Source organism: Salipaludibacillus aurantiacus (assembly GCF_900111295.1).
Classification (GTDB): Bacteria; Bacillota; Bacilli; order Bacillales; family Salisediminibacteriaceae; genus Salipaludibacillus; species Salipaludibacillus aurantiacus.
Map to the genome: position 1 here is coordinate 57,672 of NZ_FOGT01000013.1, position 57,671 is coordinate 115,342.

55 protein-coding genes (2 of these 55 cut by a window edge) are annotated in these 57,671 nt (G+C 43.4%); 17 read left to right on the plus strand and 38 right to left on the minus strand.

Translation table 11 applies throughout. The features are described 5' to 3' along the window. Positions 1-893, minus strand: the 5' portion of a protein-coding gene (locus BMW59_RS15050; protein WP_093053990.1) for a D-2-hydroxyacid dehydrogenase. Its footprint begins 49 nt before the window's first position; 893 of the gene's 942 nt are visible here — the first part of the coding sequence; the start codon lies at positions 891-893; the stop codon falls past the left edge of the window. A 238-nt stretch (positions 894-1,131) separates the two neighbouring features. Between BMW59_RS15050 and BMW59_RS15055 the strand changes: the two genes are divergently transcribed. Beyond that, positions 1,132-2,556 (plus strand): tyrosine phenol-lyase, encoded by a 1,425-nt coding sequence (locus tag BMW59_RS15055; protein ID WP_093053992.1) that lies wholly within the window; start codon positions 1,132-1,134, stop codon positions 2,554-2,556. A gap of 102 nt (positions 2,557-2,658) precedes the next feature. Here the strand turns inward: BMW59_RS15055 and BMW59_RS15060 are convergent, their stop codons facing one another. From BMW59_RS15060 to BMW59_RS15070, 3 genes are all read right to left on the minus strand, one after another. After that, on the minus strand, positions 2,659-2,961 hold the full coding sequence (locus BMW59_RS15060; RefSeq protein ID WP_093053994.1) for an HNH endonuclease: 303 nt from the start codon (positions 2,959-2,961) through the stop codon (positions 2,659-2,661). Between the two features lie 163 nt (positions 2,962-3,124). After that, complete coding sequence (locus tag BMW59_RS15065; RefSeq protein WP_093053996.1) at positions 3,125-3,844, minus strand: hypothetical protein; 720 nt, start codon at positions 3,842-3,844, stop codon at positions 3,125-3,127. Between the two features lie 102 nt (positions 3,845-3,946). Further along, positions 3,947-4,612 carry a hypothetical protein gene (locus tag BMW59_RS15070; protein WP_093053998.1) on the minus strand — a complete coding sequence of 222 codons (666 nt, stop codon included), beginning with the start codon at positions 4,610-4,612 and terminating at the stop codon, positions 3,947-3,949. A 253-nt stretch (positions 4,613-4,865) separates the two neighbouring features. Here BMW59_RS15070 and BMW59_RS15075 point away from each other — a divergent pair, with 253 nt between their 5' ends. Next, complete coding sequence (locus BMW59_RS15075) at positions 4,866-6,239, plus strand: MFS transporter (protein ID WP_093054000.1); 1,374 nt, start codon at positions 4,866-4,868, stop codon at positions 6,237-6,239. Between the two features lie 65 nt (positions 6,240-6,304). On the opposite strand, the gene BMW59_RS15080 is transcribed toward BMW59_RS15075, so the two are convergent. Continuing rightward, a complete protein-coding gene (locus tag BMW59_RS15080; RefSeq protein ID WP_093054003.1) occupies positions 6,305-7,159 on the minus strand; it encodes a GNAT family N-acetyltransferase in 855 nt (284 codons plus the stop codon). A gap of 223 nt (positions 7,160-7,382) precedes the next feature. Here BMW59_RS15080 and BMW59_RS15085 point away from each other — a divergent pair, with 223 nt between their 5' ends. Continuing rightward, positions 7,383-8,552, plus strand: a complete 1,170-nt coding sequence (locus BMW59_RS15085; RefSeq protein WP_093054005.1) for an MFS transporter — start codon at positions 7,383-7,385, stop codon at positions 8,550-8,552. 151 nt (positions 8,553-8,703) lie between these two features. Here BMW59_RS15085 and pfkA read toward each other — a convergent pair whose 3' ends face one another. The 9 genes from pfkA to BMW59_RS15130 all read right to left on the minus strand — a co-directional run bounded on the left by pfkA (position 8,704) and on the right by BMW59_RS15130 (position 19,449). Further along, a complete protein-coding gene (pfkA, locus tag BMW59_RS15090; protein ID WP_093054007.1) occupies positions 8,704-9,666 on the minus strand; it encodes a 6-phosphofructokinase in 963 nt (320 codons plus the stop codon). A gap of 281 nt (positions 9,667-9,947) precedes the next feature. Next, the gene (locus BMW59_RS15095; RefSeq protein WP_093054009.1) at positions 9,948-11,315 is read right to left on the minus strand and encodes an LVIVD repeat-containing protein; all 1,368 of its coding nucleotides are present in this window, start codon (positions 11,313-11,315) and stop codon (positions 9,948-9,950) included. 293 nt (positions 11,316-11,608) lie between these two features. Next, positions 11,609-12,577 carry a UV DNA damage repair endonuclease UvsE gene (uvsE, locus tag BMW59_RS15100; RefSeq protein ID WP_093054011.1) on the minus strand — a complete coding sequence of 323 codons (969 nt, stop codon included), beginning with the start codon at positions 12,575-12,577 and terminating at the stop codon, positions 11,609-11,611. 122 nt (positions 12,578-12,699) lie between these two features. Further along, positions 12,700-12,924, minus strand: a complete 225-nt coding sequence (locus tag BMW59_RS15105) for a cysteine-rich CWC family protein (RefSeq protein ID WP_342740298.1) — start codon at positions 12,922-12,924, stop codon at positions 12,700-12,702. Between the two features lie 8 nt (positions 12,925-12,932). After that, positions 12,933-14,720, minus strand: a complete 1,788-nt coding sequence (gene pepF, locus BMW59_RS15110; protein WP_093054015.1) for an oligoendopeptidase F — start codon at positions 14,718-14,720, stop codon at positions 12,933-12,935. A gap of 216 nt (positions 14,721-14,936) precedes the next feature. Further along, the gene (locus BMW59_RS15115) at positions 14,937-15,776 is read right to left on the minus strand and encodes a YihY/virulence factor BrkB family protein (protein ID WP_093054017.1); all 840 of its coding nucleotides are present in this window, start codon (positions 15,774-15,776) and stop codon (positions 14,937-14,939) included. 448 nt (positions 15,777-16,224) lie between these two features. Then, on the minus strand, positions 16,225-18,192 hold the full coding sequence (locus BMW59_RS15120) for a hypothetical protein (protein WP_093054019.1): 1,968 nt from the start codon (positions 18,190-18,192) through the stop codon (positions 16,225-16,227). Continuing rightward, positions 18,164-19,069: an ABC transporter ATP-binding protein gene (locus BMW59_RS15125; RefSeq protein ID WP_245733140.1), complete on the minus strand. Its 906-nt coding sequence runs from the start codon at positions 19,067-19,069 to the stop codon at positions 18,164-18,166. The genes BMW59_RS15120 and BMW59_RS15125 overlap by 29 nt, the downstream gene beginning before the upstream one ends. A 17-nt stretch (positions 19,070-19,086) precedes the next feature. After that, a complete protein-coding gene (locus BMW59_RS15130) occupies positions 19,087-19,449 on the minus strand; it encodes a GntR family transcriptional regulator (protein ID WP_093054023.1) in 363 nt (120 codons plus the stop codon). A gap of 632 nt (positions 19,450-20,081) precedes the next feature. On the opposite strand from BMW59_RS15130, the gene BMW59_RS21830 reads away from it, so the two are divergent. The 3 genes from BMW59_RS21830 (at position 20,082) to BMW59_RS15140 (ending at position 21,693) form a co-directional block, all read left to right on the plus strand. Next, positions 20,082-20,219, plus strand: a complete 138-nt coding sequence (locus BMW59_RS21830; protein ID WP_177174367.1) for a hypothetical protein — start codon at positions 20,082-20,084, stop codon at positions 20,217-20,219. A gap of 267 nt (positions 20,220-20,486) precedes the next feature. Then, positions 20,487-20,621, plus strand: coding sequence for a YrzI family small protein (locus BMW59_RS15135; protein WP_093054025.1), 135 nt, complete (start codon positions 20,487-20,489; stop codon positions 20,619-20,621). A 148-nt stretch (positions 20,622-20,769) separates the two neighbouring features. Continuing rightward, positions 20,770-21,693: a mechanosensitive ion channel family protein gene (locus BMW59_RS15140; protein ID WP_093054027.1), complete on the plus strand. Its 924-nt coding sequence runs from the start codon at positions 20,770-20,772 to the stop codon at positions 21,691-21,693. A 210-nt stretch (positions 21,694-21,903) separates the two neighbouring features. Here BMW59_RS15140 and BMW59_RS15145 read toward each other — a convergent pair whose 3' ends face one another. Then, positions 21,904-22,365, minus strand: a complete 462-nt coding sequence (locus BMW59_RS15145; RefSeq protein ID WP_093054029.1) for a CBS domain-containing protein — start codon at positions 22,363-22,365, stop codon at positions 21,904-21,906. 196 nt (positions 22,366-22,561) lie between these two features. Next, positions 22,562-23,440, minus strand: a complete 879-nt coding sequence (locus BMW59_RS15150) for a hypothetical protein (RefSeq protein WP_093054031.1) — start codon at positions 23,438-23,440, stop codon at positions 22,562-22,564. A gap of 395 nt (positions 23,441-23,835) precedes the next feature. Here BMW59_RS15150 and BMW59_RS15155 point away from each other — a divergent pair, with 395 nt between their 5' ends. Together BMW59_RS15155 and BMW59_RS15160 are read left to right on the plus strand one after the other, a co-directional pair. Continuing rightward, entirely contained in the window at positions 23,836-25,134 is a 1,299-nt protein-coding gene (locus BMW59_RS15155; protein WP_093054033.1) for an MFS transporter, read from the plus strand. Positions 25,135-25,580: 446 nt separating this feature from the next. Further along, positions 25,581-27,380, plus strand: a complete 1,800-nt coding sequence (locus BMW59_RS15160) for a XylR N-terminal domain-containing protein (RefSeq protein ID WP_093054035.1) — start codon at positions 25,581-25,583, stop codon at positions 27,378-27,380. A gap of 131 nt (positions 27,381-27,511) precedes the next feature. Here BMW59_RS15160 and BMW59_RS15165 read toward each other — a convergent pair whose 3' ends face one another. After that, positions 27,512-29,104: an ABC1 kinase family protein gene (locus BMW59_RS15165; RefSeq protein WP_245733142.1), complete on the minus strand. Its 1,593-nt coding sequence runs from the start codon at positions 29,102-29,104 to the stop codon at positions 27,512-27,514. Positions 29,105-29,655: 551 nt separating this feature from the next. Between BMW59_RS15165 and BMW59_RS15170 the strand changes: the two genes are divergently transcribed. Next, a complete protein-coding gene (locus BMW59_RS15170; protein WP_245733144.1) occupies positions 29,656-31,041 on the plus strand; it encodes an LVIVD repeat-containing protein in 1,386 nt (461 codons plus the stop codon). A gap of 178 nt (positions 31,042-31,219) precedes the next feature. On the opposite strand, the gene BMW59_RS15175 is transcribed toward BMW59_RS15170, so the two are convergent. The 18 genes from BMW59_RS15175 to BMW59_RS15250 all read right to left on the minus strand — a co-directional run bounded on the left by BMW59_RS15175 (position 31,220) and on the right by BMW59_RS15250 (position 45,529). Then, positions 31,220-32,674, minus strand: coding sequence for an alanine/glycine:cation symporter family protein (locus BMW59_RS15175; protein ID WP_093054039.1), 1,455 nt, complete (start codon positions 32,672-32,674; stop codon positions 31,220-31,222). Between the two features lie 415 nt (positions 32,675-33,089). After that, on the minus strand, positions 33,090-33,374 hold the full coding sequence (locus tag BMW59_RS15180) for a hypothetical protein (protein ID WP_093054041.1): 285 nt from the start codon (positions 33,372-33,374) through the stop codon (positions 33,090-33,092). A 123-nt stretch (positions 33,375-33,497) separates the two neighbouring features. After that, a complete protein-coding gene (locus BMW59_RS15185) occupies positions 33,498-34,580 on the minus strand; it encodes a hypothetical protein (protein ID WP_093054043.1) in 1,083 nt (360 codons plus the stop codon). A gap of 221 nt (positions 34,581-34,801) precedes the next feature. Further along, on the minus strand, positions 34,802-35,590 hold the full coding sequence (locus BMW59_RS15190; protein ID WP_093054045.1) for a GNAT family N-acetyltransferase: 789 nt from the start codon (positions 35,588-35,590) through the stop codon (positions 34,802-34,804). Positions 35,591-35,633: 43 nt separating this feature from the next. Further along, positions 35,634-35,789, minus strand: coding sequence for a hypothetical protein (locus BMW59_RS21835; protein WP_177174368.1), 156 nt, complete (start codon positions 35,787-35,789; stop codon positions 35,634-35,636). An 84-nt stretch (positions 35,790-35,873) separates the two neighbouring features. Continuing rightward, complete coding sequence (locus BMW59_RS15195; protein WP_093054047.1) at positions 35,874-36,476, minus strand: hypothetical protein; 603 nt, start codon at positions 36,474-36,476, stop codon at positions 35,874-35,876. A 593-nt stretch (positions 36,477-37,069) separates the two neighbouring features. Beyond that, positions 37,070-37,405 carry a hypothetical protein gene (locus BMW59_RS15200; RefSeq protein ID WP_093054049.1) on the minus strand — a complete coding sequence of 112 codons (336 nt, stop codon included), beginning with the start codon at positions 37,403-37,405 and terminating at the stop codon, positions 37,070-37,072. Between the two features lie 29 nt (positions 37,406-37,434). Further along, entirely contained in the window at positions 37,435-38,784 is a 1,350-nt protein-coding gene (locus tag BMW59_RS21840) for a hypothetical protein (RefSeq protein ID WP_177174369.1), read from the minus strand. Between the two features lie 93 nt (positions 38,785-38,877). Further along, positions 38,878-39,141, minus strand: coding sequence for a hypothetical protein (locus tag BMW59_RS15210; protein ID WP_093054051.1), 264 nt, complete (start codon positions 39,139-39,141; stop codon positions 38,878-38,880). A 528-nt stretch (positions 39,142-39,669) separates the two neighbouring features. Continuing rightward, entirely contained in the window at positions 39,670-40,146 is a 477-nt protein-coding gene (locus BMW59_RS15215; RefSeq protein WP_093054053.1) for a hypothetical protein, read from the minus strand. A gap of 41 nt (positions 40,147-40,187) precedes the next feature. Beyond that, complete coding sequence (locus tag BMW59_RS15220) at positions 40,188-40,931, minus strand: amidohydrolase family protein (RefSeq protein ID WP_093054055.1); 744 nt, start codon at positions 40,929-40,931, stop codon at positions 40,188-40,190. A gap of 38 nt (positions 40,932-40,969) precedes the next feature. Beyond that, positions 40,970-41,275 carry a DNA-binding protein gene (locus tag BMW59_RS15225; protein WP_093054057.1) on the minus strand — a complete coding sequence of 102 codons (306 nt, stop codon included), beginning with the start codon at positions 41,273-41,275 and terminating at the stop codon, positions 40,970-40,972. A 28-nt stretch (positions 41,276-41,303) separates the two neighbouring features. Next, positions 41,304-41,726: an NUDIX hydrolase gene (locus BMW59_RS15230; RefSeq protein ID WP_093054059.1), complete on the minus strand. Its 423-nt coding sequence runs from the start codon at positions 41,724-41,726 to the stop codon at positions 41,304-41,306. A 625-nt stretch (positions 41,727-42,351) separates the two neighbouring features. Continuing rightward, positions 42,352-42,507, minus strand: coding sequence for a hypothetical protein (locus BMW59_RS21845; protein ID WP_177174370.1), 156 nt, complete (start codon positions 42,505-42,507; stop codon positions 42,352-42,354). Positions 42,508-42,805: 298 nt separating this feature from the next. Further along, positions 42,806-43,882, minus strand: coding sequence for a DUF6920 family protein (locus tag BMW59_RS15235; protein ID WP_093054061.1), 1,077 nt, complete (start codon positions 43,880-43,882; stop codon positions 42,806-42,808). A 68-nt stretch (positions 43,883-43,950) separates the two neighbouring features. Then, the gene (locus BMW59_RS15240) at positions 43,951-44,403 is read right to left on the minus strand and encodes a MarR family winged helix-turn-helix transcriptional regulator (protein WP_093054062.1); all 453 of its coding nucleotides are present in this window, start codon (positions 44,401-44,403) and stop codon (positions 43,951-43,953) included. A gap of 368 nt (positions 44,404-44,771) precedes the next feature. Next, positions 44,772-45,038, minus strand: coding sequence for a hypothetical protein (locus tag BMW59_RS15245; RefSeq protein ID WP_245733148.1), 267 nt, complete (start codon positions 45,036-45,038; stop codon positions 44,772-44,774). A gap of 146 nt (positions 45,039-45,184) precedes the next feature. Continuing rightward, positions 45,185-45,529, minus strand: coding sequence for a hypothetical protein (locus BMW59_RS15250; protein ID WP_093054063.1), 345 nt, complete (start codon positions 45,527-45,529; stop codon positions 45,185-45,187). A 429-nt stretch (positions 45,530-45,958) separates the two neighbouring features. On the opposite strand from BMW59_RS15250, the gene BMW59_RS15255 reads away from it, so the two are divergent. The 8 genes from BMW59_RS15255 to BMW59_RS15290 all read left to right on the plus strand — a co-directional run bounded on the left by BMW59_RS15255 (position 45,959) and on the right by BMW59_RS15290 (position 53,797). After that, positions 45,959-47,506 carry a 4-hydroxyphenylacetate 3-hydroxylase N-terminal domain-containing protein gene (locus BMW59_RS15255; RefSeq protein ID WP_093054064.1) on the plus strand — a complete coding sequence of 516 codons (1,548 nt, stop codon included), beginning with the start codon at positions 45,959-45,961 and terminating at the stop codon, positions 47,504-47,506. A gap of 343 nt (positions 47,507-47,849) precedes the next feature. Then, the gene (locus BMW59_RS15260) at positions 47,850-48,638 is read left to right on the plus strand and encodes a dioxygenase family protein (protein WP_093054065.1); all 789 of its coding nucleotides are present in this window, start codon (positions 47,850-47,852) and stop codon (positions 48,636-48,638) included. Positions 48,639-48,781: 143 nt separating this feature from the next. Then, the gene (locus BMW59_RS15265; protein ID WP_177174371.1) at positions 48,782-49,921 is read left to right on the plus strand and encodes a muconate/chloromuconate family cycloisomerase; all 1,140 of its coding nucleotides are present in this window, start codon (positions 48,782-48,784) and stop codon (positions 49,919-49,921) included. Next, positions 49,921-50,388: a DUF3237 domain-containing protein gene (locus tag BMW59_RS15270; RefSeq protein WP_093054067.1), complete on the plus strand. Its 468-nt coding sequence runs from the start codon at positions 49,921-49,923 to the stop codon at positions 50,386-50,388. Before BMW59_RS15265 ends, BMW59_RS15270 begins: the two co-directional genes overlap by 1 nt. A gap of 26 nt (positions 50,389-50,414) precedes the next feature. Continuing rightward, positions 50,415-51,269 (plus strand): alpha/beta hydrolase, encoded by an 855-nt coding sequence (locus tag BMW59_RS15275; RefSeq protein WP_093054068.1) that lies wholly within the window; start codon positions 50,415-50,417, stop codon positions 51,267-51,269. Continuing rightward, positions 51,259-51,954, plus strand: a complete 696-nt coding sequence (locus BMW59_RS15280) for a CoA transferase subunit A (protein WP_177174372.1) — start codon at positions 51,259-51,261, stop codon at positions 51,952-51,954. The genes BMW59_RS15275 and BMW59_RS15280 overlap by 11 nt, the downstream gene beginning before the upstream one ends. After that, positions 51,944-52,591, plus strand: a complete 648-nt coding sequence (locus tag BMW59_RS15285) for a 3-oxoacid CoA-transferase subunit B (RefSeq protein WP_093054069.1) — start codon at positions 51,944-51,946, stop codon at positions 52,589-52,591. Before BMW59_RS15280 ends, BMW59_RS15285 begins: the two co-directional genes overlap by 11 nt. A 3-nt stretch (positions 52,592-52,594) precedes the next feature. Continuing rightward, positions 52,595-53,797 (plus strand): acetyl-CoA C-acyltransferase, encoded by a 1,203-nt coding sequence (locus tag BMW59_RS15290; protein ID WP_093054070.1) that lies wholly within the window; start codon positions 52,595-52,597, stop codon positions 53,795-53,797. A 226-nt stretch (positions 53,798-54,023) separates the two neighbouring features. On the opposite strand, the gene BMW59_RS15295 is transcribed toward BMW59_RS15290, so the two are convergent. The 3 genes in view from BMW59_RS15295 to BMW59_RS15305 are tightly spaced (at most 28 nt apart) and all read right to left on the minus strand, a layout consistent with a single transcriptional unit that may run on beyond the window. Next, positions 54,024-54,896 (minus strand): dimethyl sulfoxide reductase anchor subunit family protein, encoded by an 873-nt coding sequence (locus tag BMW59_RS15295; protein ID WP_093054071.1) that lies wholly within the window; start codon positions 54,894-54,896, stop codon positions 54,024-54,026. A gap of 13 nt (positions 54,897-54,909) precedes the next feature. Next, a complete protein-coding gene (locus BMW59_RS15300) occupies positions 54,910-55,449 on the minus strand; it encodes a DMSO/selenate family reductase complex B subunit (protein WP_093054072.1) in 540 nt (179 codons plus the stop codon). Between the two features lie 28 nt (positions 55,450-55,477). Beyond that, positions 55,478-57,671, minus strand: the 3' portion of a protein-coding gene (locus tag BMW59_RS15305) for a molybdopterin-dependent oxidoreductase (RefSeq protein ID WP_093054073.1). The gene runs 380 nt beyond the window's last position; only the last 2,194 of its 2,574 coding nucleotides appear in the window; its start codon lies off the right edge, out of view; it ends in the stop codon at positions 55,478-55,480.

A 57,671-nucleotide genomic window follows, 5' to 3' on the forward strand; every position in this document is an offset into this window, starting at 1 on the left:
TCAAGTTTATAAAGGGTATTCAGGAAACAGTCTACGCCTTCTTCCGGTGTGGTTACAGCAGAAATATGGGGAGTGACTATCACTTTAGGATGGGACCAGAACGGATCGTCCTGAGGAAGCGGCTCACTCTCAAACACATCTAAAACGGCCTGGCGTATATGTCCGTTATCCAATGCCTGCAGCAAAGCCTCGTTATCGACAGATTCGCCCCGGCCGACATTGATAAATACGGCGTCCGTCCACCTGGTCAGCACGTCTTTATTTAATACCTTTCTCGTCTCATTAGTTAACGGCATCGTATTGATCACATAGTTCGCTTCAGCCACAGCATCATTCAGCGGCTCTTTTGATGAGTAGACTTTTCTAAACGGTTCTTTCTGCGTGCCGCTTAAGGAGACGCCATACACAGTCATCCCGAATGAAGCAAGCGTTTCAGCCACTTCCCGGCCAATCACCCCTGTCCCGTAAACAACCGCCTGTTTTTCCTGTAAAGGTGTGGGCGCTGCCAGCTTCCAATTTTTTTCTGCTTGCATCTTTTCATAGCGTAAATGATTCTGAACATCACGAAGTATGTAACTTAAACAATATTCACTCATTCTCTGGCCAAACGAGCAGACAGTGCGGGTTAACAGCACATCCTCTTTCCAGTCGATGTCCTTAAGAATTTTATCGACTCCCGCGCCGAATGAATGAACCCATTTAATATTTCCAAACGAAAAATTCGGAGGTCGTTTGAATGCAATAAACGCATCAGCCCATTTATAATCATCCTCTGTGACTTCCTCTTCCGTCCGGAAACGAAACTGCTTATCCCCTGCCACTTTTTTACTGTTAAAAATATGCTCTATGTCTTTCGCCATCGGGCTGGCAAATAAAATAGTACTGATTTTCATTAATAAATCCCCTTCCTGTATGCCATGATGATGTCCTCTATTATAAAACAAATCAAACCCTGTGTCGTCCCGAATGTGTTAAACAAACAAGACTTGGCTTTGATGATTATTAACCTCGGTTAAAAGCGTTGTCTTTAGTGCTTTTACAGGTTAATGCATGTTCTTGCAAGCGCTTTCAAATGCGTGGTAATCTGAAATCATAACTTATTTTCAAACATTTTACAGGGAGGGTTTTACAATGCGGAGAAGAACGGCAGAACCTTACAAAATCAAATCAGTCGAGCCTTTGAAAATGCTGAATTATAACGAACGGAAAGAAGCTTTGGAAAATGCGGGGTATAATACGTTCCTGATTAATTCAAGAGAAGTATATATCGACCTCCTGACAGACAGCGGCACGACGGCCATGAGTGATCAGCAGTGGGGCGCGCTGATGGTCGGAGATGAAGCGTACGCTGGAAGTGAAAGCTGGCACCACCTCGAAAAAGCTGTAAAAGAGATCTACGGTTATAAATACGTCATTCCAACCCACCAAGGAAGAGGTGCAGAAAATCTCCTCTCACAGATGAAAATTAAAGAAGGCGATTTTGTTCCCGGGAATATGTACTTTACTACCACGAGAGCTCATCAGGAATTAAATGGCGCCACATTTGTAGATATTATTATTGATGAAGGCCACGATTCCTTACTCGACCATCCATTTAAGGGAAATGTCGATATATCCAAACTCGAGAAAGTGATTAAAGAGGCCGGTCCTGAAAAAATACCTTATGTCTGTATCGCAGTAACGGTCAACCTGGCTGGCGGACAGCCGGTCAGTATGAAGAACCTGCGTGACGTGTATGCCCTTTGCAGCAGATACGGAATCGATGTGATGTACGATGCGACTCGTTGTGTTGAGAATGCTTTCTTTATTCAGGAGCGGGAAGAAGGATATGCGGATACAGCAATTAAAGATATTTTAAAGGAAATGTTCTCCTATTCTGACGGCTGCACGATGAGCGGCAAAAAAGACTGCTTAGTGAACATTGGCGGATTTCTAGCGATGAATGATGAAGAGCTTTATATTCGCGGCCGCGAGCTGGTCGTTCTATATGAAGGCATGCCTTCATACGGCGGTCTTTCAGGCCGGGACATGGAAGCTATGGCGTTAGGAATCTATGAGTCCGCTGATGATAACTACATTGCGCACCGGGTCCATCAGGTAAGATACTTGGGCGAACAGCTTATTGATGCCGGCATCCCTGTCGTAAAGCCAATTGGAGGCCACGCCGTCTTCCTGGACGCGAGAGAGTTCCTCCCTCACCTGAAACAGGAGCAGCTCCCTGCCCAGGCTCTGGCCGCAGCAATTTATTTAGATTCCGGAGTAAGGTCAATGGAGCGCGGTTACGTCTCAGCGGGCAGAAACAAAGTTACCGGTGAAAACAATAAACCAAAACTTGAACTTGTACGATTAACCATACCAAGACGCGTCTATACAAACAACCATATGGATGTCGTCGCCGATTCCATCATAGCTCTATATGAAAAAAGGGATCAAATCGGAGGGCTTGAAATGACTTATGAGCCGCCGACACTGAGGTTCTTCAACGCCAGATTTAAACCTCTGGCCAAGAACGGTGAACTCATGGGCAACACTGCTTCTGTAACTACCCATTCATAACGTTTCATTGGTGAACCCGGCAGGCGATTTGCCGGGTTTTTGGTTAAGGATAGAGTACATGATTTCCCGCTGTCGACTGCTAGGCAGACCACCTGATGGCGCCTACTTTCTCCGTTGCTTTTTCTCATTGGATTTCCTCATTTTAACCCTTGCTGAAGAAGGCTGTTTCCTGATGAATTTAATAAATTTCTTAAGTTGTTCGTCGTTCTGAAGCTTTTTTACCGTTCCGAGTCGGACGGCTAATTCGCGGTTCGTGTACAAGTTATGAATTTGCTTATGGCATGGTTTACAGAGCATGGCCGTTTGCAAATGGGTACCGCCTTCTTCTTTTGGAATTAAATGGTGTTCTGTTAATTCTACCTCGTTTCTTGTACATACTTCACATTGTCCAGTACGCCTTTTCACCCTTGCCTCCCCGCTTTCTATGTGTAGTTAACTCTGTGTTTTTAAACTAAATTACTTATACTGTAAACCACCAGGCCGCAGCCAATCAAATAATCCCCCTGATAAGCCTTGACTTACCCGGGGGATGGGAATCTTTTAAAGTAAATGAGTTTCTGTTATTTTCTTAAAAATCCAAGTCTTCAGGGAACGTCATCGTTTCGAAAACCTCTCCTGTATCTTCATTTTCAAAATGAACAATGACCTCAAAATCGTCCGGGTCTACTCCGTCAAACAACTGGTAGAACATTCCGCTCAGCCCTAATCCGAAGGCTGCAAATCCGTCAAAGCTGTTTTCAAAGGTTTCCTGTTCCACAATCATATTAAATTCAGAATAAGAGTCATTATAAGTGATATCTGTGATGGACACGAAGTCTTCACTGTTTTTCGTCTCTTCGATCGTTTCGTTGATGTCTTTTTCCATTTCCTGCATCATTTCTTCATGTTTTTCTTTAGACATTGTATACGTCACTGTGCCGTCTTCATGCATGGTTACATCGTAAATGCCTTCTTCCTCTTCTTCAGCAACCATATCTTCAGGATCTTCCTCTTCAAATAATGAAGGCGGCAGCGTAATAGTCACCTCAGATGCACCGGCGTCTACGCTGACTGAACTATTGTCAGAATCGTTCCCCTGCTCATTTTCACTTCCGTTTTCATTTTCTTCAGTTTCAGCTTCGACCTCTTCCGCATTTCCGTTGTTTTCCGCCTCATTTTCTACCGCGGCATTGGTATTGGCCATTGTTTCTTCAGCTTCAGCGTTCGTCTCCCCGTTTTCATTGCCGTTGCATGCGGTTATTCCCATCAGGAATACAGCAGCCACGCCTGTTAATACATACTTTTTCATTGGTTAATATGCTCCTCTCGTTATTACCTTTCTGTCCTCCATCTAATATAACAGAGTGCCTGACAACCTGTGTCAGGGGAGAGATAATTTTTTTAAAATCTATCAATTCCCTTCCCTTTCAGAGGAAAAGGCTTCCGATTTTTCGCTGACTTCCTTTTTTCGGCACACGTATTGCTCGCCGCAGCATTTACATTTGGATTTATAAAAATGAAACACCGTGCCTTCGAAGGCGCTGAGGCTTGTTAATGAGCGGCTTTCTTCAGCCTTGGCCAGATGCTTATACTGCTCTTCAAACTCGCTTAAAAGCATATACTCATTTACCGGAAAAGTATAATATTTGTTTGTTGAAAATATTAATTTCTGGTCAAAAAAACTGTGTTTGCGGCAATTTGGGCATTTCACCTGGTGAGAGAATAAAACCACAGGTAATAAGACAGCACCGCACAGAACTGCCACTCCTTCTGTCCAATGATAATAAAAAAATGACAGCGGGCTCATAAGGTCGGTTCGCAGGTTTAGTTGTATAAAAGAAATGATTAAAAATGATATCAGCCCGGCCAGCAGCCCAAAAAACATGTATCTGACTTTAAAATGGGGCTGGTACCGATAAATATAATAAATATATAACGCCGTAGAACTAGCGCCGATTATGAAATATTCCAAATAGGGCCTTGTAAAGCCAAGGGTGGGGGTTATGGGGAGCCCGGAGAACACAGCGATGAGAAGGGATAAGAGAATTGAACCTGCATACATCACATAGATCATCATTTTTACCCCCGCCTGAAAGTGTCATCTACTTTCATTATAAACAAACAGGGATACGAATATGTATGTCCGCCTCTTTAAGCGTATGAACAGAATTTCCAGCTGTTCTTGCGGATTTGATTTCTTAGAAAAGAGGTGGTTCCTATGCTGCCAATAAGTAAAATATCAGATTGAATTTTCGGAAAATTTAATCTATAATAGGTTTGTACATACCGACCGGTTAGTATTATACTTCCAAATAAAAAGGAGCGATGTTATGTCAGCTAAAAGTCAGCAGGAATTGGAGTTCGTACAAGCCAGGCCTCAGGAACGCCCTGGCCATAAAGAGATGTTAAATTACGGTTTAGGATTCTTCGGAATTATTTTAATCTGGACGATGGTTGGTACGTTTCTCGCATTTTACTACACGGATATTGCTGGGATTTCAGCCGGCGTGGTAGGAACATTGATGCTGGTCAGCCGCCTCCTTGATGGCGTCACCGACATAGGCATGGGTTCAGTGGTGGACAGGACGAAATCAAAACACGGGAAAGCACGGCCCTGGATCCTTTGGATGGCCCTGCCGTTTGCCGTATCCGGTGTCCTCCTGTTTTCTGTACCGGATATTAGCATGACAGGCAAAATTATTTATGCTTATATCACTTACATTTTACTCATCTTAACGTACACCGCCATTTCTATCCCTTATAAGACCCTATTGGGCCTGATGACTCAAGACCCTAAAGGAAGATCGTTAGTTAACATCTATACCGGCGTTTTTACGATGCTGAGCACGATCCTTGTTATGACACTTGCTGAACCGGTTGCCAGTGCCATAGGCGGAAATTTTGGTTGGACGGCTGTTTCCCTGGCCATTGCAGTCATTATTGTGGTGACCTGTTTTACTTCTTTCCATTCAACAGAAGAGAGAGTCGATGCGGAACCGGTAAAAAAGAAAAAGAAAGTTCCTTTTAAAACAGAATTTAAGGCACTCCTTACAAATAAATACTGGGTAATTATTACGGTTTACTGCGTACTCGCTTATACGCTCAATGCTCTTTTAACAGGGGCCGGGCTTTACTACGCAACATATATTTTAGGAAACAGCAGCTATTTCTCTTTCTTCGCGTTGTCACTGTTTTTGCCAACCATTGTCTGTTTCTTTTTTATCGGAAAATTAGTCGGCAGGTTTGGAAAACGGAATATTGCATTAGTTGTATCTTTAGTGGCTATATTCGGATCTATTATTAAGTTTATTGACCCGTCAAGTCTTGCTTTTTTCTTAACCGGCAATGTTATTCAAGGGTTCGGACTGATTCCTGTCATCACTTTTCTGTATGCGATGATTAATGACACGACAGAATACGGCCAGTGGAAATCCGGGTTCAGAACGGCGGGGCTCGTAAACAGTGCAGCCAGTTTCGGAATGAAGGTAGGAACCGGGATCGGCGGAGCATTAATCGGCTGGCTATTAGCCTTCGGCGGCTACCAGGGTGCCCTTTCGGAACAATCAGCCTCGGCAAGCCAGATGATTATCGCCCTGAACATCCAACTCCCGCTTCTGTTCACGGTCCTTCAAGTCATCCTTTTATGGATGTATAAACTGGATAAAGAGTACCCGTCCATTTTAAAAGAGTTAAACCAAAAATAATTGAAAGGGGTCTGTCCCCCAGCGCGTTAAAGCTGTAATGCGCTGGGGGACAGACCCCAAATAATTTACTTCTCTGCTTCGTAAAGGACCCACACGGAATTAAGCTTAAACGGGTGGTTGGCAGGAAGGCCGGTTATTTCGTCTTTCGGTATATCCATCCAGACATGTGCCTCTTCACCAAGTTCATCCTCAAGGTTTTGTTTCGCACTGGCAACCGTTTGCCAAAAACCTTTCTGCTCCCGCGCATCATTCCATGGATAAGCAACATGTAAATAATGTGTTCTTTTCTGGTCGTGTTTCGTCACGAAGAAACGGTCTCCTGCTTTATTTTCATAAAACGTCCAGTCCTTTAGTGTGTTCTCATTGAACAAAGCGTCAGACGCAGGAAAAGGGTAATAACATTGAAAAGGGAAAACTTTACTTTTTGCAAGATAAGTTTTTTCAAGCCAGCTTTTCTTCCGGCCGTTCGAATGGATTTCCTGCCAAACTTCTTCTCCCCTTTCTATAGCCTCTACCTCTTTAGCTGTCGCAGCGTATTGGGTAAGCTTTGGTTTACAGCCGATTTTTTCAAGGACACGCCTGGCCGGCAGGTTGCCTTCTTCCGTATTGCCTCCCACCCATCTGATACCTTCTGCGCTGAACGCTTCATTTTTAACATGCGTCATTAATTCTGTCGCCAATGATTTTCCCTGGAACCGCCGGTCACTGCGGAGCCGTCCAAGCATCGCATACCGGCCAACAAAAATCGAATAGCCGCCCATCGAAGCAAGCTTCCCGTCGGCAAATAAACCGTACAATCGATTCGTCCCGCCTGCAAACCGCTCAAAAAATAATTTGATATAGTCGTCTTCGATTCCTGTATCCATAGCAGCAAACAACTCATAATCTTCTGAAGTGAGTCGTCGTATCTTATTGCTCATCGCCTGCAGTCCCCTTTAACCAATAAACTTCTGTCTCTCATTATAATGTTGAACAGGATAGATTTCATGTCTTAAGTATTTTTATAAAGGAGATTAAAAACAACATTTCTCCATGAACCTACCGGGTTAACTGTAAAACCCGGCCCGTTCATACCCAGGCAGCAGGACTTCCTGCCCGTCTAATTTCTGTTTATGGGACATACATTGTTCCGAGGTGGATAAAATGACGGAATCGACTGTAGACAAGTTTAATATTTTCGTTGTCATGTTTTTAATTACTCTTGTTATCAGGCTGCAAATGCCTGTATTTACGCCTTATGCAGCCTCGTTTGATGCGTCAAGCATGCTCATAGGAATAATTTTAGGGGTCACTTCACTGACTAATTTAACGGGGAATTTAATCGCAGGTCCGCTTGTAGACCGCTTTGGAAAAAAGAGATTTATCACTTTTCCATTATTTATAGCGGGAGGTCTGTTTATCGCGCACGGGCTCGCCTCAAATGCCGGCGACTTGCTGATCCTTCATGCTTTAAATGGCTTTGCCCTTGCTTTTTTAATCCCGGCCGCCTTTACTCTCCTTTCAGGATACGCCAATAACAGCCGGCAGCAAGGCAAGAATATGGCAATTAACGGCATGCTGTCGACTCTCGCCGGAATTATTGCCCCTCTAATCGGCGGTAAAATGGTCGTGATGTTCGGGTATGTTAATACTTATTTTTTTATAGGGGCAGCCATTATTGTCATTGGCTTTTATTCCCTGCGTTTTATAAAAGACAGGCAGATGGTGGCGGTAAAAACGTTTACAGAGGACTCTAAGTCCCGTGTTCTAACCACACCAAACCTGCTGGCAGCTTATTTAATCGGTTTCGCAGTGATGTATATTCATGGTGTGCTTATATTCGAAATTCCTTACCTCACGGTTGAAAAAGAAGTCTCAACCATTCAGACAGGCCAGTTATTCAGCCTGATGAGCATTGGGACATTCATTACGCTGTCCTTATTTTTTATTAACCAGTTTGACCCGTTTAAACGGCTTATGTGCGGTTTATTCGGTATGTCTCTTTGTCTGTTTGGATTATTCAGCGCCTTACTGCCCCTGCCGTATCTTATTTTTATGATGGGCATGTTTTTTGGCCTTGTTATGCCCGCTATGGCTACCTCGATCACCGAGAACGCAGCCAAAGAAGTTCACGGCAGAGCCTTTGGTTACATGTCTGCTGTTTTTTCGGTGGGGATTATACTCAGTTCATCAGTGACAGGAATTGTACGGGACTTTGTTTCACCTTATTTTATCGCTTTTCTTATAGGCATGATTGTTTTCACAATCAGCGGATACATGCGGCTTAACTCTTCACAGATGATAGGCCGGATGATAGGATCAAACAGCAAATAACACCGGCCGTGGGAGGCCGGTGTTTCATTCACTTAACGGGCATAACCGTAAGTCCTATAAAAACACCTTCCTTTAGCCTGTTATTCCGCTATACCCGGTCTGCCGGACTGCTAAAACGGTGATAAAGGTTGTGCACTATAAGAACCTTTAATTAAACGAGGTCTCCAAAAATACTATACAGTTTAGTATTGGGAGGCTGGTGTGCCTCAAAAATTTCTTCGAACCTATGATAAGTAATATCATTATTTTCTATCCCCAGCGCCACTCCATAAATATCATTATCAATCAAACGAATGACTTCGTGGCCCATCCGGCTTGTAAAGACACGGTCGAACGCTGATGGCGTCCCGCCTCTTTGTATATGCCCCAGGATGGTTGCCCGGGTATCCAGTCCGCAATGGTCTTTAATCATATGAGCAATCTCCTCGCCATTCCCCGCACCTTCTGCGACCATGACAATACTGTGTGTTTTACCTTTATTAAAACGGTCTTTTAATTTGTAGGATATTTCCTTAATATCCCATGGCTGTTCGGGAACTAAAATAGCGTCCACACCGCTTGCTATTCCTGCGTGCAGGGCAATATCCCCGCTATTTCTTCCCATCACCTCAATGACACTTACCCGTTCGTGGCTGCTCATTGTGTCACGCAGATTGCCAATAGCATCAGTTACGACATTTAAAGTGGTATCAAAACCAATTGTATAATCAGTCAGTGGCAGGTCGTTATCAATTGTCCCTGGAAGCCCATACGTTTTTATCCCCAGGTCATTTAGTTTCGCGGCCCCCCGGTAACTGCCATCGCCTCCAATAACAACGAGATGTTCGATCCCCTCTTCTTTTAAATTATTCGCTCCTTTTTTCTGGCCTTCCTCCGTCCTGAACTCTTCAGACCGGGCAGATTGAAGAAATGTCCCGCCGCGATAAAGTTTGTCCGAGACATCTTTTGATCCTAAAGGTATAAAGTCCTTTTCCATCAACCCATTATAGCCTCTTTTAATCCCAACAATTTCGTATCCACGTGCAATTCCTGTTCTGACCACAGAACGAATAGCGCTATTCATTCCCTGCGAGTCGCCGCCTGAAGTTAATACACCAATTTTTTTCACTGTCATCCATCCTCTCGTGGTTTAAGTCTAAAATAATTATTCCAGTAGGAAATCTTGGCTTAGGATAAAAATTCATTCCTTCATTATTGATTTTTTCCGCACTTATCCATTTATAATTGTAGAGATAAATTCATTCTTACCCTTCATCCTCCTGATATTCCCTTTTCAATCTAATTAAACACTTTAAAGGCCAGATATTGGTCAAAAAAGGGCCTGACCCCCGGCGCGTTAATGCTTTAATGCGCCGGGGGTCAGGCACCCACTATCCTTTGGTAAACTCCCTTTGTTTATCTAAAAGTTCTACTATTATTTTTTTGGATTACTTTTAAACCTGATTGCATATCTGATGCTAAAATGTAGTTTCGATCCACAAATACACCCCAGATATCTGCATTTTCCGGTACATAGGATCCAATTTCTTCCGGTTTAGATGGATCAGTGATATCTACCATTTTTACACCATCAGAATAATGAGATAAATATAATGTATTACCTAAAATTTTAGGGTCATGAACAGTATAACGTCCTGCTGCTCTTTCCCCTGGTTTTATTTGTTCGACAGAATTAAAAGAGCGATAGTCACCGATTAACACCGGGTTGCTTTTGTCTTTAATATCGTAAATACGGACGTAACCCCATCCCCTTTCAAACTCTGGATCGGCAGGGTCAGGATTAAATACCTCTCTGTTTTCAATCAAAATCGTCCCGCCTTTGGCTAGGGCTGCAGAATGTGCGGCTCCTTGGACATTTCTTTCAAAGCTCGTTCTACCGACAAATTCTGGTTCTTCAGGGGTTGAAATATCGAAAATTAAAGTTCCCATGTCCCAGAACGAAACATAGGCAAATTTTCCAGTCGTATCAGTAATTACGCTGTGAGCAAACGATCTTCTCGTCACATCATTTTTATCTTTAAAAGAGACGCCTGTATATGTTTCTTCTAACTCAGCAGGATCCCACTCAAAAATCACTTCAGGGCTGGCTGGATTGGTTACATCTAGAATAGTAAAATCTTGATATTCTCCACCAGTAAAATGGTTAGCGTTAGGGTTTGCCGTTAGCAACAATGTACGGTTACCTTGTGTTGTTAAGTAGAGTTCATGCGTTCCAGTCACTGATTCAGGAAGCTCCCAGTAACCAAGCTTTTTTGGATTGAGCGGGTCACTCACGTCATATAACAAGGTTCCTCCGCCAACGGTATTTCTGCTCCATTGCTGAACTGAGACGGCAGCCAGATCACCTTTAAAATATGGCGTATTAACGGATTTAACCACTACTTTTTCCTGCCATGTACCTGGCAGATCATCTGCAAAAGCGGAAACTTCGATTGGATTTGATGGATCCTTCAAATCAAATACCCGCACACCGGAAGCGTTATGCGCTTTGGTAGCCACGTAAGCAAAGCCTTTGTGAGCATACAGATCAGCCGTTCTATTATTCACTCCATCAAGCCCATCCCACGGAACATCTGCTACTTCAACTAAATTCTTTAAATTTTTACTCCCTGTTATTGTCGTAACTGTATTTATTTCCCGGCCTTCTTCTATCTCTTCCTGCCATTTACCATCATTGCCTCCCAGCTCATCATGAGCAGAAATAAAGGATGGCGCAATTAGCATAAAGCACAAAGTCCCCGCTAGTATCGATGCTTTTTTCATTCACTTACCTCCTGGAAAATTTATTTAACCATTTAGAATATACTCTATAAACACTGTGGCAACCTTTTTATTTGGAAAATTTATCAAAAGTCCCGTGTATAATTTTTACAACAGGTCTATAGACGGAGGGATTTAGCACAAATTAATAGAAAGTCTCGGGATAAACGATAGTATAAGTGAATATTAGTGTGTCTTTCTTTCCTGACCCGTGGTAACTTTCAAAACTGCCTTGGTATAAAAAAATACCTGCTTTTATCGGCAGGTATTTTTTATTAAATTTTTATTCAATGATCCTAATCTTTCCACCTAAACGAGCTTTGTGTCTGCATTTCAATATTTGGATGCTTTTTCAGCTCATTTGTTAATTTAAAGAGGGCATTGTCTTTCTTTTTTGCCTCGATCATACAATCAATTTGTTCTGCAGAGCCGTTTGTCTTTTTCACAAAATCAAGCAGAAGATCGACATCGACGTAATCAGCATGTGCTTTAAATTCTTTCTCGCTCTTGGGGCTTGAGATATGCATTTTTACAGGCAGAGGTGAATGAGACCAGGAATTGACGACGCGGGGCCAGTGATCTTCCCAGCTTTCACCGTCATGGTTGGCTAAATGATGGTGAATATCAAAGACTTGCGGGATGTTTAATTTCTCACATACATATAAGCAGTTTTCAAGCGTGTAAGACGTATCATCATTTTCAATTATGAGCATTTTCTGTATCCCCTTTGGCACTTCAGCCCAGTGATCAATGAACCGCTCGAGAGACTGCTCTTTATCAGCGTAACGCCCGCCTAAATGGATGACACAGCGGTGATCCGGAGACAATCCCATATAGCGGAGTAAGAGATAATGATATTTTAAAACGTCTAAAGACACCTGAAAGATCTCTTTATCAGGAGAATTAAGGACCACAAAATGATCTGGATGAAAATCAACCCGCATCCCGTTTGCTTCAGAAAACCGGCCCAGCTCTTTAAGGCTTTCTTTAAGCGCGGCCATGTAATCCCATTTAGTCAGTTCCTCATGTGTAGCCAATGGGACCAGTCTTGAGCTCAGCCTGAAAAAATCCACCTCGTGCGCTTTATTATGTTTCAAAAGCCTGAGGCAATTTTGAATATTTGATTTAGCAATTCTTTCAAGTCTTCTTACAGCCGCTTCCCAATCATTTATCTTCTTAAAACTCTTAAGAGTCATCGTCTGGGAAGGGGAAGCATTTTGCAAATTTACACTCATGGCTACATAACCTAGCCGATAAACTGTCACGAGACATCACCTGTTCCGCGTTTTCCTTTAGTATCAGCGAAGAGGCATACAGATATGTAAATTTCCGCGAACGCCTTCCTCTAAAAAAAGAAACTTCCACGAATGGAAGCTTCTTTACATGCCTAGCTGGTCCCGCTTTTTTCCTTGTAAGCCATCACGCATTTCAGGCAAATGCAATGTTTTCTTTTACTTTCCGGAGGCACCAGTTCAAAAATACCGGCCGGGAAATCGACCTCATTACACCAGCACGGACCGGTATCTCGGGCCATACACTTATTTTCCTCTCCGCAAAGCGGACAATACTTATTAACCAACTGTCTCCCCTCCCTATTAAAGTGTAAGCGCAACTGTTTACTTAAAGGGCGGAAAACTCGTCAATGAGCTCTCCGAAAAGGCTGAGAGCATTTTCTACCGGTTCCGGACGCGTTAAATCCACGCCGGCATTTTTCAATAATTCAATCGGGTAATCAGAACTTCCGCTCTTCAGGAATTCAAGGTAGTTACGAAGCGTCGTCTCATCTCCACTCAAAATTTTATTAGCTATATCAATTGCTGCCGCGAAGCCTGTGGCATACTGATACACATAAAACGGCCGGTAAAAATGAGGTATGCGTGCCCACCCGTACTTCGTTTCTTCCTCTAAGACAAGTGCTTCTCCGTTGTACTCCTGGAATAATGCTTCGTACATTTCGCTGAAGGAATCCACGTTTAAAGGCTCACCGTTTTCTGCCCGTTCGTGCGTTTTCTTTTCGAACTCCGCAAACATCACCTGTGTGAAAAACGTCCCTTTAAACTGGTCAATGAAGTGGTTCAGCAAGTACTTCCGGTACTCTTTATCTTTTGCATTTTTCAATAAATAATTGATTAACAGCACTTCATTCACCGTGGATGCCACTTCAGCCACAAAAATGGTATAGCCGGCGGTAATCTGCGGCTGGTGTGTATTCGAATAATGACTGTGCATGGCGTGGCCCATTTCGTGCGCGAGTGTAAACAAGCTGTCCAGATCATCCTGATGGTTCAATAACACAAATGGATGGGTTCCATACAGTCCCATATTATAAGCGCCAGACCGTTTCCCCGGTGTTTCCCTGACATCAATGTACCGGGAATTTTTCATTTCCTTTAAAACGTTTATATAGTCGCTTCCAAGCGGGACCAATGCTTCTAACATAGTTTCGTAAGCGTCCTCGTAAGAGATGTCTTCTTTTACACCTTTTACTAATGGCACTGCCAAATCATACTGCCTGAGTTCAGTGACACCCAGAGTCTCTTTCCGTAATTCTGTATAACAGTACATCGGCGCAAGGTTTTCTTTCGCCGTTTTAATCAGGTTCTCGTATACGTCTTTCGGAATTTTCTTCCCGAACAGAGATTTTTCCAAAGCTGAAGGATAATTTCTCAATTGAGACAACGTTACATTTGTTTTAACTGCAGACGAAAGAGTCGACGCAATAGAGTTTTTAAGCTGAACATAAGGCTTGTAATACGCTCTGTAGGCTTCTTCCCTCTTTGCGCGGTCCTCATCTTCAATTAATTTCGAATACATGCCCCGGGTAAGCCTTACTTTCTTGCCTTCACCATCCGTCACCTCACCAAACGTCATATCTGCATTGTTAATCATTCCGAAGGTCCGGATCGGGGATGACAGGCTTTCTCCCAAACGGGACAGCAGTTCTTCGTTTTCCTTGCTTAACACGTGGGCTTTATAACGATAAGCGTCCAGCAAATCTTTTTTGAAATAATCAAGGCGCGGCTCTTCGTCTATAAAACGCTCCAGTGTGCTTTTTTCCAGACTTAAAAGGAAAGGAGTAAAAAACGAGGTGGCTGAATTTACCTTTACACCGAGCTGATCTGCCTTTTCAAGTAATGACTGAGCCTGTGTATCTCTCGTATCAATATCGCCGCTTAACCTGGCGAACACATAGACATTTTTAAACAGTAATTCCACCACTTCTTCTTTGTGCAAAAAATGATAGAGATCGTTTCCGTTTTCAATTTTTCCATCATATGATCGAAGTTCTTCCGTTAACTCTTCAATTTTCCGGTAATCTGCTTCCCATTTTTCCACGGAGGTATAAATATCTGCTAAATTCCATTTCTCCGCTTCAGGAACATCGTTTCTTGAATCATAAGTTTGCATTTCATATCCCCTCTCGACTGTCGTACGTTTACCATACCAAAAAACAATCTATTTTTGGAGCATTTTTCCTGTTGGAATTTACTTTAGGGCAGCAAAAAAGCCAGGACGGATCCTGGCTTTATCTTTAGTCAGTCACGGGAATTAATATGGAGGTGCTTGCAACTACTCGATTTTCGTATTGTACCCTTTACCTACACATCGTTCTCCAAAATTGTGTTATGCCGACTTTCCTGTTTTTGCCGGTCTTATCCTTCGGTAAAGGACGGCATTGATTTCAGCGCCCATCACAAGGATCATTCCGATAAGGAAAAACCAGATCATCAGAATCACTATGCCACCTAAGCTTCCGTAAGTTTCGGTGTAATTCCCGAAATTACTGATATAAATAGAAAACCCGAATGACGTCACGAGCCAGGCCACTGTCGCAAACAAAGCTCCTGGCAAGACCGATTTAAAAGGAAGCTTTATATTAGGGGCAAAATGATACAAGGCTGACAATATCACGGCAATGACAATGAGACTCACTGTCCAGCGGAGCACTTGGAAGAGGATCTCGGTTCCCCCTCCCAGGTTCACCATGTCATTAATAAAATTAATAATCACATTCCCGAAAATAGGCAGCAGCAAAGCGACAGCCAAAGCAAGAATCATCCCTAACGTTAAGGCAATGGATAAAAGCCGCGCTTTAATAAACGAGCGGTTTTCTTCCACATTGTATGCCTGGTTCTGCGCTTTCATAAACGCGTTCATAGCTGAGGAAGCTGACCAGAGTGTCCCTAGGATCCCGACAGTTAATAGCCCTCCTCTTTGCTCGGTGATAATACTGACGATCTGATCCTCAAAAACGGATGCCAGTTCTTCCGGCATTACGCCGCTGATCATCTCCATTGCCTGATCCGGATCCAGATTCAAATAGGGCAGAATCGACAGGATTAAGATAAGCATTGGGATTAAAGACAATAAATAATAATAGGCCTGCGCGGCTCCCAACAGAGGCACATTATCGTTTGAGAACTCCTTCCCTATCTCTTTTACATATGAAATAAATTTTCTCATAATTTAAGCCTCCCATCAGACGTTTTTTGTTTATATCCCCTTTATCCGGACTGGTTAATCTTTACTTTGGTTTTTTTAAGGAAGGGAAGACTGTCTTTATAGGGAGGAATGGTAAATTTAGCTGCTCACTATCGGGAGGGGCTGGGGATTAGGTGAGTTATGAGGGAGGACTGACAGTTAACAGAGGGACTGTGCTGCTTATCCGTGAGTGCATCAATTATCTTGGGAAATGCAACGAATATCAGTTGAAGTGCAACAATTATCAGAGAAACCTCCACAATCAGCCGGAGAACTGCAACAATTGTCCAAAGAAGTGCAACAAATATCCCCTCTGCCCTAGCATGACGGCATTTCTAAACTCCAACAAAAAAGAGACCGTAACGGCCTCTTTTTATTAAAACTTGATGAAGTTACGATTTTCTACATCATCTCTTTTTCCAAATCTCACCTACTCGAGTTTTTCCAGTACAAAATCAGGGGCGTCTTCCTGATCAAACCCTAAATAGAGATAATGATCACTTCCGCCGTCTAGAATAATCACATAATCGCCTTCATAATATTCTCTGCTGACTGCCAATAACTCTTCCAGTTCATTTTTATCTGAAGTCTGAAAGGAATTTGGCAGGTCTTCAGGTTTGCCGCTGGAGTTATACAGTATGTCATCCAGCTCCCTGAAGAACTCAGATCCTGTTGCACGTATGACCGTGGCTGACGGGATATTTTCAGCAATAACGAGCGACTCGGAAGAATTATTTTCCTTTAGCCACTCAATCGTCCGTGTATAATCGCTTGTCAGGAAAATGTATTCGTCGTATTGTCTCTTGGAGGTTTGAAAATACAATTGGCCAACGGGCAGTTCCTCATATTCAACGAGAAGATGGGAAGGCTGTTCTTCGGCATCTTGTTCCAGAAGCGTAATCAACGTATTCAGTTCATCCGGATCAGTAATCCTCTGTTCCCGGGCTGTAAAATTACCGAATACTGAAGCGTAAGCAGGATTCAGGTCCCTCAATTTAAAAACAGGGTCATACGCTTGTTTAAACTCGTCATTATTTCTCAGGTCTTCAGTGACTTCTTTTCCAATCGTGTCACTTAGGCTGTACTCTCTTTTTAACGTGCTGCCGTCTTTAAGAGCATAATCAATGGTCAGTGTGTTCCACCGATAATATTCCTCATTTTGGTAGTCCTTCAGCTGACGGTGCAGCTCTGTCACTTGTTCAATTGACAAGTCACTCATTAAACGCGGCGGCTCCCCTGCTTCTTCATAACCATTGAAAAAAGAACTGTGTATTGCTACTGACAATACGTCTTCAGAGGCTGGAACGTTGTTTTCATAGGTTGCACCCCCGATGTTCACCGGAATCATCAGCAGAATAATGACTGCCATATAGCCTGCGAACCCTTTCCATGGCCATGAGAGGCGAATAGCTTTTTGTAAAATCATCTGGAGCACCGTATAAGCGAAAAAAGCGCCAAGAATATAACCGAACAGCGTCCAGACAATCCCTCCTCGAAGGGCTTCGGTAAAGTAAAGACCTCCTAACAGCATGGCAAAAAAGGTGAGTCCGTAAAGAAAGATTGAGCGGACAATCGGAAAAACAATCGCCTGATCAGACGCTTCTGAAGGGCGTTTCATATATGCTCCATACGTCCCTATGACGAGCAGCACGGCTATCGCTGCATAAATAAAATATTCAATAACAGTAAAGGGTTCATTATATAATTCCAAGAGCCTGGCAAAGAAGATTCCTTTGGACAGGAGTGTTTCAGTATACGACGTTAAAGCTAACCCGGAAATAAAATATTGAAGGTTAGTGAGTGCCAGGACAATGATCAAGGCAGGGACGATAATCACGGTATAGGTTAATGCGCCGTGAAGAAAGCCATTTCCCACAATCACGCCAACGGCCATCGTTAAAATAAACATTAAAACTGTAATGATAAGTGAAAGGCCGGTCCAGGCGAGCACATCAATAAATGAGTAGAATGGCTGGTCGAGGACAAATACCAGGATGCCCAGGACAAGCCCCGTCAGCATGATAGGTGCCAGAAGAGCCACGGCTCCAGCCAAGTACGTATTTGTTAAGATGCTCTGCCTGGTAAATGGCAGGCTGTGCATAAAATACGCGGCCTCTTTTTTTGTCGTGAAATTCAGCAGTACAATCCCGAGAAGAACCGGGAAGATAAAGAAGACTAACAGCTGAAACGGAAACGAGAATTCACTTAGAGCGTTCAGTTGACTGCCGGCTGTATAAAAATGAAGGTGGGCGTCGGGGCCGAAACGGATCTCCCTGACGAGAATACTGACAGGCAGCATGACAAAAAGAAGCAGCGTCAGCAGGATACTAAACCAGCTGACCGTTCGCAGTTGAAGTGTAAATAAGGCTTTATTCCACAATGATATTATTGATTTCATAGCCGGCCCCTCCCAACTCATAAATAAAGATTTCTTCCAGTGTCAGCGGCAGGAGGTCAACGACGGCGGGTTGGAATTTTTTAACCTTTGAGAGAATGTCGTCTTTTTCCCCTCTTACAATTAAAAACATCATACTCCCTTTTACTTCGTAATGGATCACATCCAAGTCTTTAACAAACTGATCCTTATCGGGAACGCTCTTAAAAGCGAGCTGTAATTTATGAACATCACTTCGAAGCTCATCGATATCCCTTTCAAACAGGAGTGAACCTTCATGAAGGATGCCGACGTAATCACAAAAATCCTCCATTTCCCGAAGGTTATGTGACGACACAATAAGGGTCAGTCCGCGATCAGCAACATCCTGCATAATCAGGTTTTTCATTTGCTGGCGAATGACGGGATCCAGACCGTCAAAAGGTTCATCAAGAATCATCACATCAGGCATGGCAGACAAGGTGAGAATAAAGGCAGCCTGCCGCTGCATTCCTTTCGATAAACGGTTTAACCGTTTCTTTGGGTTCATTCTGAAATGCTTCGCTAGCTGATTGTACCTTTTTTCGTTCCACCGCTCGTAGACACCTGAGTAAAACTTTGCCATATCATTCAGGGAAGCTAAGTTAAAAAAGTAGGGATAATCAGAAATAAATAGAACCGTTTGTTTTGTATCAGGACTTTCATAAACGGGCATGCCATTGATAGTCACTTCCCCGTTGTCTGGCTTGTAAACGCCGGCGACTATTTTTAAAAATGTTGATTTCCCCGCGCCATTTGATCCGAGCAATCCGTAGATAGATCCTTTCCGGACGGTTAGTGATAAATTGCGGACAGCCTGGAGATCGTCGAATTGTTTATTTACTGTTTCGGCTAAAATCACTTTCACTCCCCCTGTTCTTAATCTTCTATAGTGTTTAACCATTGAATGAGCTCGTCTTTACTGCCTCCTAAAAACAAAAATTCTTTTACTGTTTTCTCGATATCCTGCCGAAGAGAATGGAGTTTATCCTTATTTGAATTTATTTCTAAAGGGGAAACAAAGCTCCCTTTACCAGGGATCGTATAAATAAACCCCTCACTTTCCAATTCCCGGTACGCTTTTTGAATTGTATTTGGATTGACAGTCAATTCCTGGGCCAAGCTCCTGACTGACGGCAGCTTTTCATCTTCTTGAAGCACGTTACGAATCATCATCGTTTTTAACTGTTCAATCAGCTGCTCATAAATAGCCACCCGACTCCGCGTATCCACCTTAAACATAATCCGCCCCCTTCCTATTGATCACTTACCTAACTGTATTATCTATTATAATACGGATAATACGACATTACCACTACATTTTTGGAATTTGCTGGGGGGTCTGTCCCCTCGCGCGGTGATGCGTTACAGCGCGAGGGGACAGACCCCTGCTGCTGTAAAGTGGTGCAGTGATAACGGCACTAGCAAATGATGAAGACTATTGTCGACTGGGTCGAGGGAATCATGTAAAAATCTCAAAAAGGTAAATTGGGCTTCCTTTTATTCAGGACTTAGTATACAATTAACTCGAAATTAAAAAATTCAGAAAGCGAGGTCGAGTCTAATGAAAAAAGCACATGTATACGCCATAAAATTTAATATTTCTTCCCGGTCGACCTTTGCAGAGAGCTGGATGTTATAACTATGCGCATTTTTTAGATGTGTCTTTCAAAAGCTTACTGCACAAGTCGATCACAGGATTGACTTGTGTTTTTTATTGCAGATCCAGATAGGTGCAAGCCTTTACTTTAAGGCAGCGCATATTAGGATATATTTAAAAGCCGCAGGACTTTCCTGCGGCTTATTTGCATAGGTGTAAAAGGGCGTTAACCCGCCCTTTTATATAAATACTTTTTCCAAGAGGAGGTGAGGAATTGACTGTCCCATTTTTCACATACGCTATTACAATACAAAAAAAACAAAAACCGAAACCGAACAAACATCAAAGACATCAGCACACGTCTGAAGAAGAATGGTTTCTGCAGAAAATGACGTACTTGTCACGCTTTTAACTTTTCAGAATGCTGAAGAAGGAGGTCATAAAAGTGTTAACCAGTAAATGAATGACTCTTTTTACTCAAAGAAAAAATTATACTATTCAAAGTGTTATTTTCAGCAAGAGGTGCATAAGATGAAAACCGGAGTCACATTTTTTAACAAAAAAACGAGGAAAGGATGATGGATGATGATTAAGCGAATGAAATTTATGGCATGGTTCAATTTGGAGAAGGATAGCGCTTAGCGAAAAAATCGATTAACATACGGAAGGTGAAACAATAATGAAACTCAATATTCTATTTTTTACAATAACAATCGTTAAACGTCCTGAGGAAGACCGCATACGTGAAGAGCTGCACCTCCAGCGAATCCAGCGGCGCCTTGACGAAGCAAAGACTAAATATATGAATTACTAATAGATCAGGAGGGTGGATCCGGCATGACCGGCCCACCCTCCTTTTTGCTGGAGCGATTCTCCCGTACACCCCTGCTCCCCAACCTGGTTAGACACTCCTTTAAAAAGGGTAAGTGCTTTAATAATAACCATTAAAAGGGAGTTCTAATATGAATGATTTAACAGATTTTATAATGGCAAATACAGTTCTCTATCAGCTTTTCATCGCCTTAATCGGTGTCCTCCTCATCACTCTTTTAGTCAGGGTGATGAGAAAAAGTCTTCACCGTTACGTTAAAGATCATAGTAACTGGTATAAAACGAGAAAAGCTGTCAATATTTTCGGTGTTGTTCTTGCAGTTGTCTTCCTTGCCATCTTGTACAGTGACATGCTTGGGGGCATTACCGTCATATTAGGTGTGGCAAGTGCCGGTATAGCCTTCTCTCTGCGGGAAGTGATCGCAAGTATTGCCGGCTGGCTGACTGTCCTTGTTGGCGGAATGTTTAAAACAGGCGATAGAGTCCAGCTTGGCGGTGTGACGGGTGATGTCATTGACCTTGGTGTTCTAAGGACGACAATCATGGAAACCGGGGAATGGGTTAACGCCGATTTATACAGCGGAAGAATTGTTAAAATAGCGAACAGCTTTGTTTTTACTCAGCCAGTTTACAATTACTCCACTGATTTTCCTTTTTTATGGGATGAGATTACCCTCCCTGTCAAATTTGGAAGTGATTACGAGTTTACACGTGAACTCATTCGACAAGTAGCTGTTGATAACCTGATCGACAACAGTGAGCAGACGAAGGAACATTGGAACTCAATGGTAAGAAAATTCCTTATTGAAGACGCGACCACTGACCCTATGATTACCCTCTCGGTTAACGACAATTGGGTAGAGTTTACTATGCGTTATATCGTTGAATATAAAAAAAGAAGAGGAACGCAGGATATCCTTTTTACGAATATACTTAATGAAATTGAAAAAAATCCGGATAAAGTCCAGCTTGCTTCCGCAACCTTCGAATTAGTCAATGCGCCGCCGGTGGATGTGAATGTTAAAAAAGGCGCAGAGTCCGGGAGTTGGCACTAAGAGTGGGAATGACCTCACATCGAATGATGGCTTTTCAAAGGTGAATAAAGCTTGCCGCCCTTGGTGGATTGAAAAACCGCGCCGGGGATTACGCCACCAGGGCGGGAAATGTGCTTTTGAAAGTGGCTTAGTTTGCCGTTTTTATGGCCTTCAAGTAAAGAAGCCGACTGCGTCACACAGGCGGCTTCGATTTATAGATGGATTATCACATTAATTTTCAGCTGTGGAATAAAGATGGTTCATAATATCGCGACGGGAGACAATTCCGGCTAACTTCCCATCGGACCTAACCACTGGAAGTCTTTTAATTTTCTTTTCCACCATGATCGTCGCGGTACGTTCAATCGTGTCATCAGGCTTTATGGTAATGACGTGTTTAGTCATCATGTCCCCTACCCTTTCTGACATCGCCCGCTTTAATTCATCCATAAATTTATTGGGATTATCAAGGTAAATCAGACCGCCGAGCAACTCCAGAACTGCCGGGGACTTAATATGGGACGCGCGCTTAATTAAATCGCCTTCGGTTACAATGCCCACAAGCTGATCATTAACATCAATCACAGGTACTCCGCTTAAATTATTTTCATAAAGCAGTTTGGCGCATTGTTCGACTGTACTGTCAACATCAACTGCGATCACATCTTCAGTCATAATATCTTTTGCATACATTGAACCAACCCCTCTGGTTTTGTAAAAATTCCCTCTCTTACTTCTATTATAAAGTATTTCACTTCCTGTTCCTTTCAATACAACTTCAAGAAAGTGACTAAATACTGACAATCATTTAGAAATAAGGGCAGTTATGAACTATTTAGTGAGGAAGTATTATCCAGTCTGAAATTAAGCTCTCTATTAAAATTTTAAATTAAAGACAGAGCTTTCGGTCTTCATAAAAAATCTTTAGTTTTTCCATCTGTTCATCAGTAATAAGCTGATTTTTTAATACGAACTCCAAACACTCCTCCCAGGTAATCCACGAGATTCGCTTTGTAAGTTTCTCCAGGTACTCTACGTTTACCGGATGGCCGTTCCTCTCAGAAAGACGCGGAATATCGCACGCAAGCGCCGCAGGATCATTCATATATTGATGCATTTTAAAATAATAAAACCGTTCCCCTGGATATTTTTTGTACCGTGACGGGGTCACAAGAACAAAGTAAAAATCTTCAACTTTATTTTTAACCTCCGTTAAGCCTACATCAATGCACCGGGCAATCTGGTTTCTGTTTGTACAGTGGGTCGTATCACTGGAAATATCAGCGGTGAATTTAGCTTCAAAAAATACTTTCTTTGGATTGGTACAAAGCACAGCATCGAAGTTCGTTGCCCCTTCGATAGGTTTATCTTTTTTACTAATCTCCCGGGCATATTTCACCGGGTGCTGTGCAGCTTCTTTTTTAAGTACCATTAAAATCTCTTTAGTAGGCGACACAGCTTTTTCAAGTTTTAATTCGAAATTTTTACCGGAGTCCTCCCACTCTGTTTGAAAAATCTGGTTTAAAAGTTTATTCCATAATTCGCCTTCTCCTTTGTTTAATGCGGCAAACGTAAGTAAAGTGAGGATGCTTTCATCTTTATGAATCTGCAGTTTATCTCTTACAAGACTGATAGACTTAGGCAGCTCTTTATGGGTGTATTCATACGCTTTTTCATTGGCCGCCAGTTTTTCAATATGCCTCATTCTTCCTTGCTGATCACGGGAGTACAGGGAAGCTAAATATTTTTCCTCAAAAATTAGATCCATAGAGTCACATCCCTTTCAGGTAATTGTTATATTTAATGAGAGAGTTGAGTGGTCGCTCATATTCACACGTTTTATTAGCATAGGTTTGATTAATTAGCTCTCTCATTCGTGAAAGTGTGTTGTTATAGATAATTATAGCAATAACTTACCATTAATTGGATAACGTTTTTGTTTTAATGTGAGTCCTTCTTCCAGTTTAAAAAGGGGTCTGTCCCCCAGCGCTTTAAAGCTGTACCGTGCTGGGGGTCAGACCCCTACTCTGTACTGGGGGACAGACCCCTTATCTGTAATCCTTTGAAATAGAATGGTATAATCATAGTCAACTATGCCTTGCAGGGTATATCATACATACTTATTATGAATACGAATATTAATCTTTTAGAGAGGTTATCGCAGTGGGACAAAAATCAGGTAATTCTAAAGAGCATGAGAACCAGCCAGACTGGCTTCAGAGTTATATTAATAACCGTGAAAAACAGCGGTGGCTCTATAAACGCACGTTAATTATCGTTGTTATTTCACAGCTTTTCGGCGGGGCAGGTCTTGCGGCCGGAATTACTGTAGGAGCGCTTCTGGCACAGGACATGCTGGGAGCAGAAAGTTTAGCAGGTTTGCCTATTGCCTTGTTCACACTTGGTTCTGCAGGCGCTGCCCTTGTCGTTGGACGGCTTTCCCAGCGTTTTGGACGCCGGGCCGGGCTTGCCTCAGGATTCCTGGCCGGTGGTATCGGGGCGATTGGAGTGATTATTTCAGCTGTCACCGCTAATATTCTGCTCCTTTTTGGCTCTCTTTTAATATACGGCGCAGGAACGGCTACCAATCTGCAGGCACGTTATGCCGGGACCGACTTGGCAACATCTGCCCAACGGGCCACGGCCGTGAGCATCGCCCTGGTAGCCACAACATTTGGTGCTGTTGCCGGGCCCAACCTTGTGGAAGTGATGGGAAGATTTGCTGAATCGTTCGGTATTCCTTCGTTGGCAGGGCCATTCATTCTCGCAGCGGCAGCCTTTATATCTGCCGCGCTGGTGCTTTTAATTTTCCTGCGCCCTGATCCATTCCTCGTCGCTAAAGCTTTAGCAACAGTTGAAAAAGATCAAACTGGGTCTGAATCCGCCTCGTCCAGCCCGGCAGCAATTAACAAGCGGGGTATCGTCGTGGCAGCCACAGTGATGGTCTTAACTCAAATGGTAATGGTAGCAGTCATGACAATGACGCCCGTCCATATGGAACATGCCGGACACAGTTTAAGTGCTGTAGGAATGGTTATAGGCATCCATATTGCCGCCATGTACCTGCCTTCTCTCGTCACCGGTGTCCTTGTTGACAAGGTTGGCAGGATAAAAATGGCTGTGGCTGCCGGGGTCACGTTGCTGGCTGCAGGTGTAACCGGGGGCGTCGCTCCTCCAGAATCAATGACCATGCTCGTCATCGCTCTCGCTTTGTTAGGACTCGGCTGGAACTTCGGCCTTATCAGCGGCACAGCCCTGATCATCGATGCAACCGGACCGGCTGCCCGTGCAAAAACCCAGGGCTCAGTCGATGTCTTAATCGCCCTCTCCGGAGCTGCCGGCGGGGCATTATCCGGCATGATCGTCGCTGCAAGCAGCTTTACAATCCTCTCTCTTGCAGGCGGCCTCCTTTCACTATTACTTATTCCGGTGGTCATTTGGTCCACACAGCTAAAAAAATAAGTCTTTAATTCTATAAACTCAGTAAAACGGTTTGCGATGAAATAGGCGCAAGCCGTTTTGTTTTAAAAAAGGGGTCAAAAAAGGGGTCGGTCAAAAAAGGGGTCTGTCAAAAAAGGGGTCTGTCCCCCAGCGCAGTGCAACGTTAAAGCACTGGGGGACAGACCCCCACGTATTAAGGTTTTTGTTCCTTTTTGTAACTTTATAAACACTTTTGTATATGGGCAGGGTTTTGCTGCTTTCCGAAAGAAATTCATAGAGGGTCTGACACAAAACTGAGCCGTGAAGAAGAAACTTTAAGGCGGAGACAATGCGGGATGAACAGCTATCCGTCTCCCACCCTTCTTCTTTTTTCGACGAACATTCTTTGTACCGCCGAAACTCTCCCTCTCACCTAAGATTCACAGATAGGCACCAATCTTCTACTCTTTATGAGAAAGGGGTTACCAATGAAAGCTCATCACTTACAATTTGAGAAACTGATCGATATTAATCCCCGGACAGGCACGATTTTTTTTAACCGTGAACGAATTGCCCTGGTCTCTGTAAAAGCTCTTGGAATCCTGCGGAAAGATTTAATCAACACACTTGGTATGGAGCGGGCTAAGGGGTTTTTAATGAGGTACGGGTGGGCTTGGGGAAAGAATGACGGGGAAAGTATTAAAGCAAAATATAAGTGGGATAATGTGAAAGAACTGATGCTCGCAGGCCCCGCCCTCCATACGCTGGAAGGGGTGGTCACTGTGGAACCTGACCATCTGGAAATTTCCGGTGACTCCCTTCACTTTACCGGGTATTGGAGGAACTCGTTTGAAGCAGTGGAACACATCCACCATTTCGGTTTGGAAAAGGAGAGTATCTGCTGGACGCTTACCGGTTACGCAAGCGGCTACCTGACAAGCACCTTTGGCAAGGAAGTCATTGTTTATGAGGACAAATGCAGCGGGAAAGGTGATCCCTATTGCAAATTCACAGGTAAAACAAAGGATCTGGACGAAGACAAATTTAACGACCTTATGAGGTATTACAAAGCTGATTCATTGATTACCGAATTGGACCGCGCCTACCATGAAATCCGTGAAGTTAATAAAAATATAATCGAGTCGGATCAAATACAACAGAAGCTGACTAATATGTCCCTTGAAGATAAGGATCTTTCTGAAACTATCCGTTATGTGGCAAGTGTGCTCAATAAAAGTATTGTTATTGATTATTACAATAAGATAGTTGAAAGTGTTTTTATAAATAATGAGCATAAACTCATTTACCGGAGCTGGACAAATGATTTTTCCTATACGGCCGAGAAGCAACATGGGATCGCCACTTTTCCCATCCGCGCAAACCATGTGAACTTGGGACGGATGGTGGTCGTTGGCCGGGACAAATTAACAAGCAAAGAACAGCTTATTATTAAACGCGCCCTGAGTGTGATGACTATCCAAATGTTCCACCAGTGGAAATTAACCCACACCCTTTGGAAAAAGAAAGAAAACTTTTTTGAAGAAATGCTCCAAAACCCTGATGCCGAAGCTTTTGAAAAACGATCTTACTTATTTAACTTTCACCCTGAATCTCTGAATCGTATGTTATCAGTCAAAGTAAATCCTGACACCCAATGCGCTGAAATATTGAAGCTGCTTGATAAAGCCCATGAAGGGAAAGATGTTTTTTCAAAGGGAGCTTATATTTTAATTATTTTATCCGGAGAAGAAGCAGAAGATCCAAACGCTATGGCAGAAGACATCTACCGGCTGTTGCAAGACAATTTCCCGGCATTAAAATTTTACATTGGCGTGGGACGTAAAGCTGAAAGTCTCCGGCTGCTGGCAAAAAGTTATCTGGATGCCTGTAAGATCAGTGATTTTATTCACCTCGCCCACCCTCAATCAAGCCGGATTTCTTATTTTGATAACTTAGAGCATGTGATGATGCTTCTTAAAGGAACCGATCAAGAAGAGCTGATTCTTTTTTACCGAAAAATTATCGGAAAGCTTGTTGAATATGACAAGACAAACCAATCAAAGTTTATCATGACGCTTAAATCCTACCTCGATCACAATGGAAATTTACAAGACACAGCGAATGACCTCCACCTGTCCATCGCCGGCCTTCGCTACCGCCTGGAAAGAATTGAAAACATTTGCCATACTGACTTGAAATCCGGCACAGGAAGATTTCAATATCAGCTGGCTATCCAAATTTACTATGCTATTAAAATCGACAACAACTATAAAAAACTGCTGATGTAAAGACTACAGGCAGACATTGATTATACAATGTTCCTCGCACTCCGTTTAAAAATACCTAAAAAAAGCCGACTAAATAAATAGTTGGCTTTTTCCAGTAGCTGGCTTTCTCTTTAAATTACACCAGACCTACATTACCTCCGCTTTTCATGCATATATTTCAGCCATTTTTTCAGCTTATAGCCAAAGATTACGTGGCCTAATGAAGAGAGAATGGTTATTCCGGCAGAGAGTTGTAATATAAGCTGATGCTCGGTGTAAATACCAAAGGCAACTCCCCCGAGACCGGCTGCAGCCAGTTGAAACATCTGCTTTTTATAATTTTCATATATAGTAAACTGGAAATGTCTTCGCTGTTCGTTCTCCTTAATGTCCTCTAACTTCTGCGGCAATTTAAAGAATTCCGTAAAAGAATGAATGATTTTAAACAAAGGCTGGGACTGCAGCCAGTACCAGAGAAATGACCATTTGTTATTTCCTTGTTTCTGTAACCAGTCTAAAAAGACAGGTTTAAGAATCTCAGCAAGTTCCTTCTCAGTGGCCAGGCCGCGAAGGATCCCTTCCATAGTCACAACGGATCGCCCTAAAAAAACAAACCTTGTCGGGACTTGAATAGGCAGGGCCTGGATCAGATCATTCATTTCCAGCTTTAAAGCCATAATATCCATTTCTTTCAGTTGCTGCGGTTTAAATGACATCAGTTCAGCGAGCAACCGTTCCATCGTCCTAGGATCAGCCTCCGGGAGTAAAAATCCTAAATTCATTAAACATTCTACTGCCCTCGCATAATTTTTTGAGAGGAGACTCTCAATCAATCCCTGGAATTCTGAAGCGTCTCTTTGAGAAATTTCCGCTGTCATGCCGAAATCGAATAATATTATTTTTCCTTCTTTCGAGACGAGGACATTGCCTGTATGCGGGTCGGCATGAAACGTACCAGGCTCTAACCACTGTGGGAGAAACAGTTCGATAAGTTTGTGGGCGAGCTCTTCCCTGCTAACCTCCAGTTGATCCAAGCCTGACTCATCTGTCAGCCTTATTCCGTCTACCCACTCCATCACAAGCACTCTGGATGTGCTAATGTCTGAATACACATCAGGGATAACCATACTGGCTTCATTTTTAAAACGTTCTTTAAAAAAGAGAAGCGTGTTCTTTTCCAAAGAAAAATCGACTTCCCGTTCAATGACTTGTTTCAATTCTTTAAATAGAACTTTTAAATTGATAAAACCTTTTGGAAGCGGGATAAAATGGTCCGCAAACCAGATTATGATCCCTAAAGTTCTGAAATCCGTGTTTATAATCGATTGAATATTCGGCCGTTGTACTTTTATGGCCACTTCTTTTCCATTTTTTAATACCCCTTTATACACTTCACCAATGGATGCCGAAGCGACGGCCTTTTGATCGATATAATTAAAGTAATGCTCAATTGGCTCTTCCCACTCCCCTTCAAGTATGTTCTGAATCTCTTCCCAGTCTGATGGCGGGACATTATCTGTAAGATCCTGAATTTGGCTTATAAAACCCTGAGGCAGCAGGTCCGCCCGAATACTTAAGAGTTGTCCGATTTTAATAAGTAATCCTTCCAATTCAAATAAAGTCTCTCTAAAGTTTTTTCCTATTTTCACCCAGAGCATTTCCCAGTCTTTCTCCGGTTTTTTCCGAAATTTGTACCAGTATATCTGAAGAAAGATCATAAGAGCCATGGATAGGATTTTTACCATTCGTCGAAATTTATTGGGTGTTTTCATGCCGCGTTCACTCTTTCCGGTTCAAATTCTTTAAAAGCCGTTCCGAATTTTCTGGAGACAGAAATATAAATTGCTTTATATTACTTTTAATAATACCATGTCAGGTTACCCGGAGAGCAGCCCCTCTTCACATATCTCCAGGCTTCTTTCAGTATTATACTGCTCAGTCTTTCCCACTCTCTTTAAAAGCAGGCTCTCCAGCTTATTTTCTGCATATTTCTACAAAAAATAAAAGTTATACCCTTTATACGACAATAACTTTTCTTTTAGCGCTACAAAAGTAATAACTATTTTATTAATTGTCGAAATATTTAACACTATTATTATGGTAAAAATGTTAATTATTATATAAAATGTAATCGTTATCTACTGTATAAAAGGAGGTGTCGTCACAGTCCCTGCCAGCTTTTTAAGGAAAAGCCTGCGGGCTAAATTATCTAATTATTCAATTAATTTTATCTTCAAACTTTGGACAAACAGTTAAGCATGACTGATTAAAAAATTTTATTTCAGGAGGAAACCAGTTGAAAAATAAATTAAAAATGTATTCAGTAACGACGATGGCAGCCCTCGTATTTGCCACTCCAGTGATGGCGTGTGATATCGACGGACTCGGAAAAGGCGACTATGAATATGAAGATGGCAGCAGTTACCGCTTTGGCGACGAAGGCATGAATGAAATTCCGGTGATGGAAGGAAGCAAAAATTTTAAATACTTAAATGAATCAGCCGCTGTTCCTCTGGAGGCTTCAGACAGCGGACTGCCTGTTACAGGCGCTGATGTTTATGCACATAAAGGATACGCCTATATGGGAACCCACCGCCTCGGATCAGGTTCAAATGAAGGCATCCGCGTTTTTAATATGAAAGATCCTTCCAACCCTGTAGAAGTCGCTAAGTTTGCAGACAACCTTCCAGGAACGTGGCAGGAAAAAATTATTGTAAAGTCTGTGAACACCCCTCACTTCAAGGGTGATTTAGCAGTAGTCAGTGTTCAAAGGTTTAATGGGGATGCAGAAAAAGTCGGTACGGTTATTTATGATGTGACGAATCCTGAAAAACCGGTTGAATTAGGTTTCTGGGAAACGCCTGAAGCACACCTTAACGGCGGCGGCACTCATGAACTTTATTTAACCACCCAGGGGAATCGCGCTTTGCTGCTTGCTGCCAATTCCGGCTCTTACCGAAGATCAGGGGGAGCCATCCACGACTTTACCATTGTGGATGTCAGTAACCCGGCTGAGCCTGAAGAGCTGTTTCAGTTTGACCCGGCCACTGTGATTCCGAACGTGGACAATAACTACCGGTTTGTAGATGAACATGGGCAGTCACGATCAATTAGCGTTCATAGTGTCATTGCAGATACGACAGGGAAGTACGCCTACTTATCTGCATGGGATATGGGGACAGTTATTCTGGATATCAGCAACCCTGAAGATCCGGAATACGTCGGACGTACCTCTTTTGAAAAAGATGTTCAAGGGGCTGCCCATTCTGCGGCTTTAGCCAAGGGAGAGAATGTGCTGATTGAAACAAGAGAAGTATTTAACCCAACCCGCCACGGCTACGAACAAGGATTTGGCTATGTAAGAATTTATGATATCAAAGATAAGTCAGATCCTAAGCTGCTGAGCAACTTCCAGACGGATAATGCGGCAAATAAGACCACCGGGTATCCCGGATTCACAGTTCACGATCCTAAAGTCCAAGGAAACACACTCTTTTTATCCCATTACTTCGACGGTGTCAGGGTAGTCGATATTACCGATCCGTCTGCTCCTGAAGAAATTGGTGCTTACGTGCCGGAAAAAGCGAACATTTGGGGAGTATTCGCCCATAGAAACTATATTCTGGCTTCTGATATGGAATCTGGATTGAAAGTTTTACAAAAGAACAATAAAATTAAATAACATAAAGAGAACTCCCTGCGATGAGTGAGCAGGGAGTTCTTTTTTCTGAAGTTCTATGGATATCTCTAAGTATTCTTTATAGAGAGCTTTTATTAGAGTGGTCTTTTCCTTAGTTTGCAGCTTTTTAAAAAGCATGTGCAGGGCATTCCCTGCACATGCTAATGACCACTATTAACCCTTACTGGTCGTTCGTTTTATCCTTCTCATATTCCCTTTCCCAGTAGTCCGCATTTTTGATACCAAGTTTACGCGGATCAAACACCGGATCAATTCCACTTTTCTTTTGCTGCTCGTAATCTTTCAATGCTTTTAATGCTGGCTTTGCGAGAAGGAGAATCGCTATCAGGTTCAGCCAGACCATCAGGCCTAAGCCGATATCCCCTAGAGCCCACGCCAGGTTCGCCGTTTTAACCGCTCCATAGAAAGTGGCTGCAAGCAGGACGACCTTTACTGCAAACATCGGCAGCCTGCTGTTTTTGCCTTTTGTTAAATAAGCAATGTTTGTTTCAGCGATATAGTAATAAGCCATGATGGTAGTAAAAGCGAAGAAGAACAGGGCAACGCCGACAAACCCGGCTCCAAATCCTGGCAGGACAGATTCAATGGCAGCCTGTGTATACCCAGGGCCAGCTTCTACTCCATCAAGATTTTTTGTAAGATACGTGCCGTCCGGTGTCTGAGTATTATACATACCGGTAAATAAAATCATGAAGGCAGTTGCAGAACATACGAAGAGCGTATCGATATATACCGAGAATGACTGGACCAGCCCTTGTTTCGCAGGGTGGGACACTTCTGCGGCAGCCGCGGCATGCGGACCTGTTCCTTGGCCGGCTTCGTTGGAGAAGATCCCCCGTTTTACCCCCCAGGCAATCGCAGCCCCGACGATTCCTCCAAAGGCGGAATCCAGGCCAAACGCGCTGTTAAAAATTAAAGACAGCACTGCTGGCAGCTCGCCAATATTCATCCCCACGATGACGAGTGACAAAAGAATATAACCAAGTGCCATAAATGGAACGGCATACTGAGCGACCCTGGCGATCCGCTTGACCCCTCCAAAAATGATCGTACCGATTATGGCTACGAGAATAATGGCGGTAACGGTCGGGCTGATGCCAAATGCGTTGTCCAAACCTCCCGCAATGGAATTTGACTGAATACCCGGCATTAATAAACTCATAGCCACAAGAGCGGAGAATGCAAACAGAACAGCAAACCATTTCCAGCCTAAGCCTTTTTCAATATAGTAAGCGGGACCCCCTCGGTACTCTCCATCCTGTTTCACTTTATAAATCTGAGCCAACGTCGATTCGATGAAGGCGCTTGAGGCACCAATAAATGCAATCATCCACATCCAGAACACGGCCCCTGGCCCGCCGAAAGCGATCGCTGTCGCTGTACCGGCAATGTTACCTGTCCCGACTCTTCCTGATAAAGCAATAGATAATGCCTGAAACGATGAGATTCCTGCTTTAGAGCTTTTTCCTTTAAACATCAAAATAACCATGTCCTTAATGTGCCTAACCTGTACAAATCTCGTTAAAATAGAAAAAAGCAATCCAACTCCAAGACAGATATAAATGACCGGCGTGCTCCACAAAACCCCATTCAACCCATTAATAACCGCTTCCACCTGTTTCCCCCCTTGAAAGAAAGTTTGTATTTTTGTTCATATTTATAATATTCCTTCAAAGAATTAGTAGAATAAAATACTTTTTGCTGAACGCAACTTTATTTAGACTGGAAATGACGGTTTATAAATAAACTGATTAGATGGTTAAAAATTGAGGGGGATTTTTAAGAAGAATGGGAGCGGACGTGTTTTTAAGAGTATAACCCAGATTATAATAATTCGAATTAGCTGATTGAAAGGTGGGAATCGCCGATTGGACCCCCATTTTCGCTGATAAACATGCTATTCCGCTGATTGGATCCAATTTTGAACCGTGTAACTAATGTTTTTTCGCCTTGAACCCGCACATGAAAAAACAGCTGCCAAATTTGCAGCTGTTTTGAACTAAAATCTATACGATTCGCTGTAAAAAAATTTAGTTTTCTTTCTTGCCTTCTTCCTCAAGTTCCCTCATGCCTTCATGCGTTTGCGGAAAACCATTGTTGCCCCAGTCATTTTTATGAATGGCATCCAGTTGTGTCAGCCCTCTTTCTTCAGGTGCCTGGTCCGCATCTGCGCTTTCCACTTCATCAAGCTTTTCTTTGTTCTGCATATCCAGATCTTCACGATACTTACCTTTTTGTCTCTTTTTATAAGCTGAGGTTGCCAGTATGGCGCCGCCGGCTGAAATTAATGATCCAAAAACAAGTGATTTTCTCATTATATCCCTCCATTTTTAATATCTTTCCGCAGTACTTGTATACCCTCTTTTCCATCTTTAAAAAGTATCAATTTGATTACAATTTAATCCGACCGATAAATTAAAAAAGCTTCGTCGCATTTTTTAAAAGTCTAAAGGGGTATCCTGCAGCTTCCATCCGCCCATCAAGGAGTCTCTTATTAGCCGGAAACGGAAGGTATCATTCGTTTCCGGCTTCCCTTTTTCTTTTATTTTAAACTCTGCTTCTATTTCAAATTCAAACGGTTCTTCCGTGGAAGGGGCATGCAATTTCATCAATTTAGCGAATTCAAAGTTATTTAAATTGATTGCTCTATTGGACTCATGAGAAATTAAGCGAAATAAATCAGCGTCATTTTGGTTTAAGGCGATAAAATATAATTGCACTATTTCTTCCGCTGGAAGGCTCTTTACAAATTGATTTATTGAGCCTCCTGCTTTATGCACCATTACCTGATGGGAAAGATCTTCATTTCTTGTTGAATGAGTAAGGCTCCCTTTAAAATGAATGCAAAAATGGCCCGGGAAACCGTTGCTCAGTGCCCCGCCTCCGTGAGGCATCCCGTGCATCGAAGCTGCTATAATCTGATCCTCACAATGGATCAAAACTGCTCGTCTATTCCAGCTCCACTTGTCGTTATAAATCTTTTTCATAATATTTGTATCCTTTTTTGTGACCGGCTGGACATCCGCATGGTTACTGCCTGCTCTTCGTTGAGCATAAAAGCTTAATCCGGTCTCTAAGTCAGTGACTTTAAAAGTGGCGTACAGCGGCAGTTCTCCCTCGATCGTCTCCCACTCCACAAGTTTCCCAAAATGTTTTTTATGCAAAGCATTAAAATATCTATTCAGTTTATTCGCAGTAACGGACGGAAATTGGACTTTTTCTTTTCGCTGAACATCATAAAACTTTCCGAACTCATCCCTTACAAAAATCCTTATTATACCTCTATCTTCAAATAACAAATAATGATGTAAGTTTGGAAGTTCTGTTACTGTCTGTAATGGTTCAGCATTTATAATGGAATCAAATAACTGATCCGACGCCATAAACAGGTCAGACTGAAACACGGATTCCCCGGAGGACTTCACAACGAGCATTACCTTCCCTACAGATTCATCTGCTGCTGTCGGTAAGGGCTGTATTAAAAAAAACAATAATATAAATAACATAACGGCTTTATTCATTGATTTTCCCACCTATATTTCATTTGGACTACATACATAACTATTTGCATTTTTCGAGACCATAAACTTACAAATATATGGAAAGGAATTGTAACACCTGTCTGCGGTCACTTTTTAAGCTTACTCGTTCAGCTTTTTTCACTAAAAAACGACTTTCATGTAGAAAGCCGCGGGATTCATAAGCATTTAAACATTAAGGTGAAAAGCATGTCACCTTTAAATCAATACGTGTGCATCACCCATTTGCCTATGTCTTCAAAACCAAGCTTTTTATAAATTGTCCCTGCCTCCGGGTTGTTGTAAAAAAGGCAGAGATACTTTCCTTCCTCAAGCAGCTCAGCGCACAGCCTCATCATACAGGCCGTTGCGTACCCTTTTTTCTTATAGGCGTCGAGCGTGCAGACACCTATGACCATCGCTGACATACTGTTTTCAGCGGTTGTCATAGCTGAAGAGACCATTTGATTTCCATCTTCTATATAGTAACAGCGGGAAACGCCTTCTTCCATGTTCCGGATCAGCCCGTCAGCCCTGTCATCCTGTTTATCGAATTCAGGAATTTGGCTGTATAACTTAATAATCTTTGGAACGTCTTCAACAGCAGCCTGCTTAATTTCAACATCCGGAACGTTCATTTCTTGAAGAGCCTCACATTTAGCGTAAAATAACTCTTTTGATTTCACCGGCTGAATTGGCATGTGAGCCAATAACTGATTCACAATACCGGCGATTCCGGAAATCATTTTACCTGGCTGTTTGTCGCGGGCAATTAATGCCGCAAATCCTGCAGCATCGTATTCCCCCGGCGCATAAATGATATAATTTTCACGGTATCTCAGCATCACCGCTTTAAATTTTCCAGTCGGATCGACGTCGGCCCATAAATCCTGAAACTCTTCATTAAAACCAAAAGCTTCCACGTCTCCGATAATAAACAGATTCTCAGCCGGTTTTTCCTTTACAAACAACAGGCACTGGTCAAGGTCTTTTTCATTTAATTCACGAATCATTGATGTTTCCCCTTTTCTACGATTCCAATTATGTTTTTCTTTTTTATGGATTGTTATAATATTCGTTGAGTAAAAAGGCTGAAATTACGGCAATCGAACCTACAATAAAAACTGCTGGGCTTTCAAAATATCGCCCCAATAAAATAATTATCATACCCAGCAATACGATAATAAAGTGCAAAAGTCTGTAACGGCTCATAAACCAGTTCTTTTCTAAAATTTCCTGTCTTAAATGGAAATACCATGTAATGGTTTCCTATCACCTATATATTTACCCATCCCCTCAATCAATCACTTCAAAATTGTACTCATTAATGACACGGTTAACTATATGCCTTAATTCGGAATCACTTGGGTTATACGGTATTTCCACTTCCTCCCCCGTATTGGTTATGAAGGTATAAGCTTTTAAAGCCGCAACACTGCTATTATCCGGAGAGGTATATGTCCGCTTTACTGTTGTAATATCATCCCACAAAAAACCAGACTCCGAAAAACTGGCCAGCTCATTATAATAGATACCATGATCATCCATATAATAGTAATTTGAGACGCCAAGGGCAAACAGCGGCAGACAAAGCATTAAACTCAGAGCGTAAACCCAGACAAAACGAATGGTTTTTTCCCGTTTTTCAACCCAGACTTTAATACTTAAAAACGCTATAAGAACAAGTGGCACCCAGAGCATGCCCGCACCAAAAATAATATAGGCTGAAGCAGGAGTGGAAAAGATCCAATGGGACCTTGAAAAAAAGAATATATCCTGAAGAAGCATGACAAATACAATTGGCAGTATAAATGCAGACATAATCATTAGTACACTTGTAACGATCACTACTTTGCCCAGCTCATGATTATCCGCCTCTCTGATTGATGGCAGTTTCATAAAAATTCCCTCCAATTTACCTTATTTACTATTGAACCAAGGTTTTCCGTATGTAATATTAACGATCCTCCCCTAAGCCTTCCTTTTTAAGTAGCCATCTCTCCCCTCATCTTCCATAAAAAAAGAATTTAATTTAGTTACGTTATATAATTGGAAAATGTTTCAAAATTTTTAGGAAAATCGATGAAATACCAATTGATTTTTTAGGAATTTTTATAAAAAAGCTTTGATGGGCGTTTATAACTGAGTGTCTTTTAACTGAAAGATTTTTTGTGGAATATGGTCAACAGGATATAAATTAAGATATATTTTGTTTGCCCCTTCTAAATACTTTTTTAAATTAAAGCGGGAGTTCACTAAGAATTTTTTCATATAAGGAGCGGGTAATTGATTATTATTATCATTGATAATTTAGAACATAGTTATTTTAGAACTTTATTTTAAAACTTAATCTTCTTTTCCAGGTAAATAGTAAAGAATAAAGCATTATAATAAGTTTTATGAATCCACCTGTTTAATTCGGAGAAGGGTTAAGTTATAAAAAAAGCTGAGCCGAAGGAAACCTTCAGCTCAGTTGTTATGACATAACTATCTTACTTCAAGCGTATGACCACATTCGAGAGGCCTTTATTATTTGTGGAGACTCCAATTCCTCCCCCTCTGCCTTCCTGAATAATTTCAAATATAATTTTGTTTTTTACATCTGCTGTCTGGATTTTATAAAGTTTCTCAGAACCAGGTCCGAGATTATCTTTTTTCATTTGTTTATCTTCAGCAAAAACTGGTAGAGGTGTCTTTTTTTCTGATTCTTTATCATACGCATTAATAGTAATTTGGCGGCTATTTTGTTCATTGCTGTTTACTACTTTCACAAAAACTTCCTCGTTTCTTGCCGGAACTGTACAACGGGATACGTTCCTTTTCGCCATACAATCTCCTCCAAATAATTAGTTAATGATTATTTCTTGTTTTTATTAAGTGATTGAATAGCTTCCATTACAGCTTTACGGGTATTCTCCTCACCGTTTGATGCCATTAAATTCATAGTGTTAGTTAGAGTCGCCATAAGGTTTTCTGTATTCTGATCACCTTTAAGAGCTTCCAGTAAAGTCAGTGCAGATATAGCTGCGGCAAGTGATCCTAACGCTCCGTTATCGTTGCTTCCAACATTAATATTAATGTTATTACCAGTGCTAATATCATTGTTTTCAAATCTGGCGTCCGCTTGCGCGTCCGAATCTGAATCCGCATCGGCATCGGCTTCAGCGTCCGCATCCGCGTCCGCATCTGCTTCGGCATCCGCATCTGCTTCGGCATCTGCTTCTGCATCGGCGTCCGCATCCGCTTCGGCATCGGCTTCAGCGTCCGCATCCGCGTCCGCATCCGCTTCAGCATCGGCTTCAGCGTCAGCATCCGCGTCGGCTTCGGCTTCAGCGTCCGCATCCGCTTCCGCTTCGGCATCGGCTTCGGCATCCGCTTCAGCGTCCGCATCCGAGTCCGCATCCGCTTCAGCATCTGCTTCAGCGTCTGAATCCGCTTCGGCATCCGCTTCCGCGTCCGTATCCGCATCCGCTTCGGCGTCAGCATCCGCGTCGGCTTCCGCATCCGCTTCCGCGTCGGCTTCCGCTTCGGCATCCGCTTCCGCGTCGGCTTCCGCATCCGCATCCGCGTCCGAATCAGCATCTGCTTCGGCATCCGCTTCCGCGTCAGCATCCGCGTTGGCTTCGGCATCCGCGTCCGCATCTGCTTCGGCATCCGCATCTGCTTCAGCTTCTGCTTCAGCGTCGGCGTCAGCGTCCGCATCTGCTTCAGCATCCGCTTCAGCGTCTGAATCCGCGTCGGCATCCGAGTCCGCATCCGCGTTGGCTTCGGCATCAGCGTCTGAATCCGCTTCAGCATCAGCATCCGCTTCGGCGTCCGCATCCGCTTCGGCATCTGCATCCGCATCCGCGTCAGCATCCGCTTCAGCATCCGCATCTGCTTCAGCTTCTGAATCCGCTTCAGCGTCGGCGTTAGCTTCGGCATCTGCTTCAGCGTTCGCATCTGCTCTGGCATCGGCCGCAACATCAATGTCTATATCTGATCTTACCTCCGCTTCTGAAGTATTTTCACCTTCCACCTGCACATGCTTTATCAGATCTTCCAAGTAATTTAATTTCGAACTGAGTCTCTTTTTTCTTTTTTTGTCATTGGCGTGGTTAACCCCTTTTTTCTCTAACTGATCCAGCTTAGATTCAAGTTTGTTCTTTCTGTCGTTAAGTCTTTCTAATCTTGTATTATTATTGGAACTCCCGTTATCGTTTCTCAATAATCTTCCTCCTTTCCGAATGTATTATTATTATAGATTGGTCTTTTATAATCGGTTCTAGGTTATATACTCAAATTCCGGTTGCTCATCTAATCAGTTTTCTTCTTCCTCCAAACGGCTTGCCTCTTCTCCAGCTTTTTCATTTCTTGCTTCCGCACGTTTAATCCGTCTTTCCATTTTTTCAATTCTCTCTTGAAGTCTCTTCTTTATATTTTCATTGTGCAACGCTTCAGCTTGTAACTGTTCTAATTTATTTTGCAGTTCTTCTCTTTCTTTCTCAACATTTTCCAAAAGAGCTAGTTGTTCCATGAGCTCCTTCTGTCTCCTTCTCCTTCTCATCACCTTTTTTTCTCCCATCCCTCTTCCTCCTTTTAAAGATATATTAGTATTATAGAAGTCCAGATTTATTTGGTTCTAGGCGAATACCTGCATAAAAACGTTGATAAATTTTTCACCTGAAAAGGGTGACGTGAACTACAAAATTATATATTAAGAGCAAAAAAACAGCCTTCCAAACAAGATGGAAAGCTGTCTGATATTCCTTATTTGGTTACTTTTTGTCTGAATCCTGTGCTTCAGATTTTGAGATACGTTTTTCAAGGTTTTCTAATTTACCGGAGATCACGCGTACGAAATCTTCTGCGGTGCTGTCAATTTAGTAGAAAAAGTAATTAATGAACAAGGCGGACAATTACCTCTGGAGAGTCTGAAAGTAGAAAGTTTCCCTGAAGGTAAAGACACAGACCGATCAGTACAGTTCGGAGCCAGTTTTGCCCGAATAGCTAAAAATGAAAAAGAAGTCAGTTTGTAAATTAGTTTAAAACTCTTATTTAGGGGCTGGACTTTCCAGCCCTTTTTTTATGGCAGGATTTCCGATCTAAAAAGCTATTTCACTTTACTTAATTCTTTAGCAATTGAAGCCTTTTTCCATCTTCCATTTTTGTAGTTAGTTAACTGGATATGAAAGTAGTTAATATACTCAATGATTGCAAAGCCGTAAATAAGTATCATAACAACGAAAATGCCAAAGGTAAGTGAAGGTTCCAAAATAAGTTCAATAAAAATAGTTACAGGGACTAAACTTAATAGCAGTAAATTAATTATTTTTAACCAGCGAAGCAGGTTTGAAAAATAAGCTGGAAATGGCGGATGAGTTCGCAGGTGTTGCCATTTCATAAACCAGTAGATGCTTGCCTGCAGTAATATAAATAGTAATATAAAAAATGCCAGGAACAGAGAGTAACTTTCTTCCCTATTAAAAGAGAAAGAGAAAAATAAAAAGGTAAAAACGAGGATGGCGGACAATTCTCCCGTAAATAAATAAACAAGTCTTCCATTCAAGCTTTTACGATTAGCCCTCATTCCCATCCCCCCTGATTTTTTAAAGCTCATAAAGACCTTCGCTATTTTCTATACCAGTTAAGCGCATTTTTGTATAAAACCTTTTCGGCCTCCTCTTCCCCCAAGACCTCAATTACAATTTCCACATCAGACAGTCGAAACGGCCTGTCGGCCCTGGTGGACGGAAGGTCGGTTCCGAACATGAGAGCGTCCGGATTGACAGAATAAATGCGTTTAATCGCCCTCCCCGGGTCAATATCAATCCGTCCAAAGCCAGTCGCCTTGACTTTCACCCCTTTGTCCACGAGTGATAAAAGAGTGTCAAACCCTTCCTTGGATAAGCCGAGGTGGTCGATAGAGACCGCAGGCAGATTTTCAATAACTGGTCTAATCTCTGGCAAGTGAATTGAGTTAATATATAATTCCGTATGCCAGTTGCAGAGGTCATAAACTCTTTTTGCAACATAATCCAATCGGGAAATATCTTCAGAGCCGCCGCGGTTCACATTAAAACGGACAGCTCTAATTCCTGCATCATTCAGTCTCATAATCTCTTCATCCGGCGTACCAGACGGAAGCTGTGTCACTCCGAAAAAGTTTTCACCGAGGGTTTTTAAAGCGTTAATCAAATAAGACTGGTCAAAACCCTGAAAGGAGCCTGATACGACAGCTCCGCCCATCACATTGAGCGGGCCGGTCTTCTGTAAGTAATCATCACAGGCAAAATAATCGGGCACATACCCTTCGTTAGGTATTAAGGGAAACCTCTGATCGATGATATGTAAATGTGCGTCAAAAACAGTCATAGAATACCTCCTAAGCAGCAGCCCTCTTCGAAAACAGATCAGCTTCCTTTTTCACCGAGCCACTGGCGGAGCTTTTGCCTATGGTAATACACTTTTCCGTTGACCTTCACATGCGGAATATCAGGAAACTCATTAATAAGTGCTTGAGCATCTTCTTTTGATAAACCAATATGGTGGTGAACCTCTTGTTCGGGGATTAAATAGTTGCTGAATCCGTCTTCAGCCTGTTCATCCCACATTTTTCCAAGAGAGTGTGTGGCATCCGGGTTTTTAAAGTTTTCGAGCCCGCGCCCGATAAAGTAACCTGCTGCTGCGATTCCTAATCCTAAAAAAATAAAATCCATTCTCTAACCACCTTTCTCAACCCAACGGTTAATGTGAAAATATTAAATGCAAATAGCCGCCATGCCCTCTTATCAGATTCCCTTCCTCCGCCGCCGAAATCCAAAAGAAGCGAAATGTTAATCCTTCTTCTTCTCCACCTCCGGCTGGGTTCCACACCCATTCATCCGGAGCATCTGATACAGTGAGTTTATAAAAATATCTGTGATGAACCGCTCCATCTTCATTTTTCCAAAGATCTTCGGCTAGTATACCGTTTAACTGAACGTGGTTTAATCCTGTTTCCTCTTTCATTTCTCTTATCACTCCCTCTTCAGGAGCCTCTTCAGGTTCCACCGTGCCTTTCGGTATTTGAACGCCCGCTTCCGGAACAGGGTGCTGAAAAACTAACACCTGTACGCGGCCGTCTTTAACACGTGTGACATAGCCGTAAGCTTTTTTAACCGGGATGATTGGTCACCTCCTTCCAATTATCATGAAAAATATAATTAATGTGCCGGCTACTTATTTCTCGATTTCTTAATACGGTAGTTAATCGCATAGAGAGCTCTGCCCAGCAAGATAACCTGACCGGTTAAAAGTGTAAATGCGACCGCACTTCGTCCTGATTCATGAGGATAAGAATAATCACATAGACGATCATTGAACACAAACCGCCAGCACAAAAATAGTAAATTTATTGGTTGGTGTGAGTTTGATCTATATCTTAAAGCGTTGATTTCTCTTTCTTAATTACGGATAACTAATTGAATTGTTTCAATATTTTTTATTTATTAGGAAAAACCTTCTTATTTATAATCGTTCAAATAAACTGATTGAATGGGTAAAATCGCTGATTGAATGAATTTTCGCCGATTGAATTAAATTTTCGCTGATTGAATCATATTTCTGGTTAAAAAAATCCTCTCCTCCCCCACTTAAAACTTTCTGGTATAATTAAAAACCATCAACTTACCCTATTATCATTAAAAAAGAGAGGAAGCACCTCACTTAATGAGAAAAAAAGCTAAAACAGGTAGTCAAAACGACAAAAATCCATGCCGGCTTAATTACGGCATGGATCTCTAAAAACTTCATTCTAATCTTCATCATTCATTCGTCTGTCAAAATTAAATTCTGCTCTGTAGTCAAATTCTTCAGATGCTTCGGTGTCTCTGCAGGTTTCCCGTCTGTCGGCACCCTCAAATTTCTTTTCTTTATGCTTGTTTAATTGATTTTTATCTTTTTTGTTCACACAAAAAACCTCCTTCCCTGTCAAGTAGGTTTAGCTTATGGAGGCGTAAAGGTTCTTATTCCGTCCCACTGCTGCTTAAAAGAATCGATAATTTCATAAAAAAGCTAGCTCCCGTTTTCGACAAAAGGAAAAAATATCAAGTAGGAGATAATCATAGGATATAAGGAAAAGACACAGCACCATATTTGTCCATTCCCTTTAATAGTTTAGCCCTTTTAATTCGGATGATAAAAACCCAAAAGCTCTTCCCCGCACACTGCAAGCAGGTGGCATCCCTTAACCTGTATCAACTGCTGTTTTAAAACTTTATATCGTAAATAGAGACTTTATACCATGTAAAAATGTCATCATCCAACACATAAGAAACGTCAATATCTGTTGGTATTTTGACGCCGTTAATTACAGAAAATTCATTGGCTTTTCCTATACATTCAAGATATGAATCTGTGCTGCCGTCATATCGCCAGGCTCGACTGCTGAAAAAATCCCCGTCCTCATTAAAAAAGAAATCAGCTGTTCCCGTTGCACCTTTATAATTCATAGTGGCTCTGGCCGAATGGTCACCAAGTTCTTCCCATGTGATATAAGGACTTAAGGCCGCCCAGGGGTACCAGGCCATTTCCAGTAAATATCTTTGAAGAGTTGACTGATCTATCTTATCATCGTTTTCAACGTTTGCGACCGACACTAAAGAAGCGAGTTTCATTTGCATGCTTCCTTTCCCATTCTTATATAAATCCCTCCCTTTCACTGTTATGAACGGATTCATTTCCATATCGATTTTCCACAAAAAACCAGGTTCCTCAGTTGTGACGTACTGGTGAGCCTTTGCGTTATACCACTCTTTCTGATCGGGTTTCAGTTTTAATTTCGCATAATGTTTGAAATCCATAGTTGAATGTATTTCTTTTCCTACTGCACCACTATTAGAAATCCACCGCTGGACAGATTGAGGGAGGTCTTCCATCATATCTTCACTAATTACTTGTGTGCTGCCTGTACTTTTTCTTGTAAGATCAACTATTTCCTTTTCTATTGCCGTGTTCAATGACGAGTCGGCATAGGCAAATATTATGGCTGCTCCAATAATAATATTTGCTGCAGCCCCCGCTTTGGCGTCTCCCCAAGTCATGACAATAAGTATTTGAGAGACAATAACCGCTGCTATTCCTACTTTCCACCAATGATCACTATTTATTAGAAGTAATACAGACGAAATAATGAGCACAATTCCTGTTCCCATCCAGACTAAGGCCTGCCCCCTTGAGATCGAGATAGAGAGTTCACTCAGTTGTAACAAATTAAAACCTTTCAAAAACCCTAAAAGATGAATAAGACCATGAATCACTATAATAATGAGGAGTGCTATTTTCATTTTAAATCCACCTCTTTCTTTATAGATTAAAAATACAAATTTACAGATACAGAAAACTAAGACAGTTATTATTTGTTTAAGTTTTCCAATGATGTAATCATTTTATTAATAACTCGTTTGGTTACAGCCAGTTCTTCTTCAGTTAAATCATAAAACAGATTCGTAAGGAATTCATTACTTTCTCCCTCCTGTTCCTTCCAGAATTCAGTACTTTTCTTGGTGAGTGTAAGTCTTAAAACACGCCTGTCCTTCATGTCTTTTGAAAATTCAATAAACCCATTTTTTTCAAGTTTATTAGCCACCTGCTTGGCATTCTGGTGGGAAGTTCCCATCAGATCAGCTACTTCGCCGAGTGCAGGAGTACGTTCCCCGGAATACATGATCATAGCCGTTAAAAACCATTGCCGAAGGGTCATTCCTTCTTTTCCAGCCAGCCATTGATCCCCTTTAGCCTGCAATTTATTTACCAGCAAAAAGAGACTTCCAAAAATATATTTCTTATTATCTGATTGATTATCCATAAATTTCCCTCCTATATATGTAATATATTACATATCTATTTAAAAAACTGTCCTATTCATGACATTTTAATGAACAAATAAAACCTTTATCTTTCATCCTTGAAACTCTGCTCGAGGATCATTTTAAAAAACCTCGTGTTTCTGCATATTTTAGGCGCCTTAATTTAAAGTCTTTTCATTTTATTGCTCAACAAAAAACCTCCTCCCATATTTTAGTTATAATTCTCTTATGGAAGCAGGCTGATTTATTATTTATAAACAAAACCATTCTCACTATGAGCACCGGGTAATTAAAAAGGCGCGGCGATTAAAAGGGATTTTATCCGTTCTGCAAAAAATAGGTCGCATGACTAGTTTCTTTCCCTTAATTATGGTTTTCCTCCAAGCATGCCGAAAATCATGTATCCTAAAAACATAAAAATAAAAAAGCTGAAAGTTATCAAAATATTTGCTGCCATACCAAATTTACTTTTACCAATGTACCCGAATACCGTACCTAATGGATTTAAAATAAAAGTCAAAAGCCAATAGCTATATCCATATTGAAAAATTATATTAGGAATCCATACCGCTACTCCCATAAATAAACAGACGAAAGACAGGGTCGCCCATACATTACTTGATTGCTTTTCCAAATTGCTTCCACTCCTCCATAATCAGTTATCTTTTACGGAAATATCACATTTTTTAAAACCTGAAGCCTGGGACGGTGGAATAGGAAGAGTGTTTAATAAGTAGTCCTTCTTTTTAAGAAGGTTTGGCAGTCGCACTGGAAAAGATGTTAATCCATAATCTCTACTTGTTCTAACTTCAGATTTTCCCCTGTGAACACACCCGTTTCAGAGTTCACGGAGGCAGAAGAGATAACGGTAACATACTCTTCATTAATCTCAATAAGGTTCCAAACATTTTCATTTTCCACAAAAACTTCGCCTTCTACCGGAGGGGGCTCTATGGTCCTGACTTTAATAAAGTGAGAACCCTCTTCCCTGTATTTATCAACTATCTTTACTGCTTCAGTAAAAGTATGATTTTTTGCTTTTAATGTTTTCGAACTAAAAGCGATCGTAGCTGAGCTGAAAATCAACAGGATGGTGAAAAAAATATAGACTGATCTCCTTTTCAAGAATCTCCCCTCCTTTGACAGATTAATAGTTTTATAAAATGATGCCTCTTAAAATCCTGACTTTCCAACTTTTATATAATAACGATAACTTGCGGCTTGCTCCATTTCTCTTCTTTATAATATTATTCCCGAGCCCTGACCGGGAGAACTGCTTGCAGGCCCCAAAGACCCCTAATCCCTTTTATTCATCCTTTTTCCTTCATTAACTCTCTCTATAAGATTAACATAATTTCCCATTAGTTTCTTCCCTGAATCGAATTCCTCCTTCACCCTGCCTCCCTTCCTGTTCACTATAAAAACCGCAAAAAGTGAAAGAAGATCACAGATATTTCCTACGTTTTTACAGTGCAAATATAGGCATATTTGTTAAATAATGAAGGTATTGAAAGCGCTTCACTAATCTTCATTATTAAGGAGGAGGTACTTTTCATGATCACGGAACAAAAAACACAGCGGCCTTTAACAGGGGAAGAGTATTTGGAAAGTTTAAAGGACAACCGGGAAGTCTGGATTAATGGAGAAAGAGTCAAAGATGTCACCACCCACCCCGCTTTTCGAAACTCTGCCAGGTCGATTGCCACTCTCTACGATGCGCTGCACGATGATAAAACGAAAGACAAGCTGACAACGCCGACTGACACCGGCAATGGCGGGTACACTCAGAAATTTTTTCAGTTTGATCAATCAAAAGAAGATCTTCTCGGTTCACGTGACGCGATCGCTGAATGGGCAAAAATGACTTACGGACAGATGGGACGGTCCCCCGACTACAAAGCGGCTTTTCTCGCGACGTTAGGTGCCGACCCGGACTATTACGCCCCATATGAAGATAACGCGAAGTTCTGGTATAAAGAAGCGCAGGAACGAAACTGGTATTTTAACCATGCGATCATTAATCCGCCTGTCGACAGGAACAAACCGATGGAAGCTGTCCGTGATGTATTCGTCCGTGCCGAAGAAGAGACAGATGAAGGTGTTATCGTGAGCGGAGCGAAAATGGTCGCAACAGGCTCAGCCCTCACCCACTATAACTTTGTGGCCCACTACGGAGCGGTCCCGGTAGGTTCTGAAGAAATGGCCCTCGTCTTTGTGGCTCCAATGGACACGCCGGGTGTGAAACTGATCTGCCGGCAGTCGTATGAAATGCAGGCCGCGGTTATGGGAAGCCCGTTCGATTACCCGCTCAGCAGCCGGTTCGACGAAAACGATGCTGTTCTGATCTTTGACCGGGCGTTAATTCCTTGGGAAAACATACTTATTTATAAAGACGTTGAAAAGGCCAACAGCTTTTTCCCTGAAAGCGGCTTTCTCCACCGCTTCACGTTTCACGGGGTGACCCGTCTCGCAGTCAAACTGGATTTCATTTCAGGGTTGCTCATTAAGGCGGTTGAAACGAACGGTACCGACGAATTCCGCGGCGTGCAGGCAAATGTCGGCGAAGTACTGGCCTGGCGGAACATGTTCTGGGCAATAAGTGACGCGATGGCCATGAACCCAGATCCCGGGAGGAACGGCACGGTCCTCCCTAACTTGAATTACGGCCTCTCATACCGTGTGTTTATGTCGGAAGGCTGGTCCAATATTAAAAAGATTATTGAAAACGTCGTCGCCGGAAATTTAATTGTCCAGCCGTCAAGCTCGGCGGATTTCAAGAACTCTGAACTCAGGCCGCTCATCGACCGGTTGTACCGCGGGTCGAACGGCGTCACCTCTGAGGAAAAAATCAAACTCATTAAAATGCTCTGGGAAGTGGTCGGTACCGAGTACGGCGGACGCCATGAATTATATGAACGAAACTATTCGGGCAACCACGAAAACATCCGGCTCGAAAACTTAACGGCCGCCAGAAATTCAGGAGATGCGCAAGCTTACATTAATTTTGCCGAACAATGCATGGCTGACTATGATCTCGATGGCTGGGTGAATAAAACCTGGATGAACCCGGATGACGTGAACTTTTTCAAAAGTAACTTGTAACACACCATGAGGAGAAATGACCGGTGCACTTATGGCCCCAACGCACACTCAGATTGAAACTCATTCGTCATTACTGTGGGAGCTTATGTCGTGTGAAAAAAGAGAGGTCATTTCATCCACCCGGATCAGAAAGCTCCTCAAAAAAATGAACTGACAGAGGCTAGGCGACTGCTCGGAAGAAGCTGTTTAGAAACTTCTATTATATAAGTCTTGTTTTTAACATATAAAGGCAGGTGTTCGATTCACGATCAATCGTGTTTGCCTGCGCTTCACCCGTCTGAAACGGCCTTAGCGAAAGTGCCGCAGCCCCAAAATAAAACCTAAAATCCAAGGAGGAATTGATATGCAACAGCAGCAAGTAACTAAAAAGAATGAAAGAGTCGAGGAAGTCTTTAATCTATTTATCACCCACATTCAGCGCTTTCTGGAGGAAGCGAAGCTCAATCATGAAGAGTACACGAACTTTGTGAAATGGGCGGACAGGCTCGGCAGAAAAGGCGAACTTCCTTTGTTTGCTGATGTGTTCTTTGAAACCCATGTGCTGAATGCGATGTACAGCGATAAACCGGGAACGCAGCCTTCCCTTCTGGGGCCATATTTTCTTGAAGGAAGTCCGTTAATTGAGAGCGTGCCGGGCCAGCCGTGTGTCCTCACTCAGAGGCCGGATGAAGATGGTGAGGTCTTTTATTTCAAAGGCAATGTGAAAAATACAGACGGAAAACCGCTTGCCAATACTAAAGTGGAAATCTGGCATAACGATAACTCGGCGAAATATTCAGGGTTTGATTCCGATGCCCCTAAATATAATTTAAGAGGCCATTTATATACAGATGACAATGGGGATTTTGAAGTGAAAACGATAGTGCCGCTCCCTTATTCCATTCCTACTGAAGGGCCGACCGGTGAATTTCTCACCTACATGGATCAGCATTCGATGCGGCCGGCCCACCTCCACATCATGTTTGAGAAAGAAGCCCATGAAACACTGATCACGCAGGTCTTCTTCGAAGGGGATGAATGGCTCGACACCGATGTGGCCGAAGGGGTCAGGCCGGATCTCATGACTAAACTGGAAGACCACGGAGACCATAAACGGGCCTCGCTCGATTTCATTATGCGGACTGATGAATAAACAGCACGGCTGAAAAGGGGGTTTTTATAAGCCTCCTTTTTGGAGGTTTCAGAAGGAACAGGAAAGGGGCCGCTGAACGGTCCCTCCCCCACACGTTAAAACTTTCATCAATGGTAAGAAAATACGTAAAAAGGAAGGTGCGTATGGAAAAAATCACTATTAAACAGATCACTACCGAACTGATTGATATTCCGATTAAACGGCCCCACCAGTTTTCAGCCGTTAAAGTCTCTTCAAAAAGCTTCCTGCTCCTTCGAATCGAACTGAGCAATGGATATACCGGCATCGGCGAAGGGACGACACCGGGAATCTTCTGGAACGGCGAAAGTGTGGAAACGATGAAAGTGGTCATCGACAACTATATGGCTCCCCTTATTATCGGGGAAGACGCTGTGAAACTTGAAAGCCTGCTGCAGACACTCAACCGGCAGGTCCGCGGAAACCATTTTGCGAAAGCAACCATTGAAATGGCTCTTTTTGACGGACTCGGTAAAACGTACGATGTGCCTGTCCATCAGCTGTTAGGCGGTCTTTGCCGGGACCGGCTTAATGTGCGCTGGGCCCTCGCCTCCGGAACGCCTGAAGGAGATATTAATGAAGCAAAAGAGGCGGTGCAGTCAGGTAAGTATGATGTTTTTAAAATAAAGTCAGGGAAAGAATCGGCGCGAAAGGATGCCGAACGGTCTCTTCTCATCGCAGGCGGGATTAAAGGCTACTCGACGATCGGCATCGATCCAAACGGGTCGTGGGATCGTTTAACGGCAATGAGCTGGATGGACGCGTTCTTTGAAGCGAGAATCGATTTTCTCGAACAGCCCCTTGCCCCTTACGACATTGAAGGACTCGCCAAGCTCACAGCGATGAAAAAAGTGCCGGTGATGGCTGATGAGAGTGTCGCTACGATCCATGATGCGATCAGACTGGCGAAAGAACAAGCCGTGCATATTTTTTCATTAAAAATCCATAAAGCTGGCGGATTGAAAAATACGATAAAAGTGGCGGGCATTGCGGAAGCGGCGGGTATCTCCTGCTTTGGCGGCACCTCGCTCGAAAGCTCCATCGGCACGGCCGCCTGCCTGCATGCTTACGGCTCAATCCCTAACCTGGATTACGGCTGTGAATTATTCGGACCGGACTGGCTTGCTGACGAGATCGTCCGGGACCCGGTCGTGTGCAAGGAAGGGCAAATTTATGTGCCGGATAAGCCCGGGCTTGGGATCGAACTGGATGAACAGAAAGTCCAGTTATACGCGAGAAAAGAAAAAGTGGGAGGCGTTCACTAATGAGACATTTGCCTCCTCCTTCCCTTTCGTTTTTAGCAGACATGGAATTGACGATTGAAGGTGCCCATCTGCCTGGTAAAACGCCAAACGGCACAAGGCGGATTATACGTGTCACCGGCGGCGCACTGCGTGGAGACCATTTAAATGCAGACGTGGTGCCCGGCGGCGATGACTGGATTATCGTCCGTGACGATGGGACGATCATTCAGAATGTGCGCATCCTTTTACAGACGGTAGAAGAAGACCTCATTATGATGACTTACCGGGGGATCCGGACAGGCGTACCCGACGTACTCGCCCGGCTGGACCGGAACGAAGCAGTCGATCCGGATGACTATTACTTCAGGACCTCCCCCATTTTCGAAACAGCCTCAGAAAAGTATGACTGGCTGAATAAACGGATGTTTATTTCAAAGGGGATCCGCCTGCCGGACCGGGTCAACTACTCCATCTATACGGTGGAATAACTAAAGATAGAGAGGGTGCTAGTCTTATGGGACAGCAGATAGTTACGGAAAATGGCAGATCACTTTATGTGGAGGACTCACCGGGGACGAAAGGGACCATTATCGCTGTCCACGGGCTGACCGGACACCATAAACAGTTTATGCATTACCGGAAAGCCTTGGCCGGGAACTTCCGCTTTATCAGTTATGACCTTCCGGGACGCGGAAACAGCGGTCCTGCTCTACAAGATACATCTATATTTCAGCATGCTGATGATTTAACTACCCTCATCCACACGCTGAAAATAGAGAGACCCATTTTGATGGGCTATTCCATGGGGGCGTATATTTGTGCGCTTGCAGCCGCTAATGAATCAATTACCCCGAAGGCACTTATCCTGCTTGATGGCGCAGGGGAAGCGGATGACATGGCAAGGGATCTGGTCCTCCCCTCCCTGGACAGAATGAAAAAGGCGTATCCGTCGAAAGACAGCTATGCGATGGATATGAGAAGCCTCTACAGAAAACTGAACGTGAACTGGACTGACAGAATGGAAGATTATGTGCGCTATGAACTCGCACGGGGCAGCAGCAGCTGGCGTCATAAGTCTGATCCTGCTCTTATCGAACAGGATTTTGAAAGTTTTTATGCCTTTGAGCCTTCAGACCTCCGAGGCTTGATCACCTGCCCCGTCTTCCTTTTGATTGCCACCGGCCATCTCGCGGGTCATCGCTCCCTTTTTACGAAAAAATCTTATGAGCCGGTAAAGCGCGTGTTCAAGGAATTGCATGTTGAAGAAACTTCCCAGAATCATTATGAAATCGTATTAAATAACCAGCCTGACATTATCGAACGAATTATTAATTTTTTAACGATGGAGGGCATTGTCCATGGTCATTAATAAGATAAGTATAGCTGAGCAAGTCATAACGAAAGTGCAGACTGGCGACACTCTGATGGTGGGAGGCTTCGGGCTGGTCGGGAGTCCGTTAACGTTAATCGACGCATTAACACACCACGATGCCGCGGATTTGACCATTATCAGCAACAACGTTGGAGAAGCCGGAAAAGGATTAGGCCTTCTGTTGAGGCAGGACCGGCTGAAAAAAGCCGTCGGCTCCTATTTTACTAGCAACCGGGAGGTAGCGAAATGGTACAACGAAGGCTTGCTTGAACTGGAGCTTCTCCCTCAGGGGACTTTCTCGGAGGCGATCCGTGCAGGCGGCGCCGGAATCGGAGGCTTTTACACAAAAACGGCCGTAGGAACCGATCTGGCCGCCGGAAAAGAAACGAAGCTGATTGACGGAGAGACATACGTGCTGGAGAAACCGTTAAAAGCGAATGTAGCGCTCGTCCGGGCATGGAAAGCAGATACGAAAGGAAACCTCATTTATTACAAAACAGCCAGAAATTTTAATCCGCTAATGGCGTCAGCGGCCGATTATGTAATCGCCGAGGTTGACGAAATAGTAGACGAGGGCAACCTGTCTCCAGAAGAAATAGTCACCCCTCACCTGTATGTAGATGCGATTGTCGAAAGCCGGCTCATTTTAACGCGGGAAGGGGTGGTCGAACGTGACATCTAAAGAACGGATCGCCAAAAAAGCCGCGGAGCAACTCGTCCCCCATTCCATTATCAATCTGGGAATTGGCATTCCTACTCTCGTCGCTAATTATCTGGACAAAGACGCTTACTATCTCCATACGGAAAACGGGCTACTCGGCGTCACATCAGTCGCCGAAGAAGATGTTGATCCACTTTTAGTGAATGCAGGCAAGCTCCCTGTTGGTGAAGCCACCGGCGCCTCCTACTTTCACAGCGCCGATTCCTTTTCTATGATCCGCGGGGGCCATATCGACGTCGCCATTCTTGGTGCTCTCCAGGTTGATTCCAAAGGTATGGTCGCCAACTGGGCGATCCCGGGCAAAGATATCATCGGCGTAGGCGGCGCCATGGACTTGCTCGTCGGAGCCAAAAAAATAATTATTACGACGAATCACGTGGCAAAAGACGGGACACCAAAATTTGTGGAGGAATGCACCTACCCGGTAACATCCACTCGGCAGGCGGACATTCTTATTACTGAACTGGCTGTTTTTCAGTGGAAAAACGGGAGATACGAACTGACCGAATTAATGGGAGACACGAACCTGAAAGATGTGGAAGAAAACACGACCGCGTTTTACAAAGTCAGTGAGCAGCTTTTGGAAAAGAGGAGATAGACGATGAATGAGGCAGTGATAGTAGACGCAGTCAGAACACCGATCGGTCGGTATAAAGGCGCACTAAAAGATGTGCGCCCGGATGATCTTGGCGCAGCTGTTATAAAAAGCTTGATAAAACGCAATCCTGAGCTTCCGCCTGATGCCATAGATGATGTGATTTTCGGGAATGCGAACGGGGCTGGAGAAGATAACCGCAATGTGGCGCGGATGTCTCTTCTCCTCGCCGGACTGCCGGTATCTGTCGGTGGCACGACGGTTAACCGCCTGTGCGGCTCAAGCCTTGATGCCGTCAGTTCCGCTGCCCGGGCGATTCTCTCAGGGGAACAGGAGATAATAATCGCAGGCGGAACAGAAAGCATGACGCGTGCCCCATTTGTTATAAAAAAACCTGACAAAGACTACCCGCGGGGCAACATGGAAATGGTTGATACGACAATCGGCTGGCGGTTCCCTAACCCAAAACTGGCGGAGATGTATGGGATTGATTCGATGCCTGAAACCGCTGAACATGTAGCTGAACGGTTTCACATTACCCGGGAAGCGCAGGACGCGTTTGCCTATGAGAGTCAGCAAAAAGCGAGAGCGGCTATGGAAAAAGGACGATTTAAGGATGAAATAATTCCGGTGACCTACAGAGACAGGAAAGGAAACGAAGTAACTGTTGAGCAGGACGAACATCCGCGCCCTGAAACGACTTTACAAAAATTAAGTACCCTCTCCCCTCTTTTTCCAGACGGGACGGTAACCGCAGGAAACGCCTCAGGGGTGAATGACGGCGCCTCCGCCCTTCTAATTATGAAAGCGGAAACGGCAAAAGCTTACGGATTAAAGCCGCTCGTTCGTTTTAAGGGATCGGCAACGGCCGGCGTCGAGCCGTCCATTATGGGGATCGGACCGGTCGCTTCCACTGAAAAACTGCTGCAGCGGCTGTCTATGAATATGAGTGATATCGATCTTGTGGAACTGAACGAGGCGTTTGCGTCCCAGTCAGTCGCGTGCATCAGGGAACTGGGATTACAGCCCGAGCGGGTGAACGTAAACGGCGGTGCCATCGCCTTTGGCCATCCGCTCGGAGCAAGCGGTGCAAGGATTTTAACTACGCTGATTTATGAAATGAAAAAACGCGAGGCCTCCATCGGGCTCGCGACAATGTGCATTGGGGTGGGGCAAGGGATCTCGGTAATGGTGGAGAATATGGCATGAAGAGGCCCGAATCGCCCGCGGCCTCCCCTGTGAGGGCTTGTCCTCTGTGAGGGCTTGTCCTCTGTGAGGGCTTGTCCTCTGTGAGGGCTTGTCCTCTGTGAGGGAAAAAAATGAGCGTCCTGAAGCGAAAACCAGCTCGAGCTGATTATAAATAAAAAGCACCTTAACTGTTAGTATATCTAACATTTGAGGTGCTTTCATAATCGAAGAGATTAACCGGGCTTTATTAACCGATATTCATAGGAATACCGGAAATATAAAACAAATAACGTCCTGTAAATTCACCGATCAGCACTAAGGCAACAGCCACATAAATAAAGGCCGGGATATGCTTTGTGAGACGGTCAGCATAGCGGTAGAAGCTGTAAATTAATAATCCTCCTCCTGCGATCGTCAGCAGCCATCTTAGTAACATGGTCCATGCATGATTTTCAAAAAGCAGATTTAAAGACATTTGGGCGGCAGGCGCCCCCCCGGCCAAGCTAGTCAGGTAGACTGGCAGAACGATGAGCTGAACAATAATGGCTCCTGCAGCAACAAAGCCGGCTTTTTTCATAAATGAGACGTAAGGAGAAGTAAAGAATTCTTTTCGGTCAAAGACCATAAAGCACAGTCCGGCTCCCACTACTCCATAGATGACAGTCGTACCAAAGTATGCCACATACGTATTGACATGCATCCAGGCAGGAATAATAGTAGTCACATACACACTTGCCATCGCGTATACAGTGCCAATACCCGCTACGGCAGTAATCCAGCTGATGACGTCAATCGATTTCTGTGTATGCGAGACAGCATAGGTCGCCACGAGAAGAGCCAGAAACACTCCGGCTAACAGGATCTCCCTTGCCAACCAGGAGGAGCCCGCGTTTGATAGTGCGTAAAACGCGTTAGAGATAGACCCTAAGTGGAACATGGACATAACGATAGCCATAGCCATTAATACTGTAAGCGCAAGTAAACTAGGTTTCAGCCAGCGTAAGTCAGTTATGCCTTTTCGTTTTAATACAAACCTTGCGGCCATGAGAACAATAAACGTGCCGACAGCTAACTGGCCGAATAACGTAAAGAATATAAGCGGCCATTCTTGACTAAACATTGTAATCCCCCCTTTAGCGTGATTTTTGTTTCACCACTATATTTGGCTTGGTAATGTCAAGATCCGGGAAGTAGCGGATGGACTGGTTGGTACCGTACTTTTCCTTCAGCTCTTCAATATCACCATAGTCGATTGCCCGCATCGTGCACGCAGACACACAGGCAGGATCTTCATTATTTTCAAGCAGATCCTTACAGAAGTCACACTTAGCCACTTTTCCCTCTTCTTTCAGATATACCGGCCCATCGTAAGGACATGACCACATACACATCTTACACCCGACACATTTGGAATGATCAAAATCAACAATACCGTCTTCACGTTTATGCATTGCGCCTGTTGGACAGTTTTCAACACATTTAGGCTTATCACAATGGTTACAGCTTATCGTGACGTGATCGACATAAGGACTTGGAAACGATCCTCCTTCAAAATCATGCACTTCCCGAAACAATTCGCCTGTTTTAAGATCATTCTTATCTTTACATGCTATCTGACAGCCTTTACAGCCGATACACGTTTCAAGGTCATAATAGAATCCCATTTGTCCCATCTCATTTCCCTCCTTTTAATCCAAATTATTAAACAGTGCGAGGCTCCCACAGTTTATCAAGCTTTAAGTCTTTCCCTTCCCATTTTCGGAAATCACAGATCGTTGAGTTCCAGCCAGATATTGCCTGTCCTGTGGCAATCGCACCAGTTAAAATATTATCTGATCCGGCTTTATCGATGTCTTTTTCTTCATCCATTTCTACCCACGCCCCATGCATGAGGCCGATTGTGCCTGGAATCAGCCGCTCTGTGACGTGAGCAATCCGTAAAGTTTTCCCGTGCTTACTTTCAATAACCACCGTGTCTCCGCTTTTAACTCCTCGCTCTCTTGCATCAGCCGTACTCACATAAACGTCGTTAGGCCAAGCTTCCCTGAGCCAAGGATTATTATCAAAAATAGTATGGGCACGTCTCAAATAATGAGGATTGATGACTTGAAGCGGATAGTCGCCTTTTTCCTTCGCCTGAAAGTTCTTATACGTGTCCTCGTATCCTTCTGTAGCAGGATTATAAGTCGGGATCGGGTCAATTTCTGTAAAGCCGATTCCTTTTACATACTCTGCCAGGGCTTCCGAATAAATTTCAAGCTTTCCTGTAGCAGTTTCCAACGGATTAGCTTCAGGGTCTTTACGGAACGCTTCCTGGGCTATATACCCGTAATTATCACCCGGTTTCCGTTCGACTTGGTAGACGCCCTTTTCTTCAAGTTCACTTACGGTGATGCGCCCCTTCTGCGGCTCGCCTTCCACGCCCCATTCAGTGATATCTTTATCTGTGATCGTCACTAAAGGCTCGTAGTCCGTGCCTGCTTTATTAATGACCTGGGCACCTGCAATCTGATTAAACAGCTGCTGTCGCGGTGACACATCTCCATAAACTTCTTCTGCTGTGAAACCGAGTTTCATTCCAATTTCCGTTGTAATCTGGGCATCATCTTTACATTCAAATAGCGGATCGATCACATTTCGGTAATAAAATAACGCGTCCCTGTTACCGACGTTGAAGCCGCCTTCCCGCTCCCATGGCGTCGTCGCTGGCAGGACAATATCAGAGTATTTAGCATTAGTGGTAATAAAATGGCCGTTCGTTACGACGAATTCCACGTTTTTGTGTACGTCAATGCCTTTTGACTGGCCGTCACGCGTCTGCAAAGTGGCTCCCATGCCGTGATAAATCATCTGAATATCTATGTCACGTTTGTCATTATAGCCGGCCGTGTATTCTCCCTTGAGGATCGCGTCCCACATCTCTGCATGCACCAGGCTGTCCGACACGTCGTTTTCTGCCCCCGGAGGCACCCCGCTGCCCCCGCCCATCACAAGTCTTGGACCGCCGTTCCCTGTACCGAAGTGGCAGCTGACACCGGTCATTCTTCCCGGCTGAGCCATATGCCCTGTCATAGCACCAAAGGTCATAAACATTTGCGGCCATGAATCAGAATTTTTTATTCTTGCCGGGGCCCATCCTGTCAGTAAGGCAACTCGGTTAGTAGAGGCTATGTCACGGGCAATCCTGCGAATGACCCCAGCCTCAACTCCTGAAATCTCACTGGCCCATTCGGCTGTTTTTGGCTGTCCGTCATGTGTTCCGAGCACATAATCTTTAAAGTTAGCCTCTTTGTCCGCCCCTTCAGGCATCATCTCCTGGTCAAACCCTACAGTACAAGATTTCAGAAAATCCCAGTCAATGAGAGGGTTTGAATCCGGATCATCTTCTTCAATAAGCGTATGAGCCATTCCAAGCATAAGGGCGTGATCTGTCCCAGGGTGAACCGGTACCCACTCATCGCCGAGAAGTTCGGCAGACTCCGAGTACATTGGGTCGATCACAATCACTCTCGCTCCCGCTTTCTTCGCCTGCAGGAAGTTATACGTCGGCGACCCCGGTGAACTCCATGCCGGGTTCAACCCCCATAGGACAATAAGCTGCGAATTGCGAAGGTCCATCCGGTCATTGATGCTATGCTCAAAATATCCTTCTTGAAGGCCAAAGTAGGCGGGTCCCCAACGCCACGATCCCCATGAGGTCGTTCCCCAAGTCCCTACGTGACCGCCAACCAGATTTAAGGCCCGTCCAATATCTCCTCCTGTAACAAGGATCGAACGGTTACTGTATTTGTTTCTGATTCTCTCAATTTCACTTGCGACGATACCGGTCGCTTCATCCCAGGAAATACGCACCCATTCATCGTTCCCGCGTAACTCCTTATTTCCTCCACCCGGC

Coding starts and splice junctions, on each gene's coding strand:
- BMW59_RS15055 (WP_093053992.1), top strand. CDS start 1,132: ATGCGGAGAAGAACGGCAGAACCTTACAAAATCAAATCAGTCGAGCCT.
- BMW59_RS15065 (WP_093053996.1), bottom strand. CDS start 3,844: ATGAAAAAGTATGTATTAACAGGCGTGGCTGCTGTATTCCTGATGGGA.
- BMW59_RS15070 (WP_093053998.1), bottom strand. CDS start 4,612: ATGATGATCTATGTGATGTATGCAGGTTCAATTCTCTTATCCCTTCTC.
- BMW59_RS15075 (WP_093054000.1), top strand. CDS start 4,866: ATGTCAGCTAAAAGTCAGCAGGAATTGGAGTTCGTACAAGCCAGGCCT.
- BMW59_RS15080 (WP_093054003.1), bottom strand. CDS start 7,159: ATGAGCAATAAGATACGACGACTCACTTCAGAAGATTATGAGTTGTTT.
- BMW59_RS15085 (WP_093054005.1), top strand. CDS start 7,383: ATGACGGAATCGACTGTAGACAAGTTTAATATTTTCGTTGTCATGTTT.
- pfkA (WP_093054007.1), bottom strand. CDS start 9,666: ATGACAGTGAAAAAAATTGGTGTATTAACTTCAGGCGGCGACTCGCAG.
- BMW59_RS15095 (WP_093054009.1), bottom strand. CDS start 11,315: ATGAAAAAAGCATCGATACTAGCGGGGACTTTGTGCTTTATGCTAATT.
- pepF (WP_093054015.1), bottom strand. CDS start 14,720: ATGCAAACTTATGATTCAAGAAACGATGTTCCTGAAGCGGAGAAATGG.
- BMW59_RS15115 (WP_093054017.1), bottom strand. CDS start 15,776: ATGAGAAAATTTATTTCATATGTAAAAGAGATAGGGAAGGAGTTCTCA.
- BMW59_RS15120 (WP_093054019.1), bottom strand. CDS start 18,192: ATGAAATCAATAATATCATTGTGGAATAAAGCCTTATTTACACTTCAA.
- BMW59_RS15130 (WP_093054023.1), bottom strand. CDS start 19,449: ATGTTTAAGGTGGATACGCGGAGTCGGGTGGCTATTTATGAGCAGCTG.
- BMW59_RS15135 (WP_093054025.1), top strand. CDS start 20,487: ATGAAACTCAATATTCTATTTTTTACAATAACAATCGTTAAACGTCCT.
- BMW59_RS15140 (WP_093054027.1), top strand. CDS start 20,770: ATGAATGATTTAACAGATTTTATAATGGCAAATACAGTTCTCTATCAG.
- BMW59_RS15145 (WP_093054029.1), bottom strand. CDS start 22,365: ATGTATGCAAAAGATATTATGACTGAAGATGTGATCGCAGTTGATGTT.
- BMW59_RS15150 (WP_093054031.1), bottom strand. CDS start 23,440: ATGGATCTAATTTTTGAGGAAAAATATTTAGCTTCCCTGTACTCCCGT.
- BMW59_RS15160 (WP_093054035.1), top strand. CDS start 25,581: ATGAAAGCTCATCACTTACAATTTGAGAAACTGATCGATATTAATCCC.
- BMW59_RS15165 (WP_245733142.1), bottom strand. CDS start 29,104: ATGGTAAAAATCCTATCCATGGCTCTTATGATCTTTCTTCAGATATAC.
- BMW59_RS15180 (WP_093054041.1), bottom strand. CDS start 33,374: ATGAGAAAATCACTTGTTTTTGGATCATTAATTTCAGCCGGCGGCGCC.
- BMW59_RS15185 (WP_093054043.1), bottom strand. CDS start 34,580: ATGAATAAAGCCGTTATGTTATTTATATTATTGTTTTTTTTAATACAG.
- BMW59_RS15190 (WP_093054045.1), bottom strand. CDS start 35,590: ATGATTCGTGAATTAAATGAAAAAGACCTTGACCAGTGCCTGTTGTTT.
- BMW59_RS21835 (WP_177174368.1), bottom strand. CDS start 35,789: ATGAGCCGTTACAGACTTTTGCACTTTATTATCGTATTGCTGGGTATG.
- BMW59_RS15195 (WP_093054047.1), bottom strand. CDS start 36,476: ATGAAACTGCCATCAATCAGAGAGGCGGATAATCATGAGCTGGGCAAA.
- BMW59_RS15200 (WP_093054049.1), bottom strand. CDS start 37,405: ATGGCGAAAAGGAACGTATCCCGTTGTACAGTTCCGGCAAGAAACGAG.
- BMW59_RS15210 (WP_093054051.1), bottom strand. CDS start 39,141: ATGGGAGAAAAAAAGGTGATGAGAAGGAGAAGGAGACAGAAGGAGCTC.
- BMW59_RS15215 (WP_093054053.1), bottom strand. CDS start 40,146: ATGAGGGCTAATCGTAAAAGCTTGAATGGAAGACTTGTTTATTTATTT.
- BMW59_RS15220 (WP_093054055.1), bottom strand. CDS start 40,931: ATGACTGTTTTTGACGCACATTTACATATCATCGATCAGAGGTTTCCC.
- BMW59_RS15225 (WP_093054057.1), bottom strand. CDS start 41,275: ATGGATTTTATTTTTTTAGGATTAGGAATCGCAGCAGCAGGTTACTTT.
- BMW59_RS15235 (WP_093054061.1), bottom strand. CDS start 43,882: ATGAAAATAGCACTCCTCATTATTATAGTGATTCATGGTCTTATTCAT.
- BMW59_RS15240 (WP_093054062.1), bottom strand. CDS start 44,403: ATGGATAATCAATCAGATAATAAGAAATATATTTTTGGAAGTCTCTTT.
- BMW59_RS15255 (WP_093054064.1), top strand. CDS start 45,959: ATGATCACGGAACAAAAAACACAGCGGCCTTTAACAGGGGAAGAGTAT.
- BMW59_RS15260 (WP_093054065.1), top strand. CDS start 47,850: ATGCAACAGCAGCAAGTAACTAAAAAGAATGAAAGAGTCGAGGAAGTC.
- BMW59_RS15265 (WP_177174371.1), top strand. CDS start 48,782: ATGGAAAAAATCACTATTAAACAGATCACTACCGAACTGATTGATATT.
- BMW59_RS15270 (WP_093054067.1), top strand. CDS start 49,921: ATGAGACATTTGCCTCCTCCTTCCCTTTCGTTTTTAGCAGACATGGAA.
- BMW59_RS15275 (WP_093054068.1), top strand. CDS start 50,415: ATGGGACAGCAGATAGTTACGGAAAATGGCAGATCACTTTATGTGGAG.
- BMW59_RS15280 (WP_177174372.1), top strand. CDS start 51,259: ATGGTCATTAATAAGATAAGTATAGCTGAGCAAGTCATAACGAAAGTG.
- BMW59_RS15290 (WP_093054070.1), top strand. CDS start 52,595: ATGAATGAGGCAGTGATAGTAGACGCAGTCAGAACACCGATCGGTCGG.
- BMW59_RS15295 (WP_093054071.1), bottom strand. CDS start 54,896: ATGTTTAGTCAAGAATGGCCGCTTATATTCTTTACGTTATTCGGCCAG.
- BMW59_RS15300 (WP_093054072.1), bottom strand. CDS start 55,449: ATGGGACAAATGGGATTCTATTATGACCTTGAAACGTGTATCGGCTGT.